The sequence below is a fragment of the Caulobacter radicis genome (genome assembly GCF_003094615.1).
Taxonomy (GTDB): Bacteria; Pseudomonadota; Alphaproteobacteria; order Caulobacterales; family Caulobacteraceae; genus Caulobacter; species Caulobacter radicis.
Genome location: NZ_QDKO01000013.1, coordinates 1 through 55,077, shown reverse-complemented (window position 1 = coordinate 55,077; position 55,077 = coordinate 1). Strand labels below are relative to the sequence as shown.

Genomic DNA, 55,077 nt, shown 5'->3' with positions numbered 1-55,077 from the left:
TCTACAGCCACGAGAACCCGACGGCCTCGCCGACCTACGCCGCGCCGCCGGAAGAGCCGATGGCCCGTCCGACCGCGCCGCCGCCGGCCGCTCCGGTGCAGAGCGCCAGCCTGCCGCCGGCCAAGCCCGCCGTCACGGCTCCTTCCGCTCCTGTCGCCGCTCCGCCGGTCGCCAAGCCGGCCGCCAAACCCGCCCCGGCGCCCAGCATCGAGAGCCTCGCCACCGCCGCCGTGGCCCCGCCGAAGCCGGCCGCCGTCGCGCCGAAGCCCGCCGCCACCGTCTCGGGTCCGGCCAGCGTCCAGATCGGCGCCCTGTCCTCGACCGCCCTGGCCGACAAGGCCTGGAACGACGCCGCCCGCATCTCGCCGGGCCTGGCCGCCGGCAAGGGCAAGAAGGTCGAGGCGATCGACAAGAACGGCACCACCCTCTACCGCACCTCGGTCACGGGCTTCTCCAGCCGCGCCGACGCCAAGGCGTTCTGCGACGCCCTGAGCGCCGCCGGCAAATCCTGCTTCGTGAAGTAGGCGAGGGCCCCATGAGCACGTCGACCGCCGCCATCCTCGGCTGCGCCGGGACCATCCTGTCGGCGGAAGAAGCCGCCTTCTTCCGCGACGTGAAGCCGTGGGGCTTCATCCTCTTCAAGCGCAACATCGACACGCCCGACCAGGTTCGCAAGCTGACCTCGGCTCTGCGCGAGACCATCGGGCGGCCTGACGCGCCGATCCTGATCGACCAGGAGGGCGGCCGCGTCGCCCGCCTTGGCGCCCCTCACTGGGGCAAGTATCCGCCCGGCCGCGCCTACGGCGACCTGGTCGCCAACGACCCGCTGGTCGCTCGCGAGATCACCCGCCTGGGCGCGCGCCTGATCGCCCACGACCTGACCTCGCTGGGCATCAATGTCGACTGCGTGCCGGTGCTGGACGTGCCCGACCCCAAGGGCCACGAGATCATCGGCGACCGCGCCTATGGCGACACCCCCGAGCAAGTGGCCACGCTGGGCCGCGCCGCCGCCGAGGGCCTGCTGGCTGGCGGCGTGCTGCCGATCATCAAGCACATCCCCGGTCACGGCCGGGCGATGGCCGACAGCCACCTGGAGCTGCCGGTGGTGAAGGCCAAGCTGGCCGAGCTGGAAGCCCGCGACTTCGCCCCGTTCCGGGTGCTGTCGGACATGCCGATGGCGATGACCGCCCACGTCGTCTACACGGCCATCGATCGTCGCCGCCCGGCCACGACCTCGAAGAAGGCCATCAAGCAGGTCATTCGGGGCTCGCTGGGTTTCGACGGCCTGCTGATGAGCGACGACCTGTCGATGAAGGCGCTGTCGGGCGACTTCAAGCAGCGCGCCAAGGACAGCCTGTCGGCCGGCTGCGACGTGGTCCTGCACTGCAACGGCGACATGGACGAGATGAAGGCCGTGATGGCCGGCGTCGGCAAGATGTCCAAGGAGGCCCGTCGCCGGGCCCAGGCCGTCATGGGCCGCCTGGTCAAGGTTCCCGAGCCGCTCGACGTATCCGAGGCCCGGGCCCGCTTCGACGCCGCCTTCGACGGCCGGTACGCCGGGTGAGCACGGGCTTTCAGCCCACATTCGACTTCGCGGCCGCCCGTGAGGCGGCCGAAGACGGCGCGGCCCTGGTCATCGACATCGATGGCTACGAAGGGCCGCTGCATGTCCTCCTGGCCCTGGCCCGCAACCAGAAGGTCGACCTGCTTCAGCTGTCGATCACCCGCCTGGCCGAGCAGTACCTGGCCTTCGTCCAGCAGGCCCGCCGGGTGCGCTTCTCGCTGGCCGCAGACTACCTCGTCATGGCCGCCTGGCTGGCCTACCTGAAGTCGCGCCTGCTGCTGCCCAAGCCCGAGCGCCCCAAGGCCGAGGAGCCGCCGGCCGAGGAGATGGCCGCCCAGCTGGCCTTCCGGCTGGCCAAGCTCGACGCCATGCGCCGTTCGGTCGAGGCCCTGAAGGAGCGTCCGCAGCTCAAGCGCGACGTCTTCACCCGCGGCGATCCTGACGCGGTGAAGATCGTTTCCTCGACCCGCTTCGAGGGCGATCTCTACGCCCTGATGAGCGCCTACATCAGCCAGCGAAAGCGCGAGCACGGCCGCCACTACGCCCCGCGCCCGCCCCAGGCCTATCCGCTGGAAGACGCCCGCGACCGCCTGCGCACCTTCCTGCCGAGGATGGAGGAGTGGACGGCCCTGTCCGGCGTCGCCCCGGTCGAGCGCTGGGAGGAAGACCCCGATGGCCCAACGCCGGCCAGCTATCTGGCCTCGACCCTGTCGGCGAGCCTGGAACTGGCCAAGGAAGGCGCCCTGACCGTCCGCCAGATGGGCGCGTTCGAGGAAATCTACCTGCGCACCCGGACCGATGGCGGGGAGGGGCTGCTGTGATGGTCGCTGCTTCCAGGAACCTCCCCCCATGGGGGAGGCGGCCGCAGGCCGGTGGGGGGGCGTTTTCAGCTTCCGCCGCGTTTGGCCTGTTTCGCAATCACTCCCCCCACCGATCGCTGCGCGATCGCCTCCCCCATGGGGGGAGGTTCCTCGGCGACCGACTCGCACGATGACCCTCGATCCCATCTTCACCGAACGCTGCATCGAGGCCCTGCTGTTCGCGGCGGCCGAGCCGCTCAGCGTCCAGGATCTGGCCAAGCGCCTGCCCGACGGCGCGGACATTCGCCAAGGGATCGCCGACCTGCGCCTGACCTGGGCGGGGCGCGGTATCGAGCTGGTCGAGGTCGCCGGCCGCTGGCGCTTCCAGACCGCCGCCGACCTCGCCTTCCTGATGACCGAGGAGCGCGAGGAGCCGCGCCGCCTGTCCAAGGCCGCCCAGGAAACCCTCGCCATCGTCGCCTATCACCAGCCCGTCACTCGGGCCGAGATCGAAGCCGTGCGCGGGGTGCAGGCCAGCCGCGGCACGCTGGACGTGCTGCTGGAGCTGGGCCTGATCCGCATGCGCGGCCGCCGCCGTACGCCGGGCCGGCCGGTGACCTTCGGCACCACCGACGCCTTCCTCGAACACTACGGCCTGGCGAATCTGGGCGACCTGCCGGGCGTGGCCGAAATGAAGGCCGCGGGCCTGCTCGACCTCAACCTGCCGCCGGGCTTCACAGTGCCCGATCCGCTGGGCTTGCGCGACGACGAGGGCGAGGATCCGCTGGACGAGGGCGAGACCCCGGAATTCGCTCAGGATTTCCTGGGCGAGCTGGAAGGGGGCGACAAGGCCTAGCCTGGCTGGGCCGGGGCGCAATCGCCGCATTCCGTTCCGCTTGGCTCTACGCCACGCGGACGCCTATATTATCTGAGACATTGTAACGACACGCCGCAGCGGCTAAAGCGCCGCTGTCGCAAGGAGCACCGCCGTTATGGGTAGCATGAGCTGGATTCACTGGGTGATCGTGATCGCGGTCGTCGCCCTGCTTTTCGGCGGTCGCGGCAAGCTGTCCGGGATCATGGGTGACGCCGCCAAGGGCATCAAGGCGTTCAAGGACGGCCTGAAGGACGACAGCAGCCAGGAAGTGGCCGACAACAAGTCGACCGGCGCCCTGCCGCGCACCGAGGCCGAGAAGGAAGACCTGCGCAAGTCGTAAGGTCGGTTCGCCGCGCCTTCGCAAACGGGGGCGCGGTCTCGTTTTTCTGAACCGCCGCAGTTTCCGCCTCGTCGCGAGGGGGAGGCAGCGTCCGCTCTCAAGGCGCATATATGTTTCAGGAAGTCGGCGGCGTAGAGCTTCTGATTATCGCCGCGGTCGCGTTGATCGTGGTCGGGCCCAAGGATCTGCCCGTCATGCTGCGAAAACTCGGCCAGATCGTGGGCAAGGTCCGCGGCATGGCCAACGAGTTCCGCGCCAGCTTCGACGAGATGGCTCGCCAGTCCGAGCTCGACGATCTGCGTCGCGAGGTCGAGGCCATGCGCGCCGGCCAGTACGCCAATCCCGTGCAGGTCGCCGTCGACGAGGCCAAGGACGCCAATGTCGACCTGGTGTTCGCCGACATCGACGCCAGCCTCAACAGCGGTTCGGTGCAGGCCCATCCCTACGCCGCCCACAATCCCGAGCCGGCCGCCGACGCAGCCGCCACGCTTGAACCGCCGGCCAAGCCGGCCCGCAAGCGCGCGCCCAAGGCCGTGGCCGAGCCGACCGTCGAGATCGTCGCCAAGAAGCCGCGCGCCAAGGCTGCTTCCAAGGATGCCGGCGTCGCCCCCAAGTCCAAGGCCGACAAGCCCGAAGTCGCCGCGCCCGCCGCCAAGCCGGCCCGCAAGCGCACCACCAAGACCGCCGCCTCCAGCTCGGACATCGTCTCGTGACCAATTCGATCGGACATGATCCCGAGGACGAGATCGAGGCCTCGCGCGCCCCGCTGCTCGAGCACCTGACCGAGCTGCGCTCGCGTCTGATCGTCTGCGTCGTGGCGCTGTTCGTCGGCTTCGGCGTCTGTTTCGCCTTCTCGACCCAGCTGTTCCTGTTCCTGATCCACCCGTTCGAGGTCGCCGCCGGCATGGTGGCCGCCAGCAAGGCTGGCGCGCACCACAACCCGTTCGACCTGATCATGGTGCTGATGGGCCTTAAGGACGCGCCGGCCGACGTCGCCCACCAGAAGTTCGTCTTCACCGCGCTGCTGGAGCAATTCTTCACCAAGCTGAAGCTGTCGGCTTTCGGCGCGGTGGTGATCACGTTCCCGGTGCTGGCCTGGCAGCTCTACCGTTTCGTCGCGCCGGGTCTCTACAAGAACGAGCGCGGAGCGTTCCTGCCGTTCCTGGTCGCCTCGCCGGTGCTGTTCCTGATGGGCGCGGCGCTCGTCTACTACGTCATGCTGCCGTTCATCGTCTGGTTCTCGATGAACCAGCAGATCTTCGGCGCCGGCATCTCGGTGGAGCTGCTGCCCAAGGTCTCCGACTATCTGACCCTGGTGACCTCGCTGCTGCTGGCCTTCGGCCTGTGCTTCCAGCTGCCGGTGGTCGTGTCGCTGCTGGGCATGGCCGGGATCATCGATTCCAAGATGCTGCGCGCCGGCCGTCGCTACGCCATCGTCGGCGTGTTCATCGCCGCCGCCATCCTGACCCCGCCCGATCCCATCAGCCAGCTGACCCTGGCGATCCCCATGTGCCTGCTCTACGAGATCGGCATCTGGTGTGTCTGGATCATCGAGCGCGGCCGCAAGAAGCGCGAGGCCGAGGAAAGCAAGGACGTGGTGGCGGTCTAGGCTGTCGTTTGACAATCCAGACGTCGGTCCCAGGCTTACGTCATGGCGACGATGAACGTCTCTTTGTCGAAAGCTGACAAGGATTGGGTCGAGGAACGGGCCCGAACCGATCGCTACGACACGCCCGCCGATTATGTGCGGGACCTGATCGAGCGTGATCGCATACGCCACGCCAAGATCCAGGCCATGCAGGGGTTGGTCGACGAGGCCTTGGCGTCCGGCGACAGCGAGCATGGCATGTCCGAGATCCTCGAGGTCGCTCGGGCTCGGGCCAGCGCGCTTGGCCTATAGGCTCAGTCGCCGAGCCAGGGACGATCTCGTCGATATCTATATCGAAGGCGTACGCGCTTTTGGCCGACAGCAGGCCGAGCGCTATCACGCGGGTCTTGAAGAGGTCTTCGGCTTCCTTGAAGCCTTTCCTCGGGCCGCTCCCGAACGCTCCGGCATTACGCCTCCGGTTCGCGTCCATTCCTAACAAGGCGCACCTCATCGTCTACATGCTGGACGGTCACGACGTGCGTGTGCCGCGCGTTCGGCATGCTCAGGAGGATTGGAGCGTCGATTCGGTCGGCTGAACCTCGCGCGAAAAGGTTGGCGCCCTTGCCGACGCGCCTTAGAGAAGGGCGTTTCTTAACGACTTCCTGCCGAGCTCATTCCGATGCACGACATCAAGGCCATCCGCGAAAACACGCAAGCCTATGAAGCCGCCTGGTCGGCCAAGGGGCGGTCGGGCGCGGCGTCGGAAGCCGTCAAGCTCGACGCCCAGCTGCGCGCGGCCCAGACCGCCCTGCAAGAAGCCCAGGCCAAGCGCAACGAAAGCTCCAAGCTGATCGGCATGGCCAAGGCCAAGAAGGACGAGGCCGAAGCCGCCCGCCTGATGGCCGAGGTCGAGGCGCTAAAGGGCCGCATGGCCGAGGCCTCGGAAGAAGAGCACCTGGTCGGCGCCAAGCTGAAGGACCTGCTGGCGTCCTTGCCCAACATCCCGGCCGCCGAAGTGCCGGAAGGCGAGGACGAGGCGGGCAATGTCGAGCAGCGCCGCTGGGGCGATGCGTCCAAGCTGCCGGCCGGTCGCCTGAACCAGCCCAAGGACCACGTCGACCTGGGCGCGGCCCTGGGCGGGATGGACTTCGAGGCCGCCGCCCGCATGAGCGGCGCGCGCTTCGTGGTGCTCAAGAAGGAGATCGCCCGGCTGGAACGGGCGCTCGGCCAGTTCATGCTCGACCTGCAGACGGTGGAGCATGGCTACACCGAGGTCAGCCCGCCCGTGCTGGTCAAGGACGACGCCCTGTTCGGCACGGGCCAGCTGCCGAAGTTCGCGGAAGACCTGTTCCGCACCACAGGCGACCACTGGCTGATCCCCACCGCCGAGGTGTCGCTGACCAATCTTGTGCGCGAGCAGATCACCGGCGAGGAAGAGCTGCCGCTGCGCCTGGCGGCCCTGACCTACTGCTTCCGCTCGGAGGCCGGCGCTTCGGGCCGCGACACCCGCGGCATGATCCGCCAGCACCAGTTCCAGAAGGTCGAGCTCGTTTCGATCACCACGCCCGACCAGTCGGAAGCCGAACACGAGCGCATGGTCGAATGCGCCGAGACCGTGCTGAAGAAGCTGGAGCTGCCGTTCCGCACCATGCTGCTGTGCAAGGGCGACATGGGCTTCGGCGCGCGCAAGACCTACGATCTGGAAGTCTGGCTGCCCAGCCAGGCGACCTATCGCGAGATCAGCTCGTGCTCCAACTGCGGCGACTTCCAGGCCCGCCGCATGGACGCCCGCTACAAGAAGGCCGGCGAGAAGGGCACGCACTACGTGCACACCCTCAACGGCTCGGGCCTGGCCGTCGGCCGCACCCTGGTGGCCGTGCTGGAGAACTACCAGGACGAAGCTGGCCGGATCGCCATCCCTGCCGTGCTGCAGCCCTACATGGGCGGCCTGACCCACATCGGGGGCGCTGCGTGAGGATCCTCCTCACCAACGACGACGGCATCCACGCGCCGGGCCTCGCCAGCCTGGAGCGCATCGCCGCGACCCTGTCGGACGACGTCTGGGTCGTCGCGCCGGAGTACGAGCAGTCGGGCGCCAGCCGCGCCCTGACCCTGGCCGACCCGCTGCGGGTGCGGAAGATCAGCGAGCGCCGCTTCGCCGTCGAGGGCACGCCCACCGACTGCGTGGCTCTGGCCTTCCAGGAACTGGTCGAGGGCGCCAGGCCCGACCTGGTGCTTTCGGGGGTGAACCGCGGCCAGAACCTGGCCGAGGACGTCACCCTGTCGGGCACGGTCGCCGGCGCCATCGAGGGCATGGTCCTGGGCGTTCCGGCCATCGCCCTGTCGCAGGCCATGACCTATTTCGCCGACGAGGTCGTCGCCCACTGGGAAACGGCCGAGCACTTCGCGCCGGGCATCATCCACCGCCTGCTGGAAGTGGGCTGGCCGTCGGATGTGGTGATGAACGTCAACTTCCCGCCGATCCCGCCCGAGCGCGTCGATGCCGTGGAAGTGACCCGCCAAGGCTTCCGCGACTCGCACTTGCGGCGCATTGAAAAGCGGACGGACCTTCGTGGTCGCGACTACTACTGGACAGGCTTCACCGCCAAGCCGTCCAATCCGCCGGAGGGCACCGATCTGAAGGCCGTGTACGAAGGGCGCATCTCGGTGACGCCCCTGCATATCGACCTGACGCACAACGCCACCGTCGCCGCCCTCAAGGGCGTGCTGGGCGGAGCGCCGCCTAAGCTCGCCCCAAAGCCGGAGCCCGGCCTGTGATGGCGAGCGCCAAGCGCCCGGAAACGCCTGAAGCGCTGCTGAAGCGGCTGCTCGACGCCCTGAGGGCTCAAGGCGTCACCGATCCCAACGTGCTGTCGGCGATCGAGAAGACCCCGCGCGACCTGTTCACGCCCGACCTCTTCAAGGAGCGGTCGTGGGAGGACTCGGCCCTGCCGATCGCCTGCGGCCAGACCATCAGCCAGCCGTTCATCGTCGGCCTGATGACCCAGGCCCTGACGGTCGAGCCGCGCTGCCGCGTGCTCGAGATCGGCACCGGGTCGGGTTACCAGACGGCGATCCTCAGCCGCGTGTCGCGTCTCGTCTATACGGTCGAGCGCTATCGCACGCTGATGAAGGAGGCCGAGGCGCGCTTCGCGACCCTGGGCCTGACCAACGTCATCACCAAGTTCGGCGACGGCTGGGAAGGCTGGCGCGAGCAGGCGCCTTTTGACCGTATTATGGTCACGGCTGCGGCGCAGGAAGAGCCTAAGGGGCTCCTGGCTCAGCTCAAGCCCAACGGCGTGCTCGTCGCGCCCGTTGGTCGCGGGCCTGTCCAGAGCCTTCGCCGCTATGCCGGCGACGGGAAGGGGGGCTTCACGGTCGAAGCCCTGTGCGACGTGCGTTTCGTCCCGATCCTGGAAGGCGTCGCCCGCGAGTAGCGCGGGCCCGGCGTCCACAGGTTCGGCGACGTCGCGCGTATTTGGTTAAGGTTTGATTTACCCTTGCGGCGGCGACTTGAAGGCTCCGCGAGGAAAGGAGAGGTCATGAGGCAGTTGTGGACGCAAGCGGCGGTGATCGCGCTGACGGCTGGAACGCTCGCGGCCTGCGAGACGACCGGCGCCCAGTATCCCACCCGCGCCGACGCCGGCGTCAGCCCGCCGCTCGTCCAGGCTCCCCCCGCCGTCCAGACCCCGCCGCCGGCCGCCCAACCGCCTGAGGACGACGCCCCGCCGGTGACCGCGCCGGTCGCCGCCGGCGCCGTTTCCAGCCAGCCGCTGTCGCCGGTGCCCTCCGATATTCCGCCGCCGCCCCCGCCGCCGGCCGACAGCCGCCCGATCCCTGCGCCAGTGCAGCAGCAGCCGGCCATGCGTCCGGTCGTGGTGACGACCACCGGCGGCAAGGTCGTCGACGTCAGCGGCGGCCCGCAGACCTACACCGTCCAGTCCGGCGACGGCCTTGACGCCATCGGCCGCAAGATGGGCATCTCGCGCGTCGAGCTCGCCAAGCTGAACGACCTGGAAGAGCCCTATCGCCTGAAGCCGGGCCAGAAGCTGAAAGGTCCCTCGACCAAGGCCAAGGCCTATGTGGTCGAGAGCGGCGACACCCTCAGCGCCATCTCCCGTCGCTTCAGCGTCACCCCGGCCGCCCTGGCCGAGGAGAACGACCTTTCCACCGGCGCCTCGATCCGCGCCGGCCAGAAGATCCGCCTGCCGGAAGGCTACAAGGACAAGGGTCCGTCCAGGACCACGGTGATGCAGCCGGTTCCGGGCGGCTCGACCACCCTGGCCGGCGCCGCGCCGTCGCGTCCCGCGCCGACCGCTTCGGCCCCGTCGATCGGTTCGCGCCCTGCCGCCACGCCGCCGCCGTCGCGCCCGGTCGTCGACGACGAACCGGCCCCCGCCGCCACGACCACCACCACCGTCAGCATCACCGGCAAGGTGATCGAGGTCGCCGGCAAGCCGAAGATCCACACGGTGAAGTCGGGCGACGCCATCGACTCCATCGCCCGCGACCTGGGCACCACCCGCAAGGATCTGGTCGAGGACAACGACCTGAAGGCCCCGTACGTGATCCGTCCTGGCCAGAAGCTCAAAGGGCCGGCCACGACCGACAAGGCCTATGTGGCCGAAAGTGGCGACACCCTGGCCGGCATCGCCAAGCGCTTCAATGTCAGCGTCTCGGCCCTGGCCAAGGAAAACAACCTGCGCACCGGCGCGTCGGTCAAGAAGGGCCAGAAGGTCGTTCTGCCCGATGGCTACAAGGACCGCGGCCCGGTCCGCACGACGGTGACGACGCCCGCGCCGCGTCCCTCGACCCCGGCGCCGACCACGACAGCCCAGGCACCGATCGGCGCTTCGCCGGCTCCCGCGCCGTCGACCACCGGCCTGCCGTCCAGCCCGCGCCCCTACACGCCGTCGGGCTCGGCCTCCAGCTATCCGCGTCCCAGCGCGCCGGTCTCGGCCCAGCCGATCACCCCGCCGCCCGCGCCGTCGCGCCCGATCATCGAGAGCAGCGCCCCGCCGACCGAGGCCGAGATCACGGCCGCCGGCCGCGGCCGCTTCGTCTGGCCGGTGCGTGGCGAGACCATCTCGGACTTCGGCCCCAAGGGCACGGGCCAGCGCAACGACGGCCTCAACATCCGCGCTTCGGCCGGCGCTCCGGTCAAGGCCGCCGCCTCGGGCGAGGTGGTCTATGCCGGCAACCAGGTGCCGGGCTTCGGCAACCTCGTGCTGGTCAAGCACGCCGACGGCTGGGTCACGGCCTACGCCCACCTGGCCGCGACCGACGTCAAGATGCGCCAGCAGGTCGGCCAGGGCGAACAGCTCGGCACCGTCGGCCAGACGGGCGGCGTCAACGAGCCCCAGCTGCACTTCGAGGTCCGCTACGCCCCGACCCCGAAGGACAAGGCCAAGCCGATCGACCCGGGCCTGGTGCTGCCGCGCTAGGGATCGGGTTCGAGCCCACACACGAAAACGGCCTCCGGAGCGATCCGGAGGCCGTTCTTGTTTCCGCCGCAAGGGGAGGAGGGGCGAGCCTACTTCACCACGCCGCAGGCGCTGCGCGCGCCGGCGCCGCCGATCGGCTGGCTTGTGTGGTCGTCGGGGCTGGCGTGGATGACGATGGCCGAGCCGTCGGCGTCCAGCAGGGCCGGGCGGCCGCCCGCCCCCTTCAGCGACACCAGGGGCGAGAACACCTCGGTCACCGCCGAACCGTCGGCGGCGGCGTAGAGGTTGGGCAGGTCGCCGTTGTCGTTGCCGTTCGGGTTCAACAGGCCGTGGACCACCGTGGCGGTCGTGTGCACGTGGGCGCCGGCCGACTTGAAGTCGGGCGCGCCGCAGTCGCCCTTCTCGTGGAAGTGCAGGCCGTGCCAGCCGGGCGTCAGGCCCTTGGCCTCGATCTTCAGCAGCACGCCGTGCGGGGCCTCGGTGATCGTCCCGGTTCCGATGGTCTTGCCGTCGGCGCCCTTGATCTCGGCGGTCGCGGTGGCGGGCGCATCGGCGGCGGAGGCCGTGGTGGCGGCCACGAGGCCGGCGGCGAGGAAAAGGGCGGTCAGACGCATGAAACTGCTCCGGTTCGCTTAGGAACGTTGGGGCGGCGAAGGTGGCGCCGTCCGTGTCAGAATGCTAACTGTTTCCGACTGTTCCGTGTTCGATTCTGACGGCGAAAAATCCCCTTGAACGACGATCAAAACACTCTGCCTCCCGAAGGGCCGCGCGGAGACATCGCCCCGATCAACATCGAGGACGAGCTGCGCCGCTCGTATCTCGATTACGCGATGAGCGTCATCGTCAGCCGCGCCCTTCCGGACGCGCGCGACGGCCTCAAGCCGGTGCACCGTCGGGTGCTGTTCTCGATGCACGAGCAGGGCCAGACGCCCGAGCGCCCGTACGTCAAGTCGGCCCGCGTCGTCGGTGACGTCATGGGTAAGTATCACCCGCACGGCGACGCCTCGATCTACTTCACCCTGGTGCGCATGACGCAGTCGTTCTCGATGGGCCTGGTGCTTATCGACGGCCAGGGCAACTTCGGCTCGGTCGACGGCGATATGCCCGCGGCCATGCGATACACCGAGTGCCGCATGGCGCCGCCGGCCATGTCGCTGCTGGCCGATCTCGACAAGGACACGGTCGACTTCGCCGACAACTACGACGGCAAGGAGCAGGAACCCACCGTCCTGCCGGCGCGGATCCCCAACCTGCTGGTCAACGGCGCGGGCGGCATCGCCGTCGGCATGGCCACCAACATTCCGCCGCACAACCTGGGCGAAGTCATCGACGCCTGCCTGCTGCTGATCGACGAGCCCGAGGTCACCACCGACCAGTTGCTCGACCTCGTGCCCGGCCCGGACTTCCCGACCGGCGGCGAGATCATCGGCCGCTCGCCGCCGCGCAACGCGCTGCTGACCGGGCGCGGTTCGGTCGTCATGCGCGGCGTGGCCAGCGTCGACGAGATCCGCACCGGCCGCGAAGCCATCATCATCACCGAGATCCCGTATCAGGTGAACAAGGCCAACCTGGTCGAGCACATCGCCGAGCTGGTCCGCGACAAGAAGATCGAGGGCGTCGCCGACATCCGCGACGAGTCCAACCGCGACGGCATGCGCATCGTGGTCGAGCTCAAGCGCGACGCCTCGGGCGAGGTGATCCTCAACCAGCTCTATCGCTTCACGGCGCTTCAAAGCTCGTTCGGCGTCAACATGCTGGCCCTGAACCGCGGCCGTCCCGAGCAGATGGGCCTGCGCAAGCTCCTGGAAGTGTTCGTCGAGTTCCGCGAGGAAGTCGTCGTCCGCCGCACCAAGTTCGAGTTGGGCAAGGCCCGCGATCGCGGCCACGTCTTGGTCGGCCTGGCCATCGCCGTCGCCAATATCGACGAGTTCATCCACATCATCCGCTCGTCCAAGGACCCGGCCGAGGCGCGTGAGCGCCTGGTGGCCAAGGCTTGGCCGATGGGCGACATGCTGCCGCTGGTCGAGCTGATCGCCGACCCGCGCTCGGTGCAGGAAGAGGGCGGTCTCATCCGCCTGACCGACGAACAGGCCCGCGCCATCCTGGCCCTGACCCTGTCGCGCCTGACCGGCCTTGGCCGTGACGAGATCGGCAACGAGGCGGCCCTGCTGGCCGAGGCCATCCGCGGCTATCTCGAACTGCTGTCCGACCGCGCCAACATCATGGCCGTGGTCCGCGAAGAGCTGGTCGAGGTGAAGGACAAGTTCGCCATTCCGCGCCGCTGCCAGATCGTCGACGGCGACGCCGACATGGAAGACGAAGACCTGATCGTCCGCGAGGACATGGTCATCACCGTCACCATGGGCGGTTACGTCAAGCGCACCCCCCTGGCCAACTACCGGACCCAGCACCGGGGCGGGAAGGGCAAGTCGGGCATGGCCACCAAGGACGAGGACGCCGTCACCCGCGTGTTCTCGGCCTCGACCCACGCGCCGCTGCTGTTCTTCACCTCGGGCGGCAAGGTCTACAAGCTGAAGGTCTGGAGGCTGCCGCTGGGCGCCGCCAACTCGCGCGGCAAGGCGTTCGTCAACCTGCTGCCGATCGAGCCGGGCGAGACCATCACCTCGATCCTGACCCTGCCCGAGGACGAAGCCACCTGGGACGGCCTGGACGTGATGTTCGCCACCCGCTCGGGCAGCGTGCGTCGCAACAAGCTGTCGGACTTCGTCGACGTCCGCCGCAACGGCAAGATCGCGATGAAGCTGGATGAGGGCGACGGCATCGTCGGCGTGGCCGTCTGCAACGCCGACCAGGACGTTCTGCTGACCACGGCGGCCGGCCGCTGCATCCGCTTCTCGGTCGACGAGGTGCGGGTGTTCGCCAGCCGCGACTCTACCGGCGTTCGCGGCGTGAAGCTGGCTTCCGGCGACACCGTCATCTCGATGGCCGTCCTGCGCAGCGTCGACGCCACCCCGGCCGAGCGCGCCGCCTATCTCAAGCATCAGCGCGCCCTGCTGCGCGCCGCCAACGGCGAGGAGGGCGACGAGGCCCCCGCGCCGGAGGAGACCGATGAAGAGGCCGGCGAGGCCAGTCTCACGGTCGAGCGCATCGCCGAGCTTGGCGCGGCCGAGGAGATCATCCTCACCATCTCGTCTGAGGGCTACGGCAAGCGCACCAGCGCCTACGACTTCCGTCGCACCGGTCGCGGCGGCCAGGGCCTGGCGGCCCAGGATCTGTCCAAGCGCGGTGGCAAGCTGGTGGGCTCGTTCCCGGTCGACGAGAGCGACCAAATCCTGCTGGTGACGGACGCTGGTCAGCTGATACGGTGCCCCGTCTCGCAAATTCGTGTTGCGGCGCGGAATACTCAGGGCGTAACCGTCTTCCGCACGGCGGCGGACGAGCATGTCGTGAGCGTCGAGCGTCTGGCCGAGGCCGGCGGCGACGAAGGGCAGGACGACGCAAGCGGGGCGGAAGAGACCCCGTAAGTCAAAGGCGCAGGGGGTTTCATGCGTATCGGTCTTTATCCCGGGACCTTCGATCCGGTCACCAATGGCCACCTCGACATCATCGGTCGGGCCGTGAAGCTGGTCGATCGGCTGGTCATCGGGGTGGCGGTGAACATCGGCAAGAACCCCCTGTTCTCGCTCGATGAACGGGTCGCCATGCTGCAACGCGAGACGGCCCACCTCGGCGGCGCCGTCATCGATGTTCGGCCGTTCGACAGCCTGCTGATCCACTTCGCCCGCGAGGTCGGCGCCCAGATGATCGTCCGCGGCCTGCGGGCCGTGGCCGACTTCGAGTACGAATTCCAGATGACCGCGATGAACCAGCAGATGGATCGCGAGATCGAGACCGTCTTCCTGATGGCCGACCCGCGCCACCAGGCCATCGCCTCCAAGCTGGTCAAGGAAATCGCCTCGCTGGACGGTGAAGTGGGCAGGTTCGTCAGCCCCGGCGTCGCCACCGACCTGATCGCCAAGATCAAGGCGCGCTGATCCAAAGATCCTCCCCCTGTGGGGGAGGTGTCGCCAAAGGCGACGGAGGGGGGGCGTTTTCAGCCGCGCTGCGCCTGAAGTTCTCCCCCCACCGATCGCTGCGCGATCGCCTCCCCCAGAGGGGGAGGTTCGTTGCGCGGGCCGCCCACAAGTGGCCGAAATCATCGACAAAGCTTGTGGTTCCGCTCCGCCCGTTCTACGCGGGGCGACGAGATCTGTTCGGGGAAATCCATGAAGTCTGCGTTCCGCGTTCTCGGCGTCGCCGCCCTGGCGCTCGTTTCGGCTACGACCGCTTCCGCCCAAGTCGCCGCCCAAAGCGCCGAATGGCGTACGCCCGATCCGGAGAACGTGCTGGTCGTCGAGACCAACAAGGGCCGCATCGTCGCCGAGCTGGTCCCCGAGGCCGCGCCGGGCCATGTCGAGCGCGTGCGGGAGCTGGCGCGGGCCGGTTTCTACGACGGCCTGACCTTCTTCCGCGTCATCGACACCTTCATGGCCCAGACGGGCGACCCCAAGAACGACGGCACCGGCGGCTCGGACAAGCCCGACCTGACGGCCGAGTTCAGCTTCCGCCGCCCCGGTTCGGGCGGCTCGTTCGCGCCGGTCGGCAAGGTCGGCTCGCTGGAGACGGGTTTCGTCGGCCCGCTGGCCGTGACCAGCCAGTCTTCGATGCTGGCGGCCATGACCGCCGACGGCAAGGTGCAGGCCTGGGCCAACTTCTGCCCTGGCGTGCTGGGCATGGCCCGCGCCGGCGACCCCAACAGCGCCAACAGCCAGTTCTTCTTCATGCGCCAGCACTATCCGTCGCTGGAGAAGGCCTACACCGGCTTTGGCCGCGTGCTGTCGGGCCTGGAGGTCGTGCGCGCCATCAAGACCGGCGAGCCGGTCGCCGATCCGCAGGACAAGATGCTCAGCGTCAAGGTGCTGGCCGACATTCCGGCCGACAAGCGCCCGACCGTGCAGGTGATGGACACGCGCAGCGCCGCCTTCGCCGAAGTCGTCAAGAAGAAGCAGGCCGAGCTTGGCGCCGGCTACAACATCTGCGACGTGGAAGTACCCGCGAAGGTCAGCAAGTAAGCCGAGGTCGACTGAATGCGCCTGCCGATCGTCTCCGCCGTCGCTCTTCTGGCCGCCGCGGCGGTCGTCCCGGCGGCGCAGGCCGCGCCCAAGGCCAAGCGGGCCAAGGCCGCCTCCGTCGCGGCGCCGGCGGGGCCCCGCGAAACCGACTGGCGCACCCCGGCGCCGGACACGGTGATGGTCATCGACAGCACCAAGGGCCGGATCCTCGTCGAGCTGGTCCCCGAGGTCGCGCCCGCCCACGTGGCGCGCCTGCAGGAACTGACCCGCGAGGGCGTCTACGACCGGCGCACCTTCTTCCGGGTCATCGACCGCTTTATGGCCCAGACCGGCGATCCCGAGGACACCGGGCAGGGCGCGTCGAGCAAGCCCAACCTCAAGGCCGAGTTCACCTTCCGCCGCGACCAGGCCCTGCCGTTCGTGGTCGCCGCCTCGCCGGCCGGCACCGAGGTCGGCTTCCTGAAGTCGCTGCCCGTGGTCAGCCAGGCGCTGAGCTGGAACACCATGACCAGCGACAAGAAGGTCGCCGCCTGGGGGACCTATTGCCCGGGCGTCCTGGGCATGGCCCGCGACGACGCGCCCGACAGCGCCAACAGCCAGTTCTTCCTGATGCGCCAGCCCTATCCGTCGCTGGACAAGCGCTACACCGCCTTTGGCCGGGTGATCTCGGGCCTGGAGGTGGTGCGGGCCATCAAGACCGGCGAGCCGGTGGCCGACCCGCAGGACGAGATGACCAGGGTGCGCCTGCTGTCCGACATCCCGGAAGCCGAGCGCCCCAAGGTGCGGGTGATCGACCCGAACAGCCCGTGGTTCCTGGGCCAGATCGCCGCCGTTCGGCGAGCCAAGGGCGCGGATTTCTCGGTCTGCGACCTGGAAGTCCCCGTCAGCGTTCAGTAACGGCGGTTCACAGCCGCTTTGCGGCGGGCTAAAGAGCGCCAGACTCAATTTTCCGGCGGGCCCAGCCCGCCAAACCCCGTACCGAAGGGACGACCATGTCGGCTGACCTCGAAAACACCCTGATCCTGACGCTCGAGACCGGTCCGGTCACCATCCAACTGCGTCCCGACCTGGCCCCCGGCCACGTCGAGCGGATCAAGGAACTGGTCCGCGAAGGCTTCTACGACGGCGTCGTCTTTCACCGCGTGATCCCGGGCTTCATGGCCCAGGGCGGCGACCCGACCGGCACCGGCCGCGGCGGCTCCTCCAAGCCCGACCTGAAGGCCGAGTTCTCGGCCGAGCCGCACGTCCGCGGCGTCTGCTCGATGGCCCGCACGCCGGATCCGAACTCGGCCAACAGCCAGTTCTTCATCTGCTTCGACGACGCCACCTTCCTCGACAAGCAGTACACCGTGTGGGGCGTGGTCACCGACGGCATGGACCACGTCGACAGCCTGCCCAAGGGCGAGCCGCCCCGCGCGCCGGGCAAGATCGTCAGCGCCAAGATCGCCGCCGACGCCTAAAGTCAAAAAGAGGGCCCCTTCGGAAACGAAAGGGGCCCTTTTCTTTGGAGGCGGCATGATCGTTCATCCGGATCCGCCGCGCGCCGCCTACCAGGAGGCGCATCGGCGCTATCATACGCAGGCTCACATCGACGACTGCCTGGCCAGGTTGGCGGCGGTCGACGGACTGGGCGATCGCGAGCGCGACCTGCTGGTCCAGGCGATCTGGTGGCACGACGCCGTCTACGATCCGCTGCGCCCCGACAACGAGGCCCGCAGCGCCGACCTGGCCCGCGAGGTCCTGGCCGCGGCCGAGGCGCCCGAAACCGACATCGCCGAGGTCGAGCGCCTCATCCTGCTGACCAAGGGCCACACGGTGGAGACGGGCGACCGGCTGGGCGCCCTGATGGTGTCGATCGACCTGTCGATCCTGGGGGCGGCGCCCGAAGCCTACGCCGCCTATGCCCGGGCTATCCGCGAGGAGTACGCGGCCGTGCCGGACGAGATCTATCGCGCCGGTCGGGCCAGGGTGCTGGAGAGCTTCCTGGCCGCGCCGGTGCTGTTTCCCGATCCCGCTTTCGCGAAGGCGCTGGACGCCCAGGCCCGTCGCAACCTCGCCGCCGAGATCGCCGAACTCACCCGCGCTTGAGCGTGATCACCACCGGCCGGTGGTCCGAGCCCAGGTGCGGGCCGCGCTTGACCGACACCGTCTTCCACTGCTTGCCGGCATAGAGGTGGTCGATCGGCATGAACGGGAAGGGGGCCTTCAGCAGACGGGTGAACGAGCCCGACGGCCAGGAGGGCAGGGCGAGGGTCCGGCGCTCAAGGCCGAACAGCTTGTCCTGTCGGCGCAGGCTCCAAGACCAGGGCGTGGAGTTGAAGTCGCCGGCGACGATCATCGCCTTCTTGTCGAAGCCGTTCAGCATCTGCGCCAGGCGACGGCTCTGGGCCTGCTGGGCGCCGGCCGGGATCGGCCAGACATAGTGGGTGGCCACCACCGTGAACGCGCCGTTCGGATCGGCCAGGGTGGCCCAGGCCACCGACAGCGGCCGCTCGCGGTCGTAGACGCCGCCCCGGGCGACCATCTTCTTCTTGCTGAAGATCCAGGTGTCGCACGGGCGGGTGTTGCCCACGCAGGAGACGACGAACGGATAGAGCCGGCGCAGCGGGCCGATCAGCGGCCAGGCGCTGCCGCCGCCTTCCTCGACGAAGAGCACGTCGGGATCCTCGGCCAGAACCCACTCCAACGCCTCCGTCGGGTCATCGTTAGAAGCCCAGACGTTGAATTGCATGACCTTCAGCGTGGCGGGGCCCGGGTCGAGCTTGCGGGTCTGGGCCGCGACCAGCTCGGGCGCCATCAGGCCGCCATGGGCCAGGATCGCCACCACGCCCATGACGACGATCGCCCAGCGCTCGCTGCGCCGCGAGACGATAGCCCCGACCACGGCGCCGGCAAGGCCCGTGACCAGCCAGACCGGCGCGAAGTGGTTGGCCACGTCCAGCCGGTCGCTGAAGGCGCCGCCAAGACCGGCGAGGCCGAGCGCCAGAGCCAGCAGGACCAGGGCAAGAGCCGTGCCGCGGCAGAACAGGCGGGCAAGGTGCAGGATCAGTTGCATGACTTCGCCCTTAGCACGAGCCGACGACGGTCGTGTAAGGCGGCGTACGTTTCGAGCGGCTTGGTGGAGCGGTTGCGCAGCCGCGCGGCGCCCGTGCGGCCGCGCCGCGCCTTGACCTCGCGCCCCCTTCGTGGCCTTGAAGCCGGCCCATGCGCCTTTCCGACTTCGACTTTCACCTTCCCGACGACAGCATCGCCCTGCGCCCGGCCGAGCCGCGCGACAGCGCGCGCTTTCTCGTCGTGCGCCCGGGACAGGATCTCGAGGACCGCATCGTCCGCGAGCTGCCCGATTTCCTGCGTCCCGGCGATGCTTTGGTGTTCAACGACACCCGCGTGATCCCCGCCCGCCTGTCGGGCCTGCGCGAGGGCCGCACGACCGGCGGGGGGGATGGCGCGCCCGTCGCCGTCGAGGCCACCCTGCATCGCCGGATCGCCCCCGACCGCTGGAGCGCCTTCATGCGCCCGGGCAAGCGCCTGAAGGCCGGCGACCGCGTGGCCTTCGCCGCCGAGGGCTCGGTCGCCTGCGAGGCCGAGCGCCTGGACGCCACGGTGGTCGAGAAGCACGAGGGCGGCGAGGTCGTTCTGGCCTTCGACCTGTCGGGTCCTGACCTGGACATCGGCATCGCCCGGCATGGGATGATGCCGCTGCCGCCGTACATCGCCGCCAAGCGGGCCGAGGACGACCGCGACCGCGCCGACTACCAGACCGTCTACGCCCGCGAGGACGGCTCGGTGGCCGCGCCGACGGCCGGTCTGCACTTCACGCCGGACCTGCTGGAGGCGCTGAAGGCCAAGGGCGTGTCCCTGCACTTCGTCACCCTGCACGTGGGGGCGGGCACCTTCCTGCCGGTGAAGACCGACGAGGTTTCCGAGCACAAGATGCATGCCGAGTTCGGCGAGGTCTCGGCGCAGACCGCCGATGCGCTGAACGCCGTGCACGCCGCCGGCGGCCGCATCGTCTGCGTCGGCACCACGTCCCTGCGCCTGATCGAGAGCGCCACGGGCGAGGACGGCGTGGTCCGCCCGTTCGCCGACGAGACGGCGATCTTCATCACGCCCGGTTACCGCTTCCGGGCGGTCGACGTGCTGATGACCAACTTCCATCTGCCCAAGTCGACCCTGTTTATGCTGGTCAGCGCGTTTGCCGGCCGGGCGACGATGCGCGCGGCCTATGAGCACGCCATATCGACGGGCTACCGCTTCTATTCCTATGGCGACGGCTCGCTGCTGTTCCGCGCCGATACAGAGACCGTCTAGATGGCCGCCTTTCCCTTCGAGATCAAAGCCACGGACGGCAAGGCCCGCACGGGCGTGCTGAAGACCCCGCGCGGCGACATCCGCACCCCGGCCTTCATGCCGGTGGGCACGGCGGGCACGGTCAAGGCCCTGACGGTCGACCAGGTCAAGGACACGGGCGCCGACATCATCCTGGGCAACACCTATCACCTGATGCTGCGCCCGACGGCCGAGCGGGTGAAGCGCCTGGGCGGGCTGCACAAGTTCATGCGCTGGGACAAGCCGATCCTGACCGACAGCGGCGGCTTCCAGGTGATGAGCCTGTCGGGGATCAGCAAGGTCACCGAAGAGGCCGTCACCTTCGCCAGCCACATCGACGGGACCAAGCACGTGCTTTCCCCCGAGCGGTCGATGGAGATCCAGGCCGACCTGCTGGGCAGCGACATCGTCATGCAGCTGGACGAGTGCGTGGCCTGGCCGGCGGAAGAGAAGCGGGCGCGCGAGGGCATGGAGCTGTCGGCGCGCTGGGGCCTGCGCTCCAAGACCGCCTTCGGGACCCGCGACACGCAGGCCCTGTTCGGCATCCAGCAGGGCTCGACCTTCGAGAACCTGCGCCGGGAATCGTCGGAGCGCCTGCAGGAGATCGGCTTCGACGGCTACGCCATCGGTGGTCTCGCCGTAGGCGAGGGGCACGAGGCGATGTGTGAGGTGCTGGACTACGCGCCGGGCCTGCTGCCGGCCGACAAGCCGCGCTACCTGATGGGCGTGGGCAAGCCGATCGATCTCGTGGAAGCCGTCTATCGCGGCGTCGACATGTTCGACTGCGTGCTGCCGACCCGCTCGGGGCGCCACGGCCAGGCCTGGACCTGGGACGGGGCGATCAACATCAAGAACGCCCGCTTCGCCGAGGACGAGAGCCCGCTGGATCCGACCAGCGACTGCCCGGCCAGCCGCGACTATTCCAAGGCCTATCTGCGCCACCTGTTCAAGGCCGAGGAGATCCTGGGGCAGGTGCTGCTGTCGTGGCACAACATCGCCTTCTTCCAGGCCCTGACGGCGGCCATGCGGGCGGCCATCGAAGAGGGGCGTTTCGAGCAGTTCCGCCGGGACTTCGCGGCGCGGCAGAAGGGCGGTTGAGGAGAAACCTCCCCCTGTGGGGGAGGCGATCGCGCCAGCGATCGGTGGGGGAGTGGGGGCGAGATCGGCCGATTTTCCGGAAGCTGAAAACGGCCCCCCACCGGCCTTCGGCCGCCTCCCCCAGAGGGGGAGGTTCCTGGCGCGGAGACGCTCCCCCTGAAGGGGGAGCTGTCGCGAAGCGACTGAGGGGGAGGGATTGCCGCCGTTCGGGGCGAACTGGCCTCACAGGACACTTCCCCCTCCGGCCCTCCGGGCCACCTCCCCCTTCAGGGGGAGGATCTCTTTGGACAAACAAAAAGGCCGCCAGGATCGCTCCAGGCGGCCTTTCCGTATTCATGACCCTAGAGGGATCAGAACGTCCAGCGGACGCCGGTCGACAGGACCGTGGCGTGGCCGGTGGCCAGGCCGTTCAGGGTCACCGACGAGCCGGTGGCCGTGGCGTCGGTGCGGTGGATCTCGGAATCGTCGAACGCGATGTAGGTCGCGGCGATGTCGAGGTTCAGGTTCGGCTTGGCGGCCCAGGTGGCGCCGACGGCGTAGAGCATGCGGTCGCCGTCCGGAACGCGGGCGGTGCGGCCCTCGTCCGGGGTCGGGGTCGGGTCCTTCTGGACGCCGCCACGCAGGGTCAGGCGCGGGGTCAGCTGGTGATCCACGCCCACGGCCACGGTGGTGATGTCCTTGTAGTCCTGCTCGCTGACCGAACCGCCGCCGGCGAAGGTGACGCGGATGGCGTCGAACTCGCTCCAGCCGACGCGGGCGACCTGGGCGTTCAGGGTGGTCTTGGGGGTCACGGCCCAGCGGGCGCCGAGGGTGGCCATCCACGGGGTGGTGATGGTGGCTTCACCGGCGACCGTGCGGTTGGCCGTGGTCGGCAGCGGGGCCAGGATGCCCGAGACCGCCACGTCGCCCTTCAGGGTGTGCTCGGTCTTCGAACGGTAGCTGGCGCCGAAGGTCAGGGCCGGGGTGGCGTGGAATTGGGCGCCCACGGTCCAGCCGTAGCCCCAGCCGTCGCCGGTCAGTTCCTGGCGGCCGTCGCCTTGCAGCGGCGAGGCGTTCGGCAGGGCGTTGGACAGTTCGGCGTCGGCGTAGACGCCGCTGATGCCCACGCCCAGGTCGAGCTTGTCGTTGACGCGGTAGGCCAGGGTGGCCTGCAGGTCGGCCGTGGTCAGGCGCGACTTGATGGCGTCGTAGCGAGCCCAGCTGTTGGCCTCGTACTCGGTGGTGAAGTTGTAGGGGGCGGCCATCGACAGGCCGACGACGATCTTGTCGTTCAGACGCCAGGCGCCGGCGAAGTTGGGCACCACGCCGTCGTTGATGACGTCAGTGGCCGTGCCCGTGCCGCCCACCGGGGTGGTGACCGGAACCGGACGGGTGATGGTCGAGCCGTTGTTGGTGACCTTGGAGTTCACCAGCACGGCGTGCAGGCCGCCGTAGACTTCGGCGTGCTCGACGCCGGCGATGGCGGCGGGGTTCCACCACAGGCTGGCGGCGCCGCTGTCGGCGACTTCGCCCGAATAGGCGCGGCCGGCGCCGCGGGCGGATTGTTCCTGCAGGTAGAAGCCCGAGGCGGAGGCTTGCGAAGCGGCGGCGAGGGCGGCGAGCGCGGCGCCGGCGGCGAGGACTTTACGCGAGAGAGCCATGTGACTGACAGACCTTCTTGGGGAGGTTAGGTCCAACCAACACCTTGCGATGCTGGAGGTTGCCGCCGGCTCTAACGCATCTTTTCAAAAACCGTTGCTATTTATTCGCGTAACGGTGAATTTTGTTCTCGGCGTCAAAGAAAGAGTGCCTTTTCGGCCTCTATTCATTCGTCGTTATGTCAAAACGAGTGCTTTCCCTTAGGTAAAGGCTTGTATTCGCCGCAATTCTTTCAGGTCGAGATTTTTGTAATTTACGTCAAATGTGGCGATCGCGGGCGCGGATGTTCCGGCGCCCGCGATCACGGCGTCCCGACGGGAGGTCAGCCGCCAGCCAGCTTGCGGAAGAACTTCTGGCCCTGCTCGCCGCCGTTGAAATAGGCCTGCTGGCCCGGCTCGGCGGTGATCTGTTCCCAGCTGTCGCGCACCTCTTCGGCCGAGAGGCCGCCTTCGCCCAGATAGACGCCCTCGGTCTCGAAGATGCGGGCCAGGGCGAAGACGCCGGCCCCGGCGGTGAGGATCGCGCCGGTGGGGGCGTCCTCCGACACCAGGTAGACGACGCCGGGGGTGACGTATTCGGGGTTCAGCTTGGCCAGGATCTCGGGCGGCATCAGGCCCTCGGTCATGCGGGTGGCCGCGACCGGGCTGATGGCGTTGATCTTGACGTTGTTCTTGGCGCCCTCGAGCTTCAGCGTGTTCATCAGGCCCAGCACCGCCATCTTGGCCGCGCCGTAGTTGGACTGGCCGAAGTTGCCGTACATGCCCGAGGACGAGGTGGTGACGACGATGCGGCCGTAGTTCTGGGCCTTCATGATGTCCCACACGGCCTTGATCGGCTTGAAGGTGCCGAAGACGTGGACCTGGATGACCGCCTCGAAGTCGGCCAGCTCCATCTTGGTCAGGGTCTTGTCGCGCAGGATGCCGGCGTTGGCGACGAGGATGTCGATGCGGCCCCACGTGTCGATGGTGGTCTTGACCAGGTCGGCGACGCCGGCGTCGTCGGTGACCGAGGCGCCGTGGGCGATCGCTTGGCCGCCGAAGGCCTCGATCTCGGCCACCACGGCCTTGGCGGCGTCGGACGAGCCGCCCGAGCCATCGACGCTGCCGCCCAGGTCGTTGACCACCACCTTGGCGCCGCGACGGGCCAGTTCCAGGGCGTGCTGGCGGCCAAGCCCGCCGCCCGCGCCCGTGACGATGGCCACCTGACCGTCGAAGCGAATGTCGTCCGCCATGCCCTTAGATCTCCCTCAAACGCGTGTTTGGTTTGCGCGTTTGTGCGACCGCGAGGAGGGGGCGTCAAGAAGGATCGGCATCCGAAGACAGGTGCGAAACCTCGCCCTTCGACGAGCTCAGGGTGAGGTTTTCCTCAGGCCCTGGCCGCGGCGATGGTCCTCATCCTGAGCTTGTCGAAGGAGGAGGACCACGCGCGGCGGATCAGCTCTTGGCCGGATCGGGCGACTGCGGGCCGGTGCGCTTGGCGCCGGCGGTCTGGCCCGGCTTCATGAACTTCACCAGCACGCGCTGGCCGATCAGGAAGGGGGTCTCGTCGGCGCTGACCACCACCTCGACCACGCGGGCGTCGGTGCGCTCGGACGGGTCGTCGGACTGAAGCTTGCGGGCCCCGAACACGGCGGCGCGGCGCAGGACCTTGCCGGTGTAAGTCTTCTTCTGGTCGGCCTCGGGTATGATCTCGACCGACTGGCCGATGGTGACGAAGGGGATGGCCGACTCGCTGATTTCGGCGCGGACGATGCGGGCCGTGGACGGCTCGAGGTCGAACATCGAGGTGACGTTCAGGGTCGAGGCGCCCGAGCCCGGATTGGCGTAGCGGCGGGCGATGCGGCCGTCGGCCGGCGCGCGGATGATCGTCAGTTCCTGGTTGTAGCGGGCCTGGTTCAGCTGGGCCGCGAAGGTGGCCACCAGGGCGCGCTGGGCGTCGAGCTCGGCGTCGGCGCCGGCGATGGCGTCGCGGGCCTGGTCGAGGCGCTGGCCGGCCACGAAGTTCGAGGCGGTCAGGCCTTGCAGGCGGGCGTACTCGCGCTGGGCCGTGGTCTTGCGGACCTCGAGCACGCGGATCTGGGCCTTGGCTTGGGCGAGGTTGGCCGAAGCCGTCTCTGCGGCCAGGCGGACGTCGTCGTCCTCCTGCTTGGCCAGCGGCTGGCCCTTGTGGACCATGTCGCCTTCCTGGACGTAGACCTCGCTGACGATGCCCTGGCGGCGGGCGGCGACGGCGATCATGCCGCCCTCGACATCGGCCTTGCCGTCGGCGACGGCGCCGTAGGGGGTGGCGGGCGTGGCGGCGGCGGTCTTGGCGGCCTCGACCTTCTTGGCCTTGGCCTGGCTCTGCATCCAGAGGCCTCCGCCGAGGATGGCGAGGGCGCCGACGGAGATCAGCCAGAAGCGGCGACGACGGAACAGGGCGGGCATCTCAGGCTCCGATGAGAGGACGGTCGGCCGCGGCGGGCGCGGGCTGCGACGTGACGCGGCGGTCGTCGAGGATGCGGCCGTCCTCGATGTGGATGACGCGGTCGGCGAAGGATTCCATGCGGTGGTCGTGGGTCACGCAGATCACGGCCGCCCCATGCTCCTTGGCCGCCCGCTGCAGCAGGCGGGTGACGATCTGGCCGTTCTCGCCGTCAAGGGCCGAGGTCGGCTCGTCGGCGAACAGAAGCCGGGGCTGCTTGGCCAGGGCGCGGGCGATGGCCACGCGCTGCTTCTCGCCGCCCGACAGCTCGGACGGGCGCTGGTTGACTCGGTGGCCAAGGCCGACCTCGTCGAGCGCGACCATGGCCATGCGCCGCGCCTCGGCGACGTCGTAGCCCTGGTACTTCAGCACGGTGGTGACCTGCTGCAGGGCGGTGAGGGCGGGGAACAGGTTGAAGCCCTGGAAGATGAAGCCGCAGTTGTCGAGGCGGAACTTGTCGATCCGACCCGACGGCAGCGACCACAGGTCCTGGTCCATGGCCCGGACCCGGCCTTCGTCGGGCCGCAGCAGGCCCGACAGGCAGGCCACCAGCGTCGACTTGCCCGAGCCCGAAGGGCCCATGACCATGGTCACGTCGCCGTGCAGGGCGTCGAAGTCGACCGATTTCAGCACCTCGATATAGGTGCGGCCGGTCTTGAAGCGCTTCTGCAGGCCCTTGGCGACGATCGCGGTCTTGCCCGGGGTGAGGAGGTGAGGGGATTGGCTCATCGCAGCAGATCCGCCGGTTGGCTCTTCTTGAGGATGCCCAGGGCCAGCAGGCCCGAGACGATGGCGATCAGCATCAGGAACCCGGCCGAGGCGATCACCATGGGGATCGGGAAGCTCATCGGCAGGCCGCCCATCTTGGCCAGCTGCGAGACCGCGCCGACCAGCACGGCGGTGGCCGCCAGGCCCGCGATGCCGGTCCAGAAGCCCAGCTCGATGACGATCATCCGCAGCGAGCCCATCGACACGCCCAGGGCGCGCAGGGAGGCGAACTCCTTGATGTTGGCCAGGATCGCGCCGCGCAGGGTCTGGGAGGTGATGCCCACGCCGATCAGCAGGCCCAGGAACACCGAGAAGCCCAGCATGATGCCGATGAAGCTCTCCTTCATCATCGCGCCGTCGTTGGCTTCGGACAGTTCGGCGCGGGTCCAGGCGCGGTAGGCCTTGTCGGAGGTCGCGTTGAGCTGGTCGCGGACGATCTCGGCGCGGGCCGGGTCCTTGATGCGCACCATCAGCGGGCCCACCCGGCTGCCGGTCGAGGCCTGGCCCAGCAGGCGCAGGGTGTCGCGCGACACCACGACGGTCGGCTGCATCATGTTCGGATAGCCGTCGAGGATGTAGCGGATGTAGACCGTCTTGCCGTTGATGCTGGCGCGGTCGCCCAGCTTCTGGATGCCCAGCTTGGCCATGCCGGTGCGGTCGATCGCGACCGAGTAGGGCTCGAGCAGCGCCACGCGGATGTTCTCGTTGTAGTCGCGCGGCCAGGTCACCGCGTCGTTGCGGGTGTCGACCGCCGAGGTCTGGATCCACTCGCGCACGCGCTTCTTGCCGGGCGGCGGGTCGTTGCTCCACATGCCGCCGCCGCCGTCGAGATCGGCGACCTCGACCACCTCGGGGTGCATGTACATCTGGGCCATGACCCGGCGCGGCAGGCCGTTGCCGCCGTTCATCAGGCTCTCGGCCTTGGGGCCCAGCACCATGATGTCGGCCGGCGAGCGGTCGATGGTGGCGGTGAACGCCTTGCCGATGCCGGTGAACATGCCGACCTGGGCGAGCACCAGCAGGCCCGAGAAGGCCAGCGCGATGATCGCCGCCAGATATCGCCGCCATTCGTACAACAGTGTGGCCAACGCCAGCGACATGCCGACACGCTCCCCCAATCAACGGTTGCACAAGAACAGCGCCGAACCGCTTAGGCCAAGTTAAATCGGGGTAAGACACAGCCCTTCGACGGAATGTGATCAGGGCGCACGTTTGTTGCGTCGGGCGCCCGACCGACGAAACAAGGATGGCGAAACAGGGGTGGCTCTGGCGGCCTGGCTTGGCTATGGCTGTTATATTGTACGCCACGACGGCGCTGCGCCGTGCAAGGACGACTCATGAAGACTGTGACGCTGGCCGCCTCGGCCCTGGTTCTCTCGTTCGCCGCCGCCGGCGCGGCCCAGGCCGACGAGGGCATGTGGACCTTCGACAACTTCCCCTCGGCCAAGGTCAAGCAGGCCTACGGCGTCGACATCGACCAGAAGTGGCTCGACACCGTGCGCGCTTCGGCCGTGCGCCTGACGACGGGCTGCTCGGCCTCGGTGGTCTCCAAGCAGGGCCTCGTCCTGACCAACAACCACTGCGTGGCCGACTGCACCCAGGCGCTGTCGAGCGAGGGCAAGGACTACGTCAAGGACGGCTTCCTGACCGGCGCGCGCGAAGAGGAACTGAAGTGCGCGGGCATGCAGGCCGAGGTGCTGCTGTCGATCACCGACGTCACCGACCAGGTGAAGGCCGCCGGCGCGGGCAAGACCGGCCAGGACTTCGTCAAGGCGCGCGACGCATCCTTCGCCACCGCCGAGCTGGCCGCCTGCGGCCAGGACAAGACCCTGCGCTGCCAGACCATCAGCTTCTACCGCGGCGGCCAGTACAAGGTTTACAAGTACCGCCGCTATGCCGACGTGCGCCTGGTGTTCGCGCCGGAATACGCCACGGCCTTCTTCGGCGGCGACCCCGACAACTTCAACTTCCCGCGCTTCAACCTCGATAGCGCCTTCCTGCGCCTGTACGAGGACGGCAAGCCGGCCAATACGCCCAACCACCTGACCTGGCGCGCCACCGCCCCGGTCGAGGGCGAGCCGACCTTCGTGGCCGGCAACCCGGGCACCACCCAGCGCCAGCTGACCGTCTCGCAGCTGGAGACCAACCGCGACCTGATCATTCCGATCGGCCAGCTGCAGCGTTCGGAGATGCGCGGCCGCCTGATCCAGTTCGGCGAGCAGTCCGAAGAGAACAAGCGCATCGCCAACCAGCCGCTGGCCGGCGTGGAGAACAGCTACAAGGTGTTCTTCGGCCAGCAGTTCGTGCTGAGCGACAAGAAGTTCATGGACGCCAAGCGCGCCGCCGAGACCGAGCTGAAGACCAAGGTCGCCGCCGATCCGAAGCTGGCCGCCGAGATCGGCGACCCGTGGGGCGAGATCGACAAGGCGCAGGTCGCCCTGGCCGACCAGTTCGTGCCGATGCGCCAGCTGGAGACCTCGGCCGGCGGTGGCTCGGACCTCTACGGCTACGCCCGCACCCTGGTGCGCGGCGCCCAGGAGCGCGCCAAGCCGGCGGCCGAGCGCCTGCCGGAATACGGCGACACCCGCCTGCCGCTGGTGGAGAAGCGCCTGCTGGACGTGCGCCCGGTCGATGCGCCGCTGGAGCGCATCTATCTCGAGCACTGGCTGCTGAAGACCCGCGAATACCTGACGGCCGACGCGCCGGCCGTGAAGCTGCTGTTGGGCAAGGAAAGCCCCGAGGGCCTGTCGGCTCGCCTGGTGGCCGGCAGCAAGCTGGCCGACCCGGCCGTGCGCAAGGCGCTGTGGGACGGCGGCCTGGCCGCCATCCAGGCCTCGGACGATCCGATGATCCAGTTCGTGCTGAAGACCGAAGGCGCGGGCCGCGACGTGCGCAAGGCCTACGAGGCCAGCGTCACCGCCCCGACCGACGCCGCCGCCGAACGCATCGCCAAGGCCCGCTTCGCGGTGCTGGGCGACACCGTCTATCCGGACGCCACGTTCTCCTTGCGCTTGTCGTACGGCAAGGTCGCCGGCTGGACCCATCGCGGCCGCACGATCACCCCGTTCACCGACTTCGCCGGCTTCTACGACCGCGTCACCGGCGCCGAGCCCTTCGAGGCCGCTCCGCGCTGGATCGCCGCCAAGGACAAGCTGAACCAGAAGACGGTCTACGACTACGTCACCACCAACGACATCATCGGCGGCAACTCCGGCTCGCCGGTGATCGACGCCAAGGGGCGGGTGATCGGGGCGGCCTTCGACGGCAACATCCACTCGCTGGGCGGCGCCTTCGGCTATGACGGTTCGATCAACCGCACGGTCGTGGTCTCGACCGCGGCCATCACCGAGGCCCTGACCAAGGTCTATGGCCGCGACGCGCTGGTGAAGGAACTGGCCGGGAAGTGATCCTTTCCCTCTCTCGATAGAGGGACCTGATCTCGAACGAACGCCGCGACAGCCGATCCGCTGTCGCGGCGTTTTTTCGTTGGAGCGGCGGGGACCTCTCCCTCCGTAAAATCCCCGCGAAAGCGGGGACCCAGGCTTTTTCTGCATCCACCGCACTCGACGATAAAACTCCTGGGTCCCCGCTTTCGCGGGGATTTTACGGGGAGAGGGACACGCGTGGGGAAAGGCGGAGCAAGTCCGCATTTCAGCGCCGTAACCTGCCGAAATGTGGAATGTTTTTCGCTGGATCCGAAACGCGCCCAGGGCAAGGGCGCGCGTAACGCCCGCGCCATAGCGCGCATCACCGGTTCCAGGAGACATCGCCTTGAGCGTTTCCAGCCTGAGCAGCACCTCGATCATGCAGCAGTTGCTGCAGTCGATGCGCGGCTCCTCGACGACGTCGGCGGCCAGCGCCGCCTCGTCCTCCAGCGGCGCGTCCGCTGGGCAACAAATGCAGGTCGGCAGCGGCGAGCCTCCGCCGCCGCCTCCGCCGCCCATGAGCTCGCAAGGCTCCAGCGGCGAAAATTTCAGCTCTGAAACCCTCGGCTCGCTGCTTTCCATGCAGGAAGGCGGCCAGATGGGCGGCATGAGCCAGATGGGGGGCATGGGCGGCGGGCAGGGGATCTTCGAGAGCCTCGACACCGACGCCGACGGCGCGCTGTCGACCGACGAGCTGACCACGGCCCTGACGTACGCGCTGGGCGAGTCCGACGACATCTCCTCGGCGGTCAGCAGCCTGATCTCCGACGGCGACAGCGATGGCGACGGCGTGCTGACGGGCGGCGAGTTCGCGGCCCTGGCCCAGGCTTCCGGCGGACCCGGCGGTCCGCCGCCCGGACCTCCGCCGTCGGGCGGTGGTGAAGGCGGCGCCGGCGGCGCTGGTGGAGGCGGCGGCGTCAGCCAGGTGTTCGACAGCCTCGACACCAACCAGGACGGCACGGTCTCGGCCGCCGAACTGGCCGCGGCTAATACCGACAGCGCCGATGCGGCCACCGCCGCCGCCGACCTGATCTCGGCGGCCGATACGGACGGCGATGGCGGCCTGTCGGGCCAGGAGTTCGGGGACCTGCTGAAGCAGGCGTCGGATTCTTCCAGCGCCACGACCCTGGCCGACACGCTGTCGAGCTCTTCCCTGGCTTCGGACATGATGCAGAAGCTGCTGCAACAGCTGGCCGACGCCGCGACCAGCAGCGCCGCCAGCGGCGAGGGCGTCAGCTCGGCCTCGTCGGTGAGCATCGCGGCTTGAACGGAGGGAGCCCTCCCCCTTGATGGGGGAGGGTTGGGTGGGGGTGACTTGGGCCTTGCCGGCTGAACCGCCGCGCCACCCCCATCCCCAGCCCTTCCCCCATCAAGGGGGAAGGGAGATGACTTTCCCCAGCGGCCAACTGGTCGCCGAACGAGCACGCGCCGCCCCGACGCCGAAGGTCAAGCAAGCCGCTTGCGCCGGGCGCGCTTGTGTTGGACAAACTGGCCCCTTGGTCGGCGTCGCGGGGGCGTCGCTTCACAATTCAAGGTTCTGCCGTCTTGCTTTTCCGTCCTGAGAACGTTCAGGCCCTCGCGGGTCTGGCGCTCACCCTGGGCCTTTGCTGGCTCGTCTCCGAAAACCGCAAGCGCTTCCCGTGGGTGCTGGCCATCGGCGCCCTGATCATCCAGGTCGGCCTGGTCGTCCTGCTGTTCGGCCTGCCTCAGGCCCAGCAGATGCTGCGCGGCGTCAACGGCGCGGTCGAGGGCCTGGGCGCCTCCACCCAGGCCGGCACGGCGTTCGTGTTCGGCTTCCTGGCCGGCGGCGACCAGCCCTATCCGGTCAGCAATCCGGGCGCTGGCTTCATCTTCGCCTTCCGCGTGATGCCTGTGATCCTGGTGGTCTGCGCCCTGTCGGCGCTGCTGTGGCACTGGAAGATCCTGAAGTGGGCAGCCCAAGGCTTCGGCTTCGTGTTCCAGAAGACCCTGGGCCTGCGCGGCCCGCCGGCCCTGGCCACCGCCGCCACCATCTTCATGGGCCAGATCGAAGGCCCGATCTTCATCCGCGCCTATCTCGACAAGCTGTCACGCTCGGAACTCTTCATGCTGATCACGGTCGGCATGGCCTGCGTGTCCGGCTCGACCATGGTGGCCTACGCCACCATCCTGGCCGACGTCCTGCCCAACGCCGCCGCCCACGTGCTGACCGCCTCGATCATCTCGGCCCCGGCCGGCGTGCTGCTGGCGCGCATCGTGGTGCCGTCGGATCCGCTGGAAAAGGGCGGCGATCTGGACCTGGCCGCCGAGGACAAGACCTACGGCAGCTCGATCGACGCGGTGATGAAGGGCACCACCGACGGCCTGCAGATCGCGCTGAACGTCGGCGCGACCCTGATCGTCTTCGTGGCCCTGGCCACCATGCTCGACAAGTTCCTGGCCATGCTGCCGGCGATCGGCGGCCAGCCGCTGAGCCTGACCCGCGGCCTGGGCGTGATCTTCTCGCCTCTGGCCTGGTCGATGGGCATCCCCTGGAAGGAAGCCGGCAGCGCCGGCGGCCTGCTGGGCACCAAGCTGATCCTCACCGAGTTCACCGCCTTCATCCAGATGGCCAAGACCGGCGCGGCCTCGCTGGACGAGCGCTCGCGGATGATCATGACCTATGCCCTGTGCGGCTTCGCCAACATCGGCTCGGTGGGCATGAACGTCGCCGGCTTCTCGGTGCTGGTGCCCCAGCGCCGCCAGGAAGTGCTGAGCCTGGTTTGGAAGGCGATGATGGCCGGCTTCCTGGCCACCTGCCTGACCGGCTCGCTGATCGGCCTGATGCCGCGGGTGCTGTTCGGGTTGTAAGGGCCGTTGCCTCCACCTCTCCCTTCCCCCTTGATGGGGGAAGGGGCGGGGATGGGGGTGACACGGCGTGTCAGAACGAACACCAAGGCCGACGCACGCCCCCGGCGCCGTCGGCCGCGCCCGCCGCCTTCGGCGGGACATGACCGCCAGCGAGCGGAACCTGTGGAAGGCGCTTCGAGCGCTCGATCTCCACATACGGCGTCAGGCGCCGATCGGCCGCTACGTGGCCGACTTCGTGCATCATCCGTCGCGGCTCGTGATCGAGGTCGATGGCGGCGGGCACGATCTTCCTGAACAGCAACTTTATGACGCCGAGCGCGACGCCTGGCTGGCCGGGCAGGGTTATCGCGTGCTGCGCGTGCGGGACGGCGACGCCTTCGGAAAGCCCGAGGAAGTGGCCGAGCAGGTGGCGATGGAGATACGGCGGCTTGTCGTCTGACGCAGCGTCACCCCCATCCCAACCCTTCCCCCATCAAGGGGGAAGGGCTCTATTGGGCGCGGGAGGACTATCAGAATGAAGCTCTATGACAGCCGTCGCGCGCCCAATCCGCGCCGGGTGCGGTGGTTCATGGCCGAGAAGGGGGTCGAGGACGTCGAGATCGTCGAGGTCGACATCTTCGCCGGCCAGCACCGCACGCCCGACTACATGGCCAAGGCCGGCCTGCCCAACGTGCCCGCGCTGGAGATGGACGACGGGACGACGATCACCGAGTCGGTGGCCATCTGTCGGTACCTCGAAAGCGTCTATCCCGAGCCCAACCTGTTCGGCCGTGATCCGCGCGAGGTCGCGGTGATCGAGATGTGGGCCAGGCGCGCCGAGATGCTGGTGGCCACGCCGCTGATGCTGACCGTGCGCCACAGCCATCCGGCCCTGGCGGCGATCGAGACCCAGATCCCGGAGGTCGCCGCCAGCAACCGCGCCGCCGCCGAGAAGGGGATCAGGGTGCTGGACAGGCGCCTGGCGGAAAGTCCGTTCATCGCCGGCGACCGGGTGACCATCGCCGACATTCTCGCCGTTACGGGCATCGACTTCGCGCGGATGGCGCGGTTCAGGCCGGATCCGGAACTGGTGAACGTGAAGCGGTGGCTTGACGAGATGAACGCCCGCCCGGCGGCGAAGGCGGGGGTGTAGGGGGCATTTGAGCTGCAGGCGTCACTGCAAACCGATCCCCTCTCTCTTAGAGAGAGGGAGGGGCCCGCGCCGAAGGCGTGGGAGGGTGAGTGGTTACGACCTCGTTGATCGGAGCGCGGCCAGGATATCGGCCGCCGTCCCACCGGGATCGGCCAAGACCCGCGGTCGATCGCGATCTGCCGCATGAACTTGAAGCCGGCGAGGCGGCGGTTACGGACGAGCGCCCATAGCGTCTTCTCGGCCAGGGTTTGGCTTCGGCGAAAGCGGTGGGCGTAGGCGGTTCTGTCCTTGCGCAAAGCTTGGGTGCGACGCGTTTTCAATCGGAGGAATTGGGATTTTCCTGTGAGCAGCGAAACCACTCACCCTCCCACCGCTTCGCGGCGGGCCCCTCCCTCTCTCTAAGAGAGAGGGTTTGAGGAGGTGTCCATCCGGCATAACCTCGTTCCATGGCCGTCTCGCTGTTCACCCACGCCGACATGCTCGACCACCGGCCGGGGCCTGGCCACGTGGAGAGCCCCGCGCGGCTGAAGGCGGTGATCGACGCGCTGGAGGACGAGGCGGGGCTGGATCTCGAGGCCTTCGAGGCGCCGCTGGTCGATCCGGCCGACCTCGCCCGCGTGCATCCGGCCGCCTTCGTCGATTCGATCTTCGCCGCCGCGCCGCACGCGGGGATCCATGCGCTGGACCCGGACACGGTGCTGTCGACCGGCAGCCTGATCGCCGCCCGCCGCGCCGCCGGGGCGGCGGTTGCGGCCGTACGGCAGGTGGCGGCGGGAGAGGGCCGGCGGGCCTTCTGCGCCGTTCGGCCGCCGGGTCATCACGCCGAGCCGGCTGTCGCCATGGGCTTTTGCGTGTTCTCCAACGTCGCGGTCGCCGCCCGGGTCGCCCAGGCCAGCGGCCTGGCCCGCGTGGCCATCGTCGATTTCGACGTCCATCACGGCAACGGCAGCCAGGCCGCGTTCGAGCACGACCCGACGGTGATGGTGGCCTCGATCCACCAGTCGCCGCTCTATCCCGGCACCGGCGATCCGTCGGAGACCGGCGTGGGCAACATCGTCAACGCCACGCTGGCGCCGGGCGCGCCGCGCGAATCCTGGCGACGGGCGTTCGAGGGGCTGATGGAGCGAGTCGATGGTTTCGCGCCCGACCTGATCCTCGTCTCGGCCGGATTCGACGCCCACGAGCGCGATCCCCTGGCCTCGCAAAGCCTTCGCAGCGAAGACTTCGCCTGGGCCACAAGGGCGATCGTGTCGGTCGCCGACCATCGGGCCAGAGGGCGTATTGTCTCCTCGCTCGAGGGCGGGTACGACCTCGAAGCGCTCGGCCGTTCGGCGAAGGCGCATGTCAGAGCGCTTCAGGAAGGATGAGACCCGGCTCCGCGTCAGCGGCTATCGGGTCGTCGAGGAAAATGGCCGACGCACCGACCGCCGACCAGACCGCCTCGAGCGTGGTCCGCCCGCCCGGGGCCATCGTCCTGGCCCGCCACGGCGAACCGGCGCTGTCGCGCAAGGTGCGCTTCGACGCCAAGACCTATGGCGACTGGTGGGCCCGCTACGAGGAGGGCGGCCTGCTGCCCGGCCAGACCCCGCCCGACTGCCTGCTGGAGATCGCCGCGCGTTCGGAGGTGATCGTCGCCTCGACTCGCCTGCGCTCGATCGAGACCGCCCAGGCCGTGGCCGGCGGCCGCGACTTTCCGCGCGACCCGATGTTCATCGAGGCGCCCCTGCCGCCGCCGCCGTGGCCCAGCTGGATCAAGCTGTCGCCCAAGAAATGGGGCTTCTTCGCCCGCTTCTGGTGGTGGTTCTTCGACCATCACATGGGCCAAGAGACCCGCAAGCAGGCCGAGGCCCGCGCCGAAGCGGCCGCCGACGCGCTGATCGCCCTGTCGCAGGACGGCCGCGACGTGCTGCTGGTGGCCCACGGCTTCTTCAACGTGATGATCGGCAACGCCCTGCAGGCGCGGGGCCTGAAGAAGACGCTCGACCAGGGCTTCCAATACTGGTGCGTCAAGCGCTTCGAGCGCGCCTGACCTTTCACAGCCCGTTGCCCGCCGGCCCCACGCCAACTAGGGTGCGAGCTTCTCCTTGGAGTAGAAATGACCGACGCCGCTTCTTCGACGACCAGTGTTGGCGCGCACGACCTCTCGGCCCTGAGCTTCGAACAGGCCCTGGCCGAGCTTGAGAAGATCGTGTCCGAACTGGAATCGGGCCAGGCGCCGCTGGAACGCTCCATCGACATCTACGAGCGCGGAGCGGCCCTGAAGGCGCACTGCGAAAAGAAGCTCGAGGCCGCGCGCCTGAAGGTCGAGAAGATCGTCCTGGGCCAGGGCGCCGCCGCGGGCGTCGAGCCGGCCGAGTTCTCCTGATGGGCCAGGCCTCGCCGAAACTGTCGCCGACGATCGCGTTCGAGGAGTTCGAGCGCGTGGACATCCGTGTGGGGACCATTGTTTCGGCCGAGGCCTTTCCCGAGGCCCGCAAGCCGGCCTACAAGCTGGCGATCGATTTCGGACCGGCGTTCGGCGTAAAGCGTTCGTCGGCCCAGGTGACCCGCCACTACACGACCGACCAGCTGGTCGGACGCCGGGTGGCGGCGGTGGTGAACTTCAAGCCGCGTCAGATCGGCCCCTTCATGTCGGAAGTCCTGTGCCTGGGCTTTCCGGACGACGAGGGCGAAGTCGTCCTCGTGACGGTGGATCGCGCGGCGCCCAATGGGGGAAAGCTGTTTTGAGCGACCTTGGCAAGCGCATCGCCCAGGCGGCCGACATCGTCACCGTGGCGCTCGACGAGCTGCTGCCGCGCGCAGACGGGCCCGAAAGCCGCCTGACCGAGGCCATGCGCTACGCGGCGCTGGGTCCCGGCAAGCGCCTGCGCCCGTTCTTCGCGCTGGAAACCGGCAAGATGTTCGACCTGCCCGAGCGGCCGGTGCTGCGCGCGGCCTGCGCGCTGGAGTGCATCCACGCCTACAGCCTGGTGCATGACGACCTGCCGGCCATGGACGACGACGACATGCGTCGTGGCCGCCCGACCGTGCACGTGCAGTACGACGAGGCCACCGCCATCCTGGCCGGCGACTCGCTGCAGACGGCGGCCTTCGAGATCATGGCCCACCCCGACACCCACGACGACGGCCACGTCCGCTCGGAGCTGGTGCGCAAGCTGGCCATCGCGTCCGGCGCGCGCGGCATGTGCGGCGGCCAGATGATCGACCTGCTGGGCGTCCGCGACGACCTGGGCGCGGTGGCGCGCATGCAGCGCCTGAAGACCGGCGCGCTGATCGCCTTCGCCTTCGAGATCCCGCTGATCATCGGCCGGGCCAAGGAAGCCGAGCGCGCCGCGCTGATGGGCTTCGCCCAGGACCTGGGGCTGGCCTACCAGATCGTCGACGACATCCTCGACGCCGAGGGCGACGAAGCCACCCTGGGCAAGGCCGCCGGCAAGGACGCCGCCAAGGGCAAGGCCAACTACGTCACGCTTCTGGGCCTCGATGCGGCCAAGGAGCGGGTCGAGCTTCTCGCAGCGCAGACCAAGGCGCATCTGGATATCTTTGGGGATCGGGCCGATCATCTGCGCGAAAGCGTTGATTTCGTGCTGGACCGCCGCAACTGACCGCGCTTTCTAAAGACATGCCGACGCACACGCCTCTCCTAGACACCGTCTCCTCGCCCGCCGACACGCGCGGGCTGTCGATCGCCGAGCTCAAGCAGCTCGCCGAAGAGGTGCGCGCCGAGACCATCGACGCGGTTTCCGTAACCGGCGGCCACCTGGGCGCGGGCCTGGGCGTGGTCGAGCTGACCGTGGCCCTGCACCACGTCTACGAGACGCCCAGGGACATCCTGATCTGGGACGTCGGCCACCAGGCCTATCCGCACAAGATCCTCACCGGCCGCCGCGACCGCATCAAGACGCTGCGCCAGGGCGGGGGGCTGTCGGGCTTCACCAAGCGGGCCGAAAGCGAATTCGACCCGTTCGGCGCGGCCCACGCGGCCACCTCGATCTCGGCGGCGCTGGGCTTCTGCGCCGCGCGTGACGCGAAAGGCGAGGACAACGCCGTCGTGGCCGTGATCGGCGACGGCTCGCTGGGCGCGGGCATGGCCTATGAGGCGATGAACGCGGCCACCGACGCCACGCGTCAGCTGACGGTCATCCTCAACGACAACGACATGTCGATCGCCCCGCCGGTGGGCGGCATGAGCGCCTATCTGGCCAACCTCGTCTCGGGCGGCGCCTATCGCAAGGCGCGCAAGCTGGGCAAGACGGTGGTGGAAAAGCTGCCGACCCCGATCCGCGACGCGGCCCGCAAGGCCGAGGAATACGCCCGCGGCATGGTCACCGGCGGCACCTTCTTCGAGGAGCTGGGCTTCCACTATGTCGGCCCGATCGACGGCCACGACATGGACGCCCTGGTCTCGGTGCTGAAGAACGCCCGGGAATTCAAGGAAAAGCCCGTCCTCGTCCACGTCGTCACCCAGAAGGGCAAGGGCTACGCCCCGGCCGAGGGCGCGGCCGACAAGCTGCACGCCGTGGCCAAGTTCGACGTCGTCACCGGCCAGCAGCAGAAGGCGGCCGCCGGCCCGCCCAGCTACACCAAGGTGTTCGCCCAGGAACTGGTCAAGCAGGCGGCCAAGGACGACAAGATCGTCGCCATCACCGCCGCCATGCCCTCGGGCACAGGCCTCGACATCTTCGAAAAGGCCTATCCGACCCGCACCTTCGACGTGGGCATCGCCGAGCAGCACGCGGTGACCTTCGCCGCGGGCCTTGCGGCCGACGGCATGAAGCCGTTCGCGGCGATCTATTCGACCTTCCTGCAGCGCGGCTACGACCAGGTTGTCCACGACGTGGCCATCCAGCGCCTGCCGGTGCGCTTCGCCATGGACCGCGCCGGCCTGGTCGGCGCCGACGGCCCCACACACGCGGGCAGCTTCGACATCGGCTTCATGGGCGCTCTGCCGGGCATGGTGCTGATGGCCGCCGCCGACGAGCTGGAACTGGCCCGCATGGTCGCCACCGCCGTCGAGATCGACGATCGCCCCAGCGCCTTCCGCTATCCGCGCGGCGAGGGGCTGGGCCTGGAGCTGCCGGCCGGCCCCGCCGAGCCGCTGGAGATCGGCAAGGGCCGCATCGTCCGCGAAGGGACCAGCGTCGCCATCGTCTCGTTCGGCACGCGTCTTTCGGAAAGCCTGAAGGCCGCCGACCTCCTGGCCGCGCGCGGCCTTTCGGCCACCGTCTGCGACGCCCGCTTCGCCAAGCCGCTGGACCTTGACCTGCTGTTGCGCCTGGCGCGCGAGCACGAGGCCATCGTCACGGTGGAAGAGGGCGCCATGGGCGGCTTCGGCGCCTTCGTGCTTCAGGCCCTGGCCCAGCACGGCGGCCTGGATCGCGGCCTGAAGATCCGCACCCTGGGTCTTCCGGACGTGTTCCAGGACCAGGACAAGCCCGACCTGATGTACGCCGAAGCCGGTCTCGACGCCGAAGGCATCCTTCGTGGGGCGCTGTCGGCGCTGGGCATGGACAATGTCAGCGCGGCGGGGCGGCGGGCGTAAGCCTCCGCACTCAGGTAGAGAGTATCGAACGCCGCGACGGTCGCCGTCGCGGCGTTTTGCTTTTCCGGCTCGCCGATGCGGCCTGCCTCATCCCTGGATGCGGGTGATGGCTGCATCAATGTCGGTTCACGACCCCGAGCGCACGTCCTTGGACCCTCTCTTAGAGAGAGGGGTTTGAAGCGCGTTCCACCGTGGCGAGGGAGGCGGAAGAAGGGAGCGGGAGGAAAGCTCGCCCTAAGCCCCGCACGCCTCGAAGAACGCCTTCACGCGGCGGCGCTCGTCGGCCTTGGCGGCGATGCTGTGGCGCTGGCCGGCGTTAACGATCGCCAGATCGCCCGTGCGGCGAAAATTGCCTAGTGCAGGGTCGCGCGTCGTCGCCGAGGCCATGAGGATGGTCCCGTTCCCGCCGCTTTCGGCGGGCTTGGCGGCCAGGTGCGACGTCCGGTCGCGGCTGGCCAGCCCTATGGTCGCGCCTTCCAGCCCGCTGGCCGAAACCTCGACCGGCCCGCCCGGCGCGGGGCAGACCAGCATCAGCAGCACCTCGTCGCTGGAGGGGCGGCCGTAGGCCAGTTTCGGGCCTTCGCCGGGCTCGTTGAGATAGGCCCAGGCATAGGCGGGATTTGCCGACTGCTCGTGCGCGCAGCCGACCAGCCCGAGGGTGGCGAGCAGTGCGGCGGCGACGAGGCGGGAAGACATGGCGGCGGATCTCCTTCGTCAGGAGAACGCCTCGCCGCCTAGGCGGTTTCTGCCGGTCTTCCTCCGCTCACCCTGGGGGCGGCGGAGGAGAGCCTATTGTACGCTGTGTTCCGGACCTGTCCGGAACGGCCCCTAGATCATCAGAACGGCGAGAACTTCTCGACCAGCGACTGGCCGGCCGGGGTCTTCTGCACGCGGCTGATGTCGCCGCGGCCGCCATAGTTGATGCGGGCTTCGGCGATCTGGGTGTGCTTGATGGTGTTGGCCGAGGAGATGTCTTCGGGGCGAACGATGCCGGCCACGGTCAGCTGGCGCAGCTCGTTGTTGGTCTTCACCTCCTGGGTGCCCTGGATGACCATGTTGCCGTTGGGCATGACCTGGGCGACGATCGCGGCGACCGTCAGGTTGATCTTCTCCGAGCGGCTGACGCTGCCGGCGCCCGCGTTGGAGAAGGCCGAGTTGGTGCCCACGGCGTTGGCCGGGTCGAAGCCGCCCGGCAGAACCTTGCCCAGGCTGGATTCCAGGCCGAAGAAGTTGCTGACCCCGGCGTTGCCCGTCGAGGTGCGCGAGGACTTGCTGGTGTTGGAGGTGCTGACGCTGTCGTCGATCTCGATCAGCACGGTGACGATGTCGCCGACGCGGCTGGCGCGTTGGTCGTTGAAGAAGGCGCGGGCGCCGACGCGCCACAGCGAGTTGGCCGAGGCGGCCTGCGGGGCCGGTTCGCGGGCCGAGACGTAGGTCGGGGCCATCGGGGCCAGCGAGGCGGGATAGCCGACGGGGGCCAGTTCGGGGCCCTTCACCGCTTCGGTGACGGTCGAGCAGGCGGCGATCGGGGCGAGCAGGGCGAGGGCGACGAAGGCGGCGGGGCGCATGGGTGTCTCTTGCTCTCTTAGCGGGCGGCGTAGCGCACGGAATTGGAACGGGCCTTGAGGGCTTGCGCCTCGGGGCCGACGGCGGCCGAACCGGGGCCGGTGGCCACCGCTTCGATGATCTTCTTGCTGGCGGTGTTCTGCACGCTGACGGCTTCTCCGACGGCGGCGGCGCTCATGGCCTTGCCTTGCAAGGTGAGGGCCACGCCGGCGTAGTCGTAGGTGACTGCGACAACATCGCCCTTGGCGATGACCTGGGCGGCGGCGACGTCGCGCATCGAGGCGGCGGAACCCTCGCGCAGCGGGCGCTTGGTGGTCATGCCGATCATGGCGTCGGCGTCGGCCGGGGCGTCGAAGGGCGCCGAGGCGACCTTGATCCACACCAAGTCCTGCGGCTGCACGGTCTCGCCGGCGGCCAGGCTGCGGGCGTAGGCAAGAACCTCCACGTTGCCGCGCGGGGCGGCGGCCGAAGCGCCGGCCAGCTGGCCGCCGCCTTCGGCGCCCTGGCGCACGATCACGCGGCGCAGGCCCTGCGGGTTGGCCCAGTCCAGGCCGGCGCGGCGGGCGGTCATCTGCAGCTGGGCGGCGTCGAGCACGACGCTGGGACCGACGCGGCGGGCGATCACGACCGACCCGGCCGAGCCGGCGCCGTCGAAGAGTTCGCCCAGCGTGATGACGCCGTCGGCGTCGGTGGTGTCCTGGCGCAGGCTGACGGGCTGGCCGGCGAAGGCGGCCGGGGCGGCGATCAGCAGGGCGGCGGCGGCGAGAAGCAGGCTTTTCATGAGCTTACGACCGCAGGTTCGAGGTGGCCTGGAGCATCTGGTCGGCCGTGGTGATGACCTTGGAGTTCATCTCGTAGGCGCGCTGGGCGACGATCAGCGAGGTGATTTCGCTGACGGCGTCGACGTTCGAGGCTTCGGTGTAGTTCTGCAGCAGGGTGCCGAAGCCGGGCTGGCCGGGGGCGGCGATGTTGGCCGCGCCGGACGCGCCGGTCTCCAGATAGAGGTTGTCGCCGATGGCCTCGAGGCCGCCTTCGTTCATGAAGTTGGCCAGTTCGATCTGGCCCACCGTCTGCGGCTCGGTCTGGCCGTCGAGGTTGACCTGCACCAGGCCGGTCTTGCCGATCGAGATGCCGGTGGTGTTTTCCGGCAGGGTGATGCCCGGCTGGACCAGGTAGCCGTCCTCGGTGACGATCTGGCCCTGGTCGTTGGTCGAGAAGTTGCCGGCGCGGGTGTAGGCGGTCTCGCCCGAGGGCAGCAGGATCTGCAGGTAGCCCTTGCCCTGGATGGCCACGTCCAGCGGGTTGTTGGTCATGGTCGGCGTGCCCTGCTCGGTGATGCGGTACACCGAGCCGGCCTTGACGCCGCCGCCGACTTGAACGCCGGTCGGGACCACGTTGCCGTCGCTCGACGACTGGGCGCCGGCGCGCTCGATCGTCTGGTACAGCAGGTCCTGGAACTCGGCCCGTTGGCGCTTGAAGCCGACGGTGTTCATGTTGGCGATGTTGTTCGAGATGACCTCGACGTTCAGCTGTTGGGCCGACATGCCGGTCGCGGCGGTGCGCAGAGCTTGCATTGTTCGTTATCCCTTACTGGACCTTGCCCATGCGCTCGACGGCGGAGCGCGAGAGTTCGGCGGTCTGGTCCATCATCTTGGCGATGCTCTCGTAGGCGCGGCTGACCTCGATGAGCTTGGTGATCTGCTGGATGGGCTGGACGTTCGACCCCTCCAGCATGCCTTGGTGCACGATCGCGTCGGTGGCGGACTGCGGGGTCTCGTTGCCGACGTTGCGATAGAGGTTGTCGCCGTCCTTGCGCAGCGAGGCGAGGTCGGAGAAGCGGGCGACGCCGATCTTGCCCACGCGCACCTGGCCCTGGGTGACGATGCCGTCACGGCCGATGCTGACGGGGCCCAGTTCGGGGTCGATGGTGATCTGGCCGCCGCCGTCGTCCAGCACCGGAGCGCCTTCCTGGGTGGTCAGGACGCCTTCGGGGTTGGTGGTGAAGCGGCCGTCGCGGGTGTAGCGCTCGCCGTCGCCGGTCGAGACCTTGAAGAACCCCTGGTTCTCGATGGCCAGGTCGAAGGTCCCGCCGGTCTGGTTCAGGGCGCCGGGCGTGAAGTCGCGGACCACGCCGTCGTCGAGCACGAACTTGATCGGCGCCGGGCCGCCCGCGGTGCGCGCGGGCTTGGCCGGTTCGGTGCGGACCATCAGGTCCTCGACCTTGAAGCCCGTGGTGTTCGCGTTGGCGATGTTGTTCGCGACGATGTCCAGCTCACGACGGAGCGTCATCTGCCGCGAAAGGCCCACATACAGCGCGTTGTCCATGACGATTAACTCGCAGTTTGGCGCGACAAATGCGCCGCAACCCTGCAAGCAAGGCCCGTGCCAACTCGAAAATCGCAATGAAATCAGCGAAGAGGGTGGTTAACGGCGGCGCTTTGTCAGAGTCCGCCGGGCAGATTCGACCTGCGACCAAATGGCCTTCAAAAGAGATCGTTAACCATGCTCGCGCATGAGTACGGGTCATAGATTTCAAGGAACCTGCGCGTGGCCAAGAAACCCCCCAAGGAAGCTCCCGCCCCGGAAGGCGAAGAGGGCGCTGCCGAGGGTGAAGCTCCCGCCAAGAAGAAGCCGCCGATCATCCTGATCGCGGCGGCCGCCGGCCTGCTCGTGGTCGGGGGCGGCGGGGCCGCGGCCTTCTTCCTGATGAAGCCCAAGCCGGCCGCCGAGGGCGAAGCCGGCCACGGGGAGGAGAAGAAGGAAAAGAAAAAGGAAAAGAAGAAGGAAGGCGAGGAGGCCAAGCCCGCCGAGGGCGGCGCCGGCGCGCCGGTCGTCAAGGAAGGCCCCGACGGCGTGGTGTTCTACACCCTGCCCGACATCGTCGTGAACATGCAGTCGGCCGACGGCAAGTCGACCTTCCTGAAGCTGAAGCTGACGTTCGAGCTGCCCGACGAGGAGACGGCCGACGCGCTGACGCCGAACCTTCCGCGCCTGACCGACATGTTCCAGACCTTCCTGCGCGAGCTGCGTCCCGAGGACCTCGCCGGCAGCCAGGGCAGCTACCAGCTGCGCGCCGAGCTGCTGCGCCGGGTGAACCTGGTGGCCGCCCCTTCGAAAGTGAACGCCGTCCTGATCGAGGAGATGCTGATCAACTAGCCTTCGGGCCGGCTGAGGCGAACCATCATGGCAGACGAGATCGACGATCAGGCCGCGATGGCCCAATGGGCGGCGGAGAACCCCCCGGGGACCTTCGACGCCTCGGGCGGCGGCGAGCTGAACAACAGCTTCGGCGACTTCAGCGGCGGCATGGCCGGCATGGCCGGCTGGGACGACGGCGGCGGCGACGGCATGGGATCCGAGCGGATCCTGAACCAGGACGAGATCGACAGCCTGCTGGGCTTCGACCTGTCGGGCGACGGCGGCGACGACCGCACCGGCATCCGCGCCATCATCAACTCGGCCCTCGTCTCGTACGAGCGCCTGCCGATGCTGGAAATCGTCTTCGACCGCCTGGTGCGGTTGATGACGACGTCCTTGCGCAACTTCACGTCCGACAACGTCGAGGTCAGCCTCGACAACATCAGCTCGATCCGTTTCGGCGACTACCTGAACTCGATCCCGCTGCCGGCCATACTGGCGGTGTTCCGGGCCGAGGAGCTGGACAACTACGGCCTGCTGACGGTCGACTCCAACCTGATCTACTCGATCGTCGACGTGCTGCTGGGCGGCCGTCGCGGCACCGCCGCCATGCGCATCGAGGGCCGTCCCTACACCACCATCGAACGCGTGCTGGTGCAGCGGATGGTCGAGGTGGTGCTGAACGACGCCAAGGCCGCCTTCGAGCCGCTGCATCCGGTGTCGTTCACCCTGGACCGCCTGGAGACCAACCCGCGCTTCGCCGCCATCGCCCGTCCGGCCAACGCCGCGATCCTGGTGAAGCTGCGCATCGACATGGAAGACCGCGGCGGCCGCATCGAACTCCTGCTGCCCTACGCCACGCTCGAACCCATCCGGAAGATGCTGCTGCAGCAGTTCATGGGCGAGAAGTTCGGCCGCGACAACATCTGGGAAGGCCACTTGGCCACCGAGCTGTGGACCACCCAGATGGAGGTGCGCGCGGTGCTCGACGAGCAGCAGCTGCCGCTTTCCAAGGTGCTGAACCTGCAGGTCGGCGACACGTTGATGCTGAACGCCACGCCCGACAGCCTGGTGGAGTTGCGGGCGGGGTCGATTCCGCTTACCCGCGGCCGGATGGGCCGCCGTAACCATTCCATCGCCATTCGGGCCGACGCCCCGCTGACGCCCGCGGCGAAGAAGGCGGTTCAGAAGCTGAAATGAGCCTGATCTCGGTCGCCTTGCAGGTTCTTCTGGCGGTGCTGCTGATGGTGGCGCTGGTCTTCGGCTGGCGCCTGGAGCGCAAGCTGAAGGCGCTGCGCGACGCTCAGTCGGGCTTCGCCAAGGCCGTGGCCGACCTGGACAACGCCGCCCAGCGCGCCGAGCAGGGCCTGGCCGACCTGCGCGCGGCGACCGACGAAGCTTCCGAATACCTGGCCGACCGCATCGAGAAGGCCAAGGCCCTGGCCGCGCAGCTGGACGAGCGCATGAGCCGCGCCGCCGCCCCGCGCATCGAGGCCCGCCCCGAGCCGGCCCAGCGTCAGATGCGCGAGCCGCGTGATTTCGCCGCGCCGCCGGCGCCCGAAGCCGCGCCCGCCGGCGGTCGCCGCCTGAACGCGCAGGACTTCGAGGCCATGCTGGAGCGCGAGGCCCGCGCCCGCGGCGCCAGCCCTGCGACCTCGCGTCCCGCGACGCCTGCGCAATCCTCGCCTATTTCGTCCGCCACGCCCGCGCGTGAAACCCCGCGTTCACGCGCGCGGGTGGATGATGACCTGTTCGACGGCCCCGACCCCGCGTCGCGGCCCGGATCGCCATTCAGAGACCGTCGATGAAGAACGTTCCTCGCATCCTGCCGATCGTCGGCGTCGCCGTGGTCGGCGTCCTGGCGGTCAACGCCCTGGCCGGCGCAAAGTCGGTTCCCGACCTGCTGAGCGGGGCGAAAGCCTTCGCCGAGGGCGCCAAGGCCGACAAGAAGGACGCCAAGGGCGAGGAAGCCGCCTCGGCCGAGGGCGCGTCGACCGACGCCGCCGCCAAGGCTTCGGGCGCCGCGCCGCCGCGCATCTGCGCGCCGTCGGCCACAGATCTGGCCAAGGAAGCGGGCCTGTCGCCGGCCGAGCTGCGCGTGCTGCAGAGTCTGGGCGCGCGTCGCGGCCAGCTGGACCAGCGCGAACAGGACATCGACGTCCAGCTTCAGCTGCTGGCCGCCGCCGAAGCCAAGCTCGACGCCAAGATGAAGACCCTCAACGGCATGAAGGGCGAGATCCAGGGCCTGCTGGGCCAGGCCGACAGCCAGAAGGCCGCCGAGGTCGATCGCATGGTCACCGTGTTCTCGGCCATGAAGCCCAAGGACGCCGCCGCCCGCCTGACGGTGCTGGACGACAGCGTGCGCCTGCCGATCGCCGCCAAGATGAAGGAACGCACCCTGGCGATGATCCTGGCCAACATGGCGCCGGGCGACGCCAAGGTGCTGACCGAGCGCCTGGCCAGCCGCTTCTCGGGCGACGCCATCGCCAAGGGCAAGGCCGCCGTGGCCGAGAACGGCGCCGCTCCGGCCGCCGGCGGCCAGCAGGCCGCGGCTCCGCCGCTGGCCGGCGCGGCCGCGCCGAAAAAGGCCGGCTAAGGGGAAGCTGGGGGGCTCATGAACCTGCGGGGGGCGTTGAAGGCGAGCGTTGCGGCGATCTGTATCGCCGGCGTCGTCGCGCCCACCGTCCTGGCCGCCGCCCCCGCCGCCGCGCAGGCCGCCCGTCCCGCCGCCAATCAGGGCGATCTGGCCGTCCGCGTCGCCCAGGCCCCCGATTTCTCGCGCCTGGAGTTCCGCTGGAGCGGCCGCGTTCCGGTGATGAAGATGCGCCGCGAGGGCCAGCAGGCGATCCTGCGCTTCGGCCGCGACGCCAATCCCAACCTGGCCAGCCTTCGCATCGCCCCGCCGCGCTGGGTGAAGACGGTCGAGGCCCGCCACGTCGGCGGCGCGCTGGAACTCGTCCTGACCCTGACCGACGACGCCGACCTGCGGGTGGGGCGCGCCGACGGGATCGACTTCGTCAACGTCTTCGCCAAGCCGCCGCAGGCCGGAGCGCCCCCCGCGCCCACGCCCGCTCCGGTTCCGCGCGATCCGCGCCGGCCCAATCCCGCGCCCGCCAGCGGCGTGGTCGCCGTGGGCTACAGCAAGACCGACGGCCAGACCCAGTTCACGACCACCTGGGCCGCGCCGGCCGCCGCCGCCGTGTTCAAGCGCGGCGAGGCGGTGTGGGTGGTGTTCGACGCCCCGGTCCGGCTGGACCTGGGCCGTACGCCTCAGATCGGCCCCAGCCACACCAAGATCCAGGTCTTCCGTGGGGCGGATTATTCGGCCCTGCGCATCGTCACCAAGCCCGGCGTGCCGGTCTATGCCGAAGGGCAGGGCAACAACTGGACCGTGGCTCTGGGCGCGGGCCTGCAACGCGAGCCCGACCCGGTGAAGGTGGCCCGCGACGAGGCCGTCACCCCCGCCAGCCTGTCGGCGAACCTGGCCGGCGCCGCGCGCCCCGTGTGGGTCAGCGATCCGGCCGTCGGCGACCGCATCGGCGTCGTGCCGGCCCTGGCTCCGTCCAAGGGCCTGGCCTCGCGCCGCGAGTATGTCGAGATGGCGCTGCTGCCGTCGGCCCAGGGGCTGGCGGTCGAGGCCTTCGCCAGCGACGTCCAGATCCTGACCGAAGGCGACATCGTCCGCATCGGCCGGCCCAAGGGGCTGGTGCTGTCGCCCGCTTCTGTCGGCGGAGCCGCCGCCGAGGTGGTCACCGGCGCGCCGCAGCCGGCCGCCATGCCGGCGGTCATCGACCTGGAGAACTGGCCCAAGACCGGGTCGGGCGGTTTCCTGGCCCGCTACAACGCCTTGCAGGCGGCCATCGCCGCCGTCGATCCGGCCGACCGCCAGGGCGACATCGCCGCCCGCATGGCCCTGGCCCGCTTCCTGGTCGGCTCGGGCCTGTCGTTCGAGGCCATCGGCGTGCTCAACGCCGCCGCCCGCAAGCAGCAGGCGCTGCTGGGCGACGGCGAGTTCCGCGGCCTGCGCGGCGCGGCCAAGGCCATGGCCGGCCGTTGGGCCGAGGCCGAGGCCGACTTCTCCTCGCCCGTGCTGTCGGACGATCCGTCCAGCGCCCTGTGGCGCGGCTATGTGGCCTACAAGCAGGGCCAGTGGGTGGACGCCCGCAACAAGTTCGCCGCCGGCGGCCAGGCCATGAACCTGTTCCCGGCCGTGTGGCAGGCGCGCTTCCTGGGCGCCCAGGCCGACTCCGCGGCGGCGACCGGCGACGGGATCGGCGCCGAGCGGCTGGTCAGCCAGGCGCTGAAGCTGCCCAAGCTGCCGATCGTCGACCAGCTGGAGCTGCGCCTGGTCCAGGCCAAGGCGTTCGAACTACAGGGCCGCAAGGACAAGGCCCTGAAGATGTTCCAGGCCATCGGCAAGGCGCCGAACGACCGCATCGCCACGCCGGCCGTGCTGCACGCCACCCAGATCCGGCTGGAGAAGAACCAGATCTCGCCGGCCGAGGCCGCCAGGACCCTGGACCAGCTGCGTTTCCGCTGGCGCGGCGACGGCGTCGAGCTCGACGTCGTGCGGGCGCTGGGCAAGCTCTATATCGACCAGGGCCGTTATCGCGAGGCGCTGGAGGTGCTGCGTTCGGCCAGCAAGGTGCTGCCCGACCTGCCGCAGGCCGTGGCCCTGCAGAACGACCTCTACGGCGCCTTCCGCACCCTGTTCCTCGACGGCCTGGCCGACGGCATGCAGCCGATCCAGGCCGTGGGCCTGTTCTACGACTACCAGGACCTGACCCCGATCGGCGCCGACGGCGACCAGATGGTCCGTAACCTGGTGCGCCGCCTGGTGGACGTCGATCTCCTGGACGAGGCCGCCAAGCTGCTGAAATACCAGGTCGACAACCGCCTGAACGGCGTGCCCAAGGCCCAGGTGGCCACCGACCTGGCCTGGATCTACCTGATGGACCGCAAGCCCGAGGACGCCCTGGCGGCGATCAACGGCACCCGCACCACCATCCTGCCGCCGGTGCTCAACGCCGAACGGCGCCTGGCCACCGCCCGCTCGCTGATGACGCTGGGCCGCTACGACGACGCCCTTGAGGTGATCGAGGGCGACAAGGGCAAGGACGCTCAGGACATCCGCGGCGACATCGCCTGGAAGCAGCGCAACTGGGCCCTGGCCGGCAAGCTGTACGAAGCCGCCCTGGGCGACCGCTTCAAGAACGCCGCGGCCCTGTCGCCGTCGGACGAGGCCAAGCTGATGCGCGCGGCCGTGGCCTACAGCCTGTCGGACGACGACGCCTCGCTGGGCCGCCTGCGCACGCGCTACACCGACCTGATCGGCACGGCCCGCAATCCCGACGGCCTGCGCGTGGCCCTGGCCGGCGTCGACGGCGTGGCCTCGAGCAGCGACTTCAGCCGCGTGACCGCCGAGAACGAGGTGTTCAACGGCTGGGTCGCCAAGATGAAGGACCGCTTCCGCGCGGCCGCGACGCCGAAGGTCTAGGGGGCGGAGGGGGTCTTACACCCGTTCCAACGCCAGCGCCGCGCCTTGGCCCACGCCGATGCACAGCGTCGCCAGGGCGCGCTTGCCGCCGGTCGCCTCCAGCTGGCGCAGGGCCGTCAACGCCAGCCGCGTTCCCGAAGCGCCGAGCGGGTGGCCAAGAGCGATCGCGCCGCCGTTGGGGTTCACGTGCGCGCCGTCGTCGGGCAGGCCCAGCTGGCGCAGAACCGCCAGGCCCTGGGCGGCGAAGGCCTCGTTCAGCTCGACCACGTCGAAGTCGCCGATCGAGAGGCCGGTGCGCGCCAGCAGGCGCTGGGTGGCGGGCACGGGGCCGATGCCCATCACCCGAGGCGCGACGCCGGCGGTGGCGTAGCCCAGCACCCGGGCGCGGGGCGTCAGGCCGTGGCGCTTCACCGCGTCTTCCGAGGCCAGGATGATCGCCGCGGCGCCGTCGTTGACGCCCGAGGCGTTGCCGGCGGTGATCGTGCCGCCGGGGCGGACGATCGGCTTCAGCTTGGCCAGGGCCTCCAGCGTGGTCTCGCGCGGATGCTCGTCGCGGTCGACGATCGTGGGGCCGGCCTTGCCCGGGATCTCGACCGGTGTGATCTCGCCCTCGAAGAAGCCGGCCTTGATCGCGGCGGCCGCACGTTGCTGGCTGCGCAGGGCGAAGGCGTCCTGGTCGGCGCGGCTGATCGCGTAGTCGGTCGCGACGTTCTCGGCGGTCTCGGGCATGGAATCGACGCCGTAGGCCGCCCGCATGGCCGGATTGACGAACCGCCAGCCGATGGTGGTGTCGAAGATCTCGGCGTTGCGCGAGAAGGCGCTGTCGGCCTTGCCCATGACGAAGGGCGCGCGGCTCATGCTCTCGACGCCGCCGGCGACGACGAGATCGGCCTGGCCCGACAGGATAGCTCGCGCGGCGTAGCCGACGGCCTCCAGACCCGAGGCGCAAAGCCGGTTGACGGTGACGCCGGGGATTGTCTGCGGCAGGCCCGCCAGCAGCAGGGCCATGCGGGCGACGTTGCGGTTGTCCTCGCCGGCCTGGTTGGCGCCGCCATATACGACCTCGTCCACCGCGCTCCAGTCGAGGCCGGGATTGCGCGCCATCAGGGCCTTGAGCGGGATCGCCGCCAGGTCGTCGGCGCGGACCTTGGCCAGCGCGCCGCCATAGCGGCCGAACGGGGTGCGGATGGCGTCGCAGATATAGGCGACCTTTGGGGCGGTGGTCATGACGGTTCCCGAAGCGGCGTTCGGCCTGCATTCAAACGAACGTTTGCGATCGGCGCAATGCGCTTGCGATGGGCGGGCAGGGGGCTAGGCTGGAAGCATGAGTCCCACCGTGCAGCCCTTCCTGATGTTCCAGGACGGCGTCGGCCCCGACGCCCTGGACTTCTACGTCTCGGTTTTCCCGGGCAGCGTGGTCGAGGAGGTCGAGCTCTACGGCTCCGCGGCCCCCGGACCGCAGGGCACGATCAAGACCGCGCGCTTCACGATCGGCGGCCAGAGCGTGATGTGCAGCGACAGCTTCATCAAGCACGCTTTTACCTTCACGCCGTCGTTCTCGTTCTTCGTCACCTGCGCCTCGGCCGCCGAGGTCGATCGCCTGGCGGGCGTGCTGGGCGAGGGCGGCGGGGTGCTGATGCCGCCGGGAAACTACGGCTTCAGCCCGTGGTTCGCCTGGGTGTCGGACCGGTTCGGCGTCTCCTGGCAACTGAACGTCGGGGAAGATTGACGTCAGTTTCGAATTAGGACTATGTCGATCGCGCGCCGCTCCAGGCGCGGGAGACCAAGCACCGTGCCCAGCTACAGCGAACTGATCGACGCCCTGCGGATCGACGGCGAGACGGTGATCGCGACCGTGGGCGACGACTGGAAGCAGGGGCGCACCACCTATGGCGGCCTGTCGGCGGCCCTGTGCCTGGAGGCGGCCGAGCGGCGCCTGCCCGACGCCCCGCCGCTGCGCTCGGCCCAGTTCGCCTTCGTCGGCCCGGCGGCCGGTGAGCTGTCGGCCAGGGTCGAGGTACTGCGCCAGGGCAAGTCGGCGCTGTTCGCCAGCGTCGACCTGGCCGGGGAAGGGGGGCTGGCCACCCGCGGCGTGCTGACCTTCGGCGCCGGGCGCGCCTCCAGGCTCGATCATGTCGACCTGCCGGCGCCGACCGTTCCCGCGCCCGAGGCCTGCGAGCTGTTCATCCCCGAGGGGGCGGGGCCGGCCTTCGCGCGCCAGTTCGAGTTCCGCTACGTGGCCGGCGGTCGCCCCTTGAGCGGCGGGCCGCCGGACTTCTTGGTGTGGATCCGTCACCGCGACCCGGCCGCCCGGTCGCTGGCGGCCATGGTCGCCCTGGCCGACGCCCTGCCGCCGCCGGCGCTGTCGGTGTTCGACCAGTTCGCGCCGATCTCGACCATGACCTGGTCGATGGACGTGCTGGGCGATGCGCCGGAAGACGACGGCTGGCGGCTGATGAGCAGCCGGGCCGAGACGATCCGCGACGGCTACTCGGCCCAGGCCATGATCCTGTGGAGCCGGGACGGGACGCCGCTGATCGCCGCCCGCCAGACGGTGGCGGTGTTTCTCTGAAGCGCGCCTAGGGGAGGGGCGAGGGCATTGCCTCGCCCCGTCGACTGCGGCTAAGGAGAACGCCCGTTCGCGAAAACGCGTCGGCGCGCCGGTTTAGCTCAGCGGTAGAGCAGCGGTTTTGTAAACCGAAGGTCGGGGGTTCAATCCCCTCAACCGGCACCAGTTTTCCCTTCAGTCGCGAAGCCAGATCCGGTCGGCGCCGTCCGCCGATGCACCGCCGCGCGTCGGTCTCGTCGCCAATTCATTCGTTCACGGAGCGTTGTTCGGGTAAGTTGTGTCTTACTTGCCGATCGCGCGAGCCAGATCGTTGCGCCAAGGCGTTGGAGTAAGATTATATATTGTTGTTATTCTAGTTCAATTTTATGCAGTAATTGCAGTCCTCAAGCTGTGGTCAGGTTAGGCACAACGTCGAGTGTCGTGAAAAATTCAAGCAATAGCGCTGGTTTTTTATAGCCCCGCCGTAACTTCGCGGCGTAGGCAGCGCCCCTATAATTTACAGGGGATAGACCTATGAACCATCGCCACACTTGGCTTGCTCTGTCGGTGAGCGGGCTTGCGCTGCTGGCCAGCGCGCCGGCCCTGGCCCAGCAGGCGCCGACGACCGACGCCACGATCACCGAAGAGATCGTCGTCACCGCCCAGCGCCGCAGCGAAAACATCCGCGACGTGCCGTTCGCCGTCACCGCCCTGGGCGGCAAGACCCTGGCGGCTGTCTCGGCCGGCGGCGGCGACGTGCTGTCGCTCTCGGCCCGCGTGCCCAGCCTGCAGATCGAAAGCTCCAACGGCCGCTACGCCCCGCGCTTCTACATCCGGGGCCTCGGCAACGTGGACTTCGACTTCAACGCCTCGCAGCCGGTGTCGGTCGTGCTCGACGACGTGGTGCTCGAGAACGTCTTCCTGAAGGGCTTCCCGCTGTTCGACGTCGAGCAGCTGGAAGTGCTGCGCGGCCCGCAGGGTACGCTGTTCGGCCGCAACACCCCGGCCGGCGTGGTCAAGATCGACACCGCCAAGCCGTCGGACAGCTTCGGCGGCTTCGGCTCGGTGGCCTATGGCAACCTGGGCGCGGTGCGGGCCGAGACGGGCGTGACCATCCCGGTCAATGACACCCTGTCGGTGCGCGTGGCGGGCCTGTGGAACCATCGCGACGACTGGGTCAACAACGCCTACAACCCCTCGTTCGCTGGCGACGGCGACGACCTGGGCGGCTTCGACGACGTCGCCGCCCGCGTGCATGTGGCCTTCAAGCCCACCGAGCGCCTCTCGACCCTGCTCACCCTGCAGGCCCGCGACTACATCGGCACGGGCACGCTGAACCGCGCCAACGTGCTGACCAAGGGCTCCAACGAGCTGAACAGCAACTTCGACCGCGACACGGTCTATTACGACGGCGGCCGCAACAACCCGCAGAAGCAGCACACCACCTCGCAGAGCCTGCAGGCGGCCTACGACTTCGGCCCGGTCACCCTGACCGGCGTGGTCAGCGCCTATCAGGGCCGCTCGTCGGGCGACGGCGACATCGACGGCGGCGTGGCCTCGGCCGCGGCGACCGCGCCCTACAAGACGCCGTTCAATTCCGAGACCGGCACCCTGTCGAGCGACCTGGACCAGAAGACCATCGAAGTCCGCCTGGCCTCGAACGGCGACACTCGCCTCGGCTGGCAGGTCGGCGCGTTCTTCTGGGACGAGCGCTTCAACCTCGTCTCGGGCACCTTCAACGGCACGGGCGGCCTGGCCCCGATCGTGATCGGCGACGTCGTCCAGCGCTCGGAATCCTGGTCGGTGTTCGGCCAGGCCAACTACAAGGTCACCGACGCCCTGAAGATCACCGGCGGCCTGCGCTATACCGAGGACAGCCGCGACTTCTCGGGCGACCGGATCATCCCGGCCGGCAGCACCAGCACCGCCCGTCCGCTGTTCGACGTGCGCCGTTCGGTCGGCGACGAGCAGGTCAGCTGGGACCTGAGCGCGCTCTACGAGGTCAACGGCGACCTCAACGTCTTCGCCCGCGTGGCCAAGGGCTATCGTGGCCCGTCGCTCCAAGGGCGCATCACCTCGTCCGACCTCATCACGGCCGCCAATTCGGAAACCGTGATGTCGTACGAGGCCGGCCTGAAGTCGCGTCTGTGGGAAGGGCGCGCGCGCCTGAACGCCACGGCCTACTACTACGAGGTCAGCGACCCGCAGTTCACGGCCATCGGCGGCGAGGGCAACTTCAACCAGCTGATCAACGCCGACAAGGGCGTGGGCTACGGCCTGGAGATCGACGGCGACGTCTATCTGGGCGCCGGCTTCAGCCTGGCCGGCGGGTTCGCCTACAATCACACCGAGATCAAGGACAAGGACCTGCTGGTCGCCTTCTGCGGCGCCAACTGCACCGTGACCGATCCGATCGTGACGGTGGGAACGACGCGCCGCGCCAACATCGACGGCAACCCGTTCCCGCAGGCTCCGAAGTACACGGCCAACATCACGTTGAACTACGTGCATGGCCTGCGCAACGGGACCGAGCTCTTCGCCTCGACGGACTGGGTCCTGCAGAAGGACTTCAACCTGTTCCTCTACGAGTCGGTCGAGTTCATGCAGGACACCAGCTTCGAGGGCGGCGCCCGCGCCGGCTGGCGTGATCCGGTCAAGGGCCTGGAGGCGGCGGTCTACGTCCGCAACCTGACCGACGAGGCCAATGTCATCGGCGCGATCGACTTCAACAACCTGACGGCCTTCGTCAACGAGCCGCGCACCTACGGCGTGCAGGTGACGAAGCGATTCTAAGGCTGACGGTCCCGGCGGCGCTCTTTCGAGCGCCGCCGGTGATCCGGGATTCGTCCCGATCTGCGATTTCCGGCGCCCAGGGCGCGCCGAAGCGGCGTCGTTTCGGCGGCCGATTCCCGCCGAGGCCGGCGGATGACTCGATTTTCCACTCCCTGTTTCTTCGTTTCGCCGCCTGACGCTCTTTCGCGGGCGAGGGGAGGGGGCCTTATTCGCCCATATGCGGCGGGCTTTTCGGGCGGTTCGCGAAGAAAATCGTCAAAGTGCGTTTCGGTGCGCTTGACTCAAAAAGGGCTCCCGCATAAACACCGCCCTCCCGACGCGGCCCGCCGCTTCGGGGGCTCATTCGAAGCTCTCTCTTCTTTCCGAGGCGCTGAACTCCATTCGGCGCCGCGGAGCGGTTCGGCCTCCTTCGAGGCGGAACGGTTCGGAAAAGAAAGTTGAAAATAGAGTTTGACAAAATGAGGCGCTGGTTTAAATAGCCGCCTCCGCCGACACCGGGCGCTAAACGGTGGGGTCGCTCCCCGGTTTCGGAGGCGGCTCGGAGCTTCGGCTCTGGTCTTTGACATTGTTGATTTGGAAAGAGAAACGCAGGCGGCGGCGCTCTGGCGGTTACCCTTCGAGGTAAC

The 55,077-nt window shown here is 68.9% G+C and carries 53 protein-coding genes, 1 tRNA gene and 1 pseudogene (1 of these 55 only partly in view); 41 read left to right on the top strand and 14 right to left on the bottom strand.

The genetic code is table 11. The features are described from left to right. From ftsN to dipM, 13 genes are all read left to right on the top strand, one after another. Positions 1-524: the 3' portion of a cell division protein FtsN gene (gene ftsN / locus DDF62_RS08035; protein ID WP_116488643.1), read on the top strand. It extends 277 nt beyond the left edge of the window; 524 of the gene's 801 nt are visible here — the last part of the coding sequence; the start codon falls outside the window, past its left edge; its stop codon occupies positions 522-524. Positions 525-535: 11 nt separating this feature from the next. Continuing rightward, entirely contained in the window at positions 536-1,564 is a 1,029-nt protein-coding gene (nagZ, locus tag DDF62_RS08030; RefSeq protein ID WP_116488642.1) for a beta-N-acetylhexosaminidase, read from the top strand. Further along, on the top strand, positions 1,561-2,385 hold the full coding sequence (locus DDF62_RS08025) for a segregation and condensation protein A (RefSeq protein ID WP_116488641.1): 825 nt from the start codon (positions 1,561-1,563) through the stop codon (positions 2,383-2,385). Before nagZ ends, DDF62_RS08025 begins: the two co-directional genes overlap by 4 nt. 169 nt (positions 2,386-2,554) lie before the next feature. Further along, the gene (scpB, locus tag DDF62_RS08020) at positions 2,555-3,220 is read left to right on the top strand and encodes an SMC-Scp complex subunit ScpB (protein WP_116488640.1); all 666 of its coding nucleotides are present in this window, start codon (positions 2,555-2,557) and stop codon (positions 3,218-3,220) included. A 136-nt stretch (positions 3,221-3,356) separates the two neighbouring features. Next, positions 3,357-3,581 (top strand): twin-arginine translocase TatA/TatE family subunit, encoded by a 225-nt coding sequence (locus DDF62_RS08015; protein ID WP_058349436.1) that lies wholly within the window; start codon positions 3,357-3,359, stop codon positions 3,579-3,581. Positions 3,582-3,691: 110 nt separating this feature from the next. Continuing rightward, a complete protein-coding gene (gene tatB / locus DDF62_RS08010) occupies positions 3,692-4,294 on the top strand; it encodes a Sec-independent protein translocase protein TatB (RefSeq protein ID WP_116488639.1) in 603 nt (200 codons plus the stop codon). After that, positions 4,291-5,190, top strand: a complete 900-nt coding sequence (gene tatC / locus DDF62_RS08005; RefSeq protein WP_116488638.1) for a twin-arginine translocase subunit TatC — start codon at positions 4,291-4,293, stop codon at positions 5,188-5,190. Before tatB ends, tatC begins: the two co-directional genes overlap by 4 nt. A 42-nt stretch (positions 5,191-5,232) precedes the next feature. After that, the gene (locus DDF62_RS08000) at positions 5,233-5,481 is read left to right on the top strand and encodes a ribbon-helix-helix domain-containing protein (protein WP_116488637.1); all 249 of its coding nucleotides are present in this window, start codon (positions 5,233-5,235) and stop codon (positions 5,479-5,481) included. Then, positions 5,423-5,665 (top strand): type II toxin-antitoxin system RelE/ParE family toxin, encoded by a 243-nt coding sequence (locus tag DDF62_RS07995; protein ID WP_244286748.1) that lies wholly within the window; start codon positions 5,423-5,425, stop codon positions 5,663-5,665. The genes DDF62_RS08000 and DDF62_RS07995 overlap by 59 nt, the downstream gene beginning before the upstream one ends. Before the next feature lie 183 nt (positions 5,666-5,848). Next, positions 5,849-7,144 (top strand): serine--tRNA ligase, encoded by a 1,296-nt coding sequence (gene serS / locus DDF62_RS07990; protein ID WP_116488636.1) that lies wholly within the window; start codon positions 5,849-5,851, stop codon positions 7,142-7,144. Beyond that, positions 7,141-7,947: a 5'/3'-nucleotidase SurE gene (gene surE, locus DDF62_RS07985; RefSeq protein ID WP_116488635.1), complete on the top strand. Its 807-nt coding sequence runs from the start codon at positions 7,141-7,143 to the stop codon at positions 7,945-7,947. The genes serS and surE overlap by 4 nt, the downstream gene beginning before the upstream one ends. Then, positions 7,947-8,606, top strand: a complete 660-nt coding sequence (locus DDF62_RS07980; protein ID WP_101716468.1) for a protein-L-isoaspartate(D-aspartate) O-methyltransferase — start codon at positions 7,947-7,949, stop codon at positions 8,604-8,606. Before surE ends, DDF62_RS07980 begins: the two co-directional genes overlap by 1 nt. A 105-nt stretch (positions 8,607-8,711) precedes the next feature. Further along, entirely contained in the window at positions 8,712-10,613 is a 1,902-nt protein-coding gene (gene dipM / locus DDF62_RS07975; RefSeq protein ID WP_116488634.1) for a cell division endopeptidase DipM, read from the top strand. An 89-nt stretch (positions 10,614-10,702) separates the two neighbouring features. Here the strand turns inward: dipM and sodC are convergent, their stop codons facing one another. Beyond that, positions 10,703-11,227, bottom strand: a complete 525-nt coding sequence (gene sodC, locus DDF62_RS07970; protein ID WP_116488633.1) for a superoxide dismutase[Cu-Zn] — start codon at positions 11,225-11,227, stop codon at positions 10,703-10,705. A 114-nt stretch (positions 11,228-11,341) separates the two neighbouring features. Here sodC and gyrA point away from each other — a divergent pair, with 114 nt between their 5' ends. The 6 genes from gyrA to DDF62_RS07940 all read left to right on the top strand — a co-directional run bounded on the left by gyrA (position 11,342) and on the right by DDF62_RS07940 (position 17,773). Then, on the top strand, positions 11,342-14,098 hold the full coding sequence (gene gyrA / locus DDF62_RS07965; protein WP_116488632.1) for a DNA gyrase subunit A: 2,757 nt from the start codon (positions 11,342-11,344) through the stop codon (positions 14,096-14,098). 21 nt (positions 14,099-14,119) lie between these two features. Then, positions 14,120-14,608: a pantetheine-phosphate adenylyltransferase gene (coaD, locus tag DDF62_RS07960; RefSeq protein WP_116488631.1), complete on the top strand. Its 489-nt coding sequence runs from the start codon at positions 14,120-14,122 to the stop codon at positions 14,606-14,608. Positions 14,609-14,839: 231 nt separating this feature from the next. Further along, positions 14,840-15,685 carry a peptidylprolyl isomerase gene (locus DDF62_RS07955; protein ID WP_116488630.1) on the top strand — a complete coding sequence of 282 codons (846 nt, stop codon included), beginning with the start codon at positions 14,840-14,842 and terminating at the stop codon, positions 15,683-15,685. Positions 15,686-15,700: 15 nt separating this feature from the next. Then, positions 15,701-16,582 (top strand): peptidylprolyl isomerase, encoded by an 882-nt coding sequence (locus DDF62_RS07950; RefSeq protein WP_116488629.1) that lies wholly within the window; start codon positions 15,701-15,703, stop codon positions 16,580-16,582. 95 nt (positions 16,583-16,677) lie between these two features. Continuing rightward, positions 16,678-17,145, top strand: coding sequence for a peptidylprolyl isomerase (locus DDF62_RS07945; protein WP_101716462.1), 468 nt, complete (start codon positions 16,678-16,680; stop codon positions 17,143-17,145). Positions 17,146-17,200: 55 nt separating this feature from the next. Next, a complete protein-coding gene (locus tag DDF62_RS07940) occupies positions 17,201-17,773 on the top strand; it encodes an HD domain-containing protein (protein WP_116488628.1) in 573 nt (190 codons plus the stop codon). On the opposite strand, the gene DDF62_RS07935 is transcribed toward DDF62_RS07940, so the two are convergent. Next, positions 17,760-18,740 carry an endonuclease/exonuclease/phosphatase family protein gene (locus DDF62_RS07935; RefSeq protein ID WP_116488627.1) on the bottom strand — a complete coding sequence of 327 codons (981 nt, stop codon included), beginning with the start codon at positions 18,738-18,740 and terminating at the stop codon, positions 17,760-17,762. The two genes, DDF62_RS07940 and DDF62_RS07935, sit on opposite strands and share 14 nt — an antisense overlap. Before the next feature lie 149 nt (positions 18,741-18,889). On the opposite strand from DDF62_RS07935, the gene queA reads away from it, so the two are divergent. Together queA and tgt are read left to right on the top strand one after the other, a co-directional pair. Next, on the top strand, positions 18,890-19,996 hold the full coding sequence (queA, locus tag DDF62_RS07930; RefSeq protein WP_116488626.1) for a tRNA preQ1(34) S-adenosylmethionine ribosyltransferase-isomerase QueA: 1,107 nt from the start codon (positions 18,890-18,892) through the stop codon (positions 19,994-19,996). Next, on the top strand, positions 19,997-21,112 hold the full coding sequence (tgt, locus tag DDF62_RS07925) for a tRNA guanosine(34) transglycosylase Tgt (protein WP_116488625.1): 1,116 nt from the start codon (positions 19,997-19,999) through the stop codon (positions 21,110-21,112). Positions 21,113-21,462: 350 nt separating this feature from the next. Here tgt and DDF62_RS07920 read toward each other — a convergent pair whose 3' ends face one another. From DDF62_RS07920 to DDF62_RS07900, 5 genes are all read right to left on the bottom strand, one after another. Next, positions 21,463-22,752: an outer membrane protein transport protein gene (locus DDF62_RS07920; RefSeq protein WP_116488624.1), complete on the bottom strand. Its 1,290-nt coding sequence runs from the start codon at positions 22,750-22,752 to the stop codon at positions 21,463-21,465. A 320-nt stretch (positions 22,753-23,072) separates the two neighbouring features. Then, positions 23,073-23,981: an SDR family NAD(P)-dependent oxidoreductase gene (locus tag DDF62_RS07915; RefSeq protein ID WP_116488623.1), complete on the bottom strand. Its 909-nt coding sequence runs from the start codon at positions 23,979-23,981 to the stop codon at positions 23,073-23,075. A gap of 202 nt (positions 23,982-24,183) precedes the next feature. Next, positions 24,184-25,176 carry an HlyD family secretion protein gene (locus tag DDF62_RS07910; protein WP_116488622.1) on the bottom strand — a complete coding sequence of 331 codons (993 nt, stop codon included), beginning with the start codon at positions 25,174-25,176 and terminating at the stop codon, positions 24,184-24,186. Between the two features lies 1 nt (position 25,177). Next, entirely contained in the window at positions 25,178-25,942 is a 765-nt protein-coding gene (locus DDF62_RS07905; RefSeq protein ID WP_116488621.1) for an ABC transporter ATP-binding protein, read from the bottom strand. Beyond that, a complete protein-coding gene (locus tag DDF62_RS07900; protein WP_116488620.1) occupies positions 25,939-27,081 on the bottom strand; it encodes an ABC transporter permease in 1,143 nt (380 codons plus the stop codon). The genes DDF62_RS07905 and DDF62_RS07900 overlap by 4 nt, the downstream gene beginning before the upstream one ends. A gap of 237 nt (positions 27,082-27,318) precedes the next feature. On the opposite strand from DDF62_RS07900, the gene DDF62_RS07895 reads away from it, so the two are divergent. The 5 genes from DDF62_RS07895 (at position 27,319) to DDF62_RS07875 (ending at position 33,367) form a co-directional block, all read left to right on the top strand. Then, a complete protein-coding gene (locus tag DDF62_RS07895; protein WP_116488619.1) occupies positions 27,319-29,388 on the top strand; it encodes a S46 family peptidase in 2,070 nt (689 codons plus the stop codon). Positions 29,389-29,752: 364 nt separating this feature from the next. Then, positions 29,753-30,673: an EF-hand domain-containing protein gene (locus DDF62_RS07890; protein WP_116488618.1), complete on the top strand. Its 921-nt coding sequence runs from the start codon at positions 29,753-29,755 to the stop codon at positions 30,671-30,673. Between the two features lie 278 nt (positions 30,674-30,951). Further along, positions 30,952-32,235 (top strand): NupC/NupG family nucleoside CNT transporter, encoded by a 1,284-nt coding sequence (locus tag DDF62_RS07885; protein WP_101711322.1) that lies wholly within the window; start codon positions 30,952-30,954, stop codon positions 32,233-32,235. Positions 32,236-32,302: 67 nt separating this feature from the next. Further along, the gene (locus DDF62_RS07880) at positions 32,303-32,674 is read left to right on the top strand and encodes an endonuclease domain-containing protein (protein WP_279629661.1); all 372 of its coding nucleotides are present in this window, start codon (positions 32,303-32,305) and stop codon (positions 32,672-32,674) included. Positions 32,675-32,749: 75 nt separating this feature from the next. Continuing rightward, complete coding sequence (locus DDF62_RS07875; RefSeq protein ID WP_116488616.1) at positions 32,750-33,367, top strand: glutathione S-transferase family protein; 618 nt, start codon at positions 32,750-32,752, stop codon at positions 33,365-33,367. 221 nt (positions 33,368-33,588) lie between these two features. Here the strand turns inward: DDF62_RS07875 and DDF62_RS26615 are convergent. Further along, positions 33,589-33,726 (bottom strand): annotated as a pseudogene (locus DDF62_RS26615) (hypothetical protein); the annotation flags it as partial. Between the two features lie 87 nt (positions 33,727-33,813). On the opposite strand from DDF62_RS26615, the gene DDF62_RS07865 reads away from it, so the two are divergent. The 6 genes from DDF62_RS07865 (at position 33,814) to dxs (ending at position 38,909) form a co-directional block, all read left to right on the top strand. Continuing rightward, the gene (locus DDF62_RS07865; RefSeq protein WP_116488615.1) at positions 33,814-34,734 is read left to right on the top strand and encodes a histone deacetylase family protein; all 921 of its coding nucleotides are present in this window, start codon (positions 33,814-33,816) and stop codon (positions 34,732-34,734) included. A gap of 41 nt (positions 34,735-34,775) precedes the next feature. Next, the gene (locus DDF62_RS07860) at positions 34,776-35,396 is read left to right on the top strand and encodes a histidine phosphatase family protein (RefSeq protein ID WP_116488614.1); all 621 of its coding nucleotides are present in this window, start codon (positions 34,776-34,778) and stop codon (positions 35,394-35,396) included. A 66-nt stretch (positions 35,397-35,462) separates the two neighbouring features. Continuing rightward, positions 35,463-35,732 carry an exodeoxyribonuclease VII small subunit gene (locus tag DDF62_RS07855; protein ID WP_116488613.1) on the top strand — a complete coding sequence of 90 codons (270 nt, stop codon included), beginning with the start codon at positions 35,463-35,465 and terminating at the stop codon, positions 35,730-35,732. Then, positions 35,732-36,094, top strand: a complete 363-nt coding sequence (locus tag DDF62_RS07850) for a tRNA-binding protein (RefSeq protein WP_101716140.1) — start codon at positions 35,732-35,734, stop codon at positions 36,092-36,094. The genes DDF62_RS07855 and DDF62_RS07850 overlap by 1 nt, the downstream gene beginning before the upstream one ends. Beyond that, a complete protein-coding gene (locus DDF62_RS07845) occupies positions 36,091-36,972 on the top strand; it encodes a polyprenyl synthetase family protein (RefSeq protein WP_101716141.1) in 882 nt (293 codons plus the stop codon). The genes DDF62_RS07850 and DDF62_RS07845 overlap by 4 nt, the downstream gene beginning before the upstream one ends. A gap of 17 nt (positions 36,973-36,989) precedes the next feature. Further along, entirely contained in the window at positions 36,990-38,909 is a 1,920-nt protein-coding gene (dxs, locus tag DDF62_RS07840; RefSeq protein WP_116488612.1) for a 1-deoxy-D-xylulose-5-phosphate synthase, read from the top strand. 234 nt (positions 38,910-39,143) lie between these two features. Here dxs and DDF62_RS07835 read toward each other — a convergent pair whose 3' ends face one another. The 5 genes from DDF62_RS07835 to flgF all read right to left on the bottom strand — a co-directional run bounded on the left by DDF62_RS07835 (position 39,144) and on the right by flgF (position 42,800). Next, complete coding sequence (locus DDF62_RS07835; protein WP_116488611.1) at positions 39,144-39,605, bottom strand: hypothetical protein; 462 nt, start codon at positions 39,603-39,605, stop codon at positions 39,144-39,146. A 140-nt stretch (positions 39,606-39,745) separates the two neighbouring features. Beyond that, positions 39,746-40,477 carry a flagellar basal body L-ring protein FlgH gene (gene flgH, locus DDF62_RS07830; RefSeq protein WP_058349203.1) on the bottom strand — a complete coding sequence of 244 codons (732 nt, stop codon included), beginning with the start codon at positions 40,475-40,477 and terminating at the stop codon, positions 39,746-39,748. A gap of 17 nt (positions 40,478-40,494) precedes the next feature. Next, the gene (gene flgA / locus DDF62_RS07825; RefSeq protein ID WP_116488610.1) at positions 40,495-41,256 is read right to left on the bottom strand and encodes a flagellar basal body P-ring formation chaperone FlgA; all 762 of its coding nucleotides are present in this window, start codon (positions 41,254-41,256) and stop codon (positions 40,495-40,497) included. Between the two features lie 4 nt (positions 41,257-41,260). Then, a complete protein-coding gene (gene flgG / locus DDF62_RS07820; RefSeq protein ID WP_116488609.1) occupies positions 41,261-42,049 on the bottom strand; it encodes a flagellar basal-body rod protein FlgG in 789 nt (262 codons plus the stop codon). A gap of 13 nt (positions 42,050-42,062) precedes the next feature. Next, positions 42,063-42,800, bottom strand: coding sequence for a flagellar basal-body rod protein FlgF (flgF, locus tag DDF62_RS07815; protein ID WP_116488608.1), 738 nt, complete (start codon positions 42,798-42,800; stop codon positions 42,063-42,065). A gap of 222 nt (positions 42,801-43,022) precedes the next feature. Between flgF and fliL the strand changes: the two genes are divergently transcribed. From fliL to DDF62_RS07790, 5 genes are read left to right on the top strand one after another with little or no spacing between them, the layout of a single operon-like run. Beyond that, entirely contained in the window at positions 43,023-43,631 is a 609-nt protein-coding gene (gene fliL, locus DDF62_RS07810; RefSeq protein ID WP_116488607.1) for a flagellar basal body-associated protein FliL, read from the top strand. 27 nt (positions 43,632-43,658) lie between these two features. Continuing rightward, positions 43,659-44,813, top strand: coding sequence for a flagellar motor switch protein FliM (fliM, locus tag DDF62_RS07805; protein WP_058349208.1), 1,155 nt, complete (start codon positions 43,659-43,661; stop codon positions 44,811-44,813). Beyond that, positions 44,810-45,421, top strand: a complete 612-nt coding sequence (locus DDF62_RS07800) for a DUF6468 domain-containing protein (RefSeq protein ID WP_116488606.1) — start codon at positions 44,810-44,812, stop codon at positions 45,419-45,421. Before fliM ends, DDF62_RS07800 begins: the two co-directional genes overlap by 4 nt. After that, entirely contained in the window at positions 45,418-46,209 is a 792-nt protein-coding gene (locus DDF62_RS07795; protein ID WP_116488605.1) for a MotE family protein, read from the top strand. Before DDF62_RS07800 ends, DDF62_RS07795 begins: the two co-directional genes overlap by 4 nt. 18 nt (positions 46,210-46,227) lie before the next feature. Beyond that, the gene (locus DDF62_RS07790; protein WP_116488604.1) at positions 46,228-49,110 is read left to right on the top strand and encodes a tetratricopeptide repeat protein; all 2,883 of its coding nucleotides are present in this window, start codon (positions 46,228-46,230) and stop codon (positions 49,108-49,110) included. 15 nt (positions 49,111-49,125) lie between these two features. Here DDF62_RS07790 and pcaF read toward each other — a convergent pair whose 3' ends face one another. Next, the gene (pcaF, locus tag DDF62_RS07785; RefSeq protein ID WP_116488603.1) at positions 49,126-50,337 is read right to left on the bottom strand and encodes a 3-oxoadipyl-CoA thiolase; all 1,212 of its coding nucleotides are present in this window, start codon (positions 50,335-50,337) and stop codon (positions 49,126-49,128) included. A gap of 97 nt (positions 50,338-50,434) precedes the next feature. Between pcaF and DDF62_RS07780 the strand changes: the two genes are divergently transcribed. The 4 genes from DDF62_RS07780 (at position 50,435) to DDF62_RS07765 (ending at position 54,451) form a co-directional block, all read left to right on the top strand. Then, the gene (locus DDF62_RS07780; protein WP_116488602.1) at positions 50,435-50,839 is read left to right on the top strand and encodes a VOC family protein; all 405 of its coding nucleotides are present in this window, start codon (positions 50,435-50,437) and stop codon (positions 50,837-50,839) included. Positions 50,840-50,902: 63 nt separating this feature from the next. Then, positions 50,903-51,682 carry an acyl-CoA thioesterase gene (locus tag DDF62_RS07775; protein WP_341871562.1) on the top strand — a complete coding sequence of 260 codons (780 nt, stop codon included), beginning with the start codon at positions 50,903-50,905 and terminating at the stop codon, positions 51,680-51,682. An 87-nt stretch (positions 51,683-51,769) separates the two neighbouring features. Next, positions 51,770-51,844: transfer RNA gene (locus tag DDF62_RS07770), tRNA-Thr, on the top strand. A 348-nt stretch (positions 51,845-52,192) separates the two neighbouring features. Further along, complete coding sequence (locus tag DDF62_RS07765; protein WP_116488600.1) at positions 52,193-54,451, top strand: TonB-dependent receptor; 2,259 nt, start codon at positions 52,193-52,195, stop codon at positions 54,449-54,451. The last annotated feature ends 626 nt before the right edge of the window (positions 54,452-55,077 follow it).

Bases quoted from the DNA above. Each gene is read 5' to 3' on its own strand.
- nagZ (WP_116488642.1), top strand. From the start codon at position 536: ATGAGCACGTCGACCGCCGCCATCCTCGGCTGCGCCGGGACCATCCTG.
- scpB (WP_116488640.1), top strand. From the start codon at position 2,555: ATGACCCTCGATCCCATCTTCACCGAACGCTGCATCGAGGCCCTGCTG.
- DDF62_RS08015 (WP_058349436.1), top strand. From the start codon at position 3,357: ATGGGTAGCATGAGCTGGATTCACTGGGTGATCGTGATCGCGGTCGTC.
- tatB (WP_116488639.1), top strand. From the start codon at position 3,692: ATGTTTCAGGAAGTCGGCGGCGTAGAGCTTCTGATTATCGCCGCGGTC.
- DDF62_RS08000 (WP_116488637.1), top strand. From the start codon at position 5,233: ATGGCGACGATGAACGTCTCTTTGTCGAAAGCTGACAAGGATTGGGTC.
- DDF62_RS07995 (WP_244286748.1), top strand. From the start codon at position 5,423: ATGGCATGTCCGAGATCCTCGAGGTCGCTCGGGCTCGGGCCAGCGCGC.
- serS (WP_116488636.1), top strand. From the start codon at position 5,849: ATGCACGACATCAAGGCCATCCGCGAAAACACGCAAGCCTATGAAGCC.
- DDF62_RS07980 (WP_101716468.1), top strand. From the start codon at position 7,947: ATGGCGAGCGCCAAGCGCCCGGAAACGCCTGAAGCGCTGCTGAAGCGG.
- dipM (WP_116488634.1), top strand. From the start codon at position 8,712: ATGAGGCAGTTGTGGACGCAAGCGGCGGTGATCGCGCTGACGGCTGGA.
- sodC (WP_116488633.1), bottom strand. From the start codon at position 11,227: ATGCGTCTGACCGCCCTTTTCCTCGCCGCCGGCCTCGTGGCCGCCACC.
- coaD (WP_116488631.1), top strand. From the start codon at position 14,120: ATGCGTATCGGTCTTTATCCCGGGACCTTCGATCCGGTCACCAATGGC.
- DDF62_RS07955 (WP_116488630.1), top strand. From the start codon at position 14,840: ATGAAGTCTGCGTTCCGCGTTCTCGGCGTCGCCGCCCTGGCGCTCGTT.
- DDF62_RS07950 (WP_116488629.1), top strand. From the start codon at position 15,701: ATGCGCCTGCCGATCGTCTCCGCCGTCGCTCTTCTGGCCGCCGCGGCG.
- DDF62_RS07945 (WP_101716462.1), top strand. From the start codon at position 16,678: ATGTCGGCTGACCTCGAAAACACCCTGATCCTGACGCTCGAGACCGGT.
- DDF62_RS07940 (WP_116488628.1), top strand. From the start codon at position 17,201: ATGATCGTTCATCCGGATCCGCCGCGCGCCGCCTACCAGGAGGCGCAT.
- DDF62_RS07935 (WP_116488627.1), bottom strand. From the start codon at position 18,740: ATGCAACTGATCCTGCACCTTGCCCGCCTGTTCTGCCGCGGCACGGCT.
- queA (WP_116488626.1), top strand. From the start codon at position 18,890: ATGCGCCTTTCCGACTTCGACTTTCACCTTCCCGACGACAGCATCGCC.
- tgt (WP_116488625.1), top strand. From the start codon at position 19,997: ATGGCCGCCTTTCCCTTCGAGATCAAAGCCACGGACGGCAAGGCCCGC.
- DDF62_RS07920 (WP_116488624.1), bottom strand. From the start codon at position 22,752: ATGGCTCTCTCGCGTAAAGTCCTCGCCGCCGGCGCCGCGCTCGCCGCC.
- DDF62_RS07915 (WP_116488623.1), bottom strand. From the start codon at position 23,981: ATGGCGGACGACATTCGCTTCGACGGTCAGGTGGCCATCGTCACGGGC.
- DDF62_RS07910 (WP_116488622.1), bottom strand. From the start codon at position 25,176: ATGCCCGCCCTGTTCCGTCGTCGCCGCTTCTGGCTGATCTCCGTCGGC.
- DDF62_RS07905 (WP_116488621.1), bottom strand. From the start codon at position 25,942: ATGAGCCAATCCCCTCACCTCCTCACCCCGGGCAAGACCGCGATCGTC.
- DDF62_RS07900 (WP_116488620.1), bottom strand. From the start codon at position 27,081: ATGTCGCTGGCGTTGGCCACACTGTTGTACGAATGGCGGCGATATCTG.
- DDF62_RS07895 (WP_116488619.1), top strand. From the start codon at position 27,319: ATGAAGACTGTGACGCTGGCCGCCTCGGCCCTGGTTCTCTCGTTCGCC.
- DDF62_RS07875 (WP_116488616.1), top strand. From the start codon at position 32,750: ATGAAGCTCTATGACAGCCGTCGCGCGCCCAATCCGCGCCGGGTGCGG.
- DDF62_RS07865 (WP_116488615.1), top strand. From the start codon at position 33,814: ATGGCCGTCTCGCTGTTCACCCACGCCGACATGCTCGACCACCGGCCG.
- DDF62_RS07860 (WP_116488614.1), top strand. From the start codon at position 34,776: ATGGCCGACGCACCGACCGCCGACCAGACCGCCTCGAGCGTGGTCCGC.
- DDF62_RS07855 (WP_116488613.1), top strand. From the start codon at position 35,463: ATGACCGACGCCGCTTCTTCGACGACCAGTGTTGGCGCGCACGACCTC.
- DDF62_RS07850 (WP_101716140.1), top strand. From the start codon at position 35,732: ATGGGCCAGGCCTCGCCGAAACTGTCGCCGACGATCGCGTTCGAGGAG.
- dxs (WP_116488612.1), top strand. From the start codon at position 36,990: ATGCCGACGCACACGCCTCTCCTAGACACCGTCTCCTCGCCCGCCGAC.
- DDF62_RS07835 (WP_116488611.1), bottom strand. From the start codon at position 39,605: ATGTCTTCCCGCCTCGTCGCCGCCGCACTGCTCGCCACCCTCGGGCTG.
- flgH (WP_058349203.1), bottom strand. From the start codon at position 40,477: ATGCGCCCCGCCGCCTTCGTCGCCCTCGCCCTGCTCGCCCCGATCGCC.
- flgA (WP_116488610.1), bottom strand. From the start codon at position 41,256: ATGAAAAGCCTGCTTCTCGCCGCCGCCGCCCTGCTGATCGCCGCCCCG.
- flgG (WP_116488609.1), bottom strand. From the start codon at position 42,049: ATGCAAGCTCTGCGCACCGCCGCGACCGGCATGTCGGCCCAACAGCTG.
- flgF (WP_116488608.1), bottom strand. From the start codon at position 42,800: ATGGACAACGCGCTGTATGTGGGCCTTTCGCGGCAGATGACGCTCCGT.
- fliM (WP_058349208.1), top strand. From the start codon at position 43,659: ATGGCAGACGAGATCGACGATCAGGCCGCGATGGCCCAATGGGCGGCG.
- DDF62_RS07800 (WP_116488606.1), top strand. From the start codon at position 44,810: ATGAGCCTGATCTCGGTCGCCTTGCAGGTTCTTCTGGCGGTGCTGCTG.
- DDF62_RS07795 (WP_116488605.1), top strand. From the start codon at position 45,418: ATGAAGAACGTTCCTCGCATCCTGCCGATCGTCGGCGTCGCCGTGGTC.
- DDF62_RS07790 (WP_116488604.1), top strand. From the start codon at position 46,228: ATGAACCTGCGGGGGGCGTTGAAGGCGAGCGTTGCGGCGATCTGTATC.
- pcaF (WP_116488603.1), bottom strand. From the start codon at position 50,337: ATGACCACCGCCCCAAAGGTCGCCTATATCTGCGACGCCATCCGCACC.
- DDF62_RS07780 (WP_116488602.1), top strand. From the start codon at position 50,435: ATGAGTCCCACCGTGCAGCCCTTCCTGATGTTCCAGGACGGCGTCGGC.
- DDF62_RS07765 (WP_116488600.1), top strand. From the start codon at position 52,193: ATGAACCATCGCCACACTTGGCTTGCTCTGTCGGTGAGCGGGCTTGCG.